Here is a 46,242-nt window from a genome sequence, read left to right as displayed (position 1 = left end):
AGCACGCGTCATCGTTAACGTCCATCGCGAGCAAGCTCGCTCCTACAGTTTTTTCGGATCAGCTCAGGTTGCCGCAGAAAATAGCCTGGTTCCCATCGGCCGGGCTTTCCCGCACCACTAACGCATAGCCACCCGCTCGAAGGGTCTCGACGGCGACCGGTGCGCTTTTCCAGAAGTACTGATGCGACGCTCCTGAATAGAACCGCGCATTAGGGCCATCGTTCATGTCATAGGCTGGTTTCGCCCCCAGGTTTGCACAGCTTCCCGGGTAGATGTAGGCCTGCAAACGACCTGGCAATGCACTGCCCATGGACTCGCCACTGACAGCAAACCAGAATACGGTCGCCTGACCATCGGGCATCATGATTGGCCGGGCGATGTTCCCGGCATTGATGGGAGTAGCGTTCAGGTGAACGTTGGTGACCTGACTGTCAGGCACTGTCGAACACCCGGAGATCGACCCAACCGCTACCACCAACGCCAGCGAAGATACGATTTTCATCGTGATACTCCCGCTTTGTAAGGACGCGTTGAAGTGATCCCCCAGTAGATTTTAGTTGCCACAAAAAAGCTGGCATTTCTTCGGATGGCCGGTAGTGACGATGTGGGAGCGAGCCTGCTCGCGAATGCGGGGTATCAGTCGAAATCAATGTTGATTGACACACCGCTTTCGCGAGCAGGCTCGCTCCCACAGAAATATGAACACGCCCTACATCGGCGGTGTCACGCCATCCTTGCCTGCCGAAATCGATTGAGCAGTGAGTGTCCCGTCGGCGCTTTGGGTGACAAACGTGACGATTTTCACCCCCACCTTCAGTAAGCTCCGATCCCCCGGTTTCAAGTTGACGATGGGCACGTCCTCCGGTACCAGAATCTTCTGTTGGCCGCCCTTGTAGTTCACGGTCAACACCCGGCCATTGCTGACCACCAGATCGCCAACGCTGCCGTTGGTCATGCTGCTGCCTTTGACCAGATCGAAAGGCCGATGGCCGTCGCCACTGCCCGCCAGCTCAGGCGGAAAGACATGGACTTCCAGTGCCTTCAAGCTGCCATCCTCTTGGGAAATAGCGGCCGAACCGATGTAGCTGCCGGGCTTGATGTCCTCGATGTTGGCCAAGGTGACAGCACGGACCTTGGTGTCCCCGGTCAGGTTAATGACCAGGTTTTCGCCGCTGTTGGCATGGACTCTCAGTACGTCAGGACTCACACCGGTAATCTCGCCGCGGACACCGATACGCATGCCTGGTGCATCTTGCGCCTGGGCCAGGCCTGCGCTGCAAAGGCCGATCAATGTGACAACCGAAACACCTCGAACAACGTGACGGAACATCGCATTCATGGAAGTGCCTTCCTGTGATGAAACGTGAAAAGAGAACATAAGCACGCTATCGAACAAGATGTAAGTGAATGTATCATCGACCCATGTTTTTTGACGCTACGGTCATCGGCGGACGGCACGCGCGCTCGTCACTCATTCCGCAATGGAATGACTGCTATCACTCCAATCTCTCTTCCGCCGTTTTGGTCAAGCCATTAGCCTGCGCGCATTCTCTTCTGTTCAGCGAGACACGTTATGAATCCAGCTAATCAGGTGCCCCATGGCACCGCGACAATGACCCGAGGCATGGTGCTGCTGTTCGCCTTTTGCTGTGGCGCAATCGTGGCCAACATCTACTACGCCCAGCCGATCATCGGCTTGATCGCGCCAGACGTCGGTTTGAGCAACACCCTTGCCAGTTTCATCGTTTCACTGACCCAGATCGGGTACGCGTTGGGCCTGTTCTTTCTAGTACCGCTGGGTGATTTGCTGGAAAACCGTCGCTTGATGATCGTCACCACGCTGGTGGCGATTGCCAGTCTTCTGGGCGCAGCCTTCACCGATCAGCCGAACGTGTTTTTGCTGATTTCGCTGCTGGTGGGCTTCAGTTCGGTGTCGGTGCAGATCCTGATTCCACTGGCCGCGCATCTGGCGCCGGAAGAGTCTCGCGGCCGTGTGGTCGGCGGTATCATGGGCGGTCTGCTGCTGGGAATCCTGTTGGCGCGGCCCGTGTCCAGCGTGGTGGCCGATCACTTTGGCTGGCGGGCGATGTTTGTGATTGCAGCGCTGTTGATGGCAGCCATCAGCATCGTGCTGGCGGTGACTATTCCTAAGCGCCAGCCTGATCACAATGCATCCTATGGTCAGTTGCTCGGTTCTCTGTGGACGCTGTTGCGCCAGCAGCCGGTCTTGCGTCAACGCGCGTTTTACCAGGGATGCATGTTCGCCACGTTCAGCCTGTTCTGGACCGCCGTGCCGCTGGAACTGGCGCGCAACCACGGTTTGTCGCAATCACAGATCGCGATTTTTGCGCTGGTCGGTGCCATTGGCGCCATCGCCGCGCCTATCGCCGGTCGACTGGCTGATGCTGGCCACACTCGCATCGCGACATTGTTGGCCTTGCTGTTCGCCAGCCTGAGCTTTCTGCCGGCCTTCATTCACCCGGTCTACAGCGTCATCGGCCTGGCAGTGACCGGCGTGGTGCTCGACTTCTGCGTACAAATGAACATGGTGCTTGGCCAACGCGCGGTCTACGCCCTGGACGCAAAAAGCCGCAGCCGCCTGAATGCGTTGTACATGACCAGCATCTTCATCGGTGGCGCATTCGGTTCTTCAGTGGCCAGTGCGGTGTATGAGCATGGCGGCTGGCTGTGGATCGTGGTGGTGGGCAGTGCGTTTCCGCTGGTGGCGTTGGTGCGGTTTTTGAGTGTTTCCAAAGCACCTTCCCTGGCAACGGCCTGAAGCGCTAAAAGCTTTCGCGAGCAGGCTCGCTCCCACATTTGATCGCATTTCAATGTGGGAGCGAGCCTGCTGGCTCCCACAATGTCATTTGTAAAAGGACCCACGATGGATCGTCTCGCCGCAATGGAAACCTTTGTCTACGTAGTGGAAACCGGTTCGTTTTCCGCTGCTGCCCGACGCCTGAACATCGGTCAGCCGGCCGTTTCGAAAACCATCGCGCTACTCGAATCGCGGCTGGCGGTTCGACTGCTGTTGCGCTCCACCCGTGGCTTGACGCCCACCGAATCCGGCCTGGCCTTTTTCGAACGGGCCAAGCGCGTCATCGAAGAGGCCGACGAGGCGGACAATGCTGCTCGCGGTACGGCCAGTGGCCTGAGCGGCAACCTGCGCGTCTGTACTGCCGTGACATTCGGCCGGCAGCACATCGTGCCGCGACTGGGTCCGTTTCTGGAGCAGAATCCGCAACTCAACATCGACCTGATGCTCGACGATCGCAACGTCAATCTGGTGGAAGAAGGCGTCGACGTTGCGCTGCGCCTGGGCAACTTGAGCGACTCCGGCCTCACGGCTCGCAAGATTGCCGAATGTCGGCGCGTGGTACTGGGCACTCCGGCCTATTTTGACAAACATGGTGAACCCACCTGTCCCAACGATTTGAGTCAGCATCAGGCAATTGTCTACGCACTGGGTGGCGGGGCCATCTGGTCATTCAAGAAGACTGGCGAAGAACAATCGGTGAACGTCAGCGGCAGGATTCGCGTCAACGCCGCCGAAGGCTTGCGTGCAGCGGTACTGGCGCATCTGGGACTGACCATGGCGTCCGAGTGGATGTTTGCGCCGGAACTGGCCAATGGCTCGGTCAGGGAAGTGATGGCCGATTGGACGCTGCCGAATCAGGACCTGTGGGCGGTGTTTCCCACGGGCCGGATGGTCAGCGCCAAGGCCCGGGCGTTTGTGGAGTATGTGCAGGAATTGTTGAGTCGGTCTTGAGGCAAGGCGTTACAACACACACCCATCAAATCCCACACTGACATTCCCCGGTAGCTCCCCGTGGTGCTCCATCAACCACGCATCCAATGAATGCCCTACATGGGTCAACACCGCCCACTTCGGTTGCAGATCTTCAATGCACTGCAACGCAAGGTTCAGGTCATTGTGATTTCGCGGTGCCTGTGGCTGCGGCGGCATTGAACAGTCGAGTACCAGCACATCCAACGGCTGACGTTGCAGAAACGTCTTGGTGTCCGGGGGCAGGCCCACGGTGTCGGTCAGATAAGCGATGCGCCTCCCCTCGCCCTCCAGCACATAGCCGAGGGTCGGCTTAGAGTGCAGTAGTGGTAAGGCCGTAACGCTTAAACTGCCGAGGTGGCGGGTTTCAAAAGCCTCGAACGGCTGGCTGAAATCCAGAACACCGGGATGCTTGTAGAGGTCCGCCAAGCCCTCCGGGTCCACCGGCCCATGCACCGGAATCACCAGTCCCTGGCCCCAGCGCAGATGCAGCAAGCCCTGAGCGTGATCCGCGTGGTAGTGGGTCTGGAAGATGCCGTTGAAGCTGCGCGGCGGGAAGCGTTCGGTGAGGTCCGGCAAGCCGCTGTCGATCAACCAGCGCTGATCGCCGCATTCGATCAGCGCGCAGCAAGGTCGACGGCGCAGGCGCTCATCACTACGTGCGCGAGCGCAGGCCTGACATTCACATCCATAGACCGGAACCTGCCGGGCATCGCCGGTGCCCAACAAGGTCAGGCGCATGCGGCCGGCTCGTCGAAACAGGCCAGCAGACGCTCGACGGTTTGCTCCAGCGGTCCGGAGTTGTCGAGCAGGTGCACACTCAGGTCTTCGGCCAGCAGGCGTTCACTGAAACGCGCATTGCGCGCCAGCCGCTGATCGATCTCGGCCTCAGACTCACGCCCTCGCGCCAGCAGGCGTTGGCGCAACACTGCCTGGTCCACGGTCAGCAACACTGCCAGCATGTCCGGATAACGTTCACGGGTTTGCGGCAGATGCCCCCGAGAGCCATTGACCAGCACGTCGTGCCCCGCCGCCAACCAATCGTCGATTTCCTTCGGGATGCCATAGGCCAGGCCATTGGCCTGCCAGCTCAGGGCAAATGCACCCCGGGCCTGCATCTCGGTGAACTGCTGCATGCTCACACCCAGCGCCGCCTCGCCCACCGCTTCCGCCGAGCGGGTGATGACCCGCCGCACGACACGGCAGCCGCGTTCGGCCAACCGCGCGCGTGCGGCATCCAGCAGGCTGTCCTTGCCCGAACCGGAAGGCCCGATGAGATAGATCAACCTGCCTGACATCAAAACACCCTCTTCGCTTGTCGCCATACTTGCTGGACCACCGGCAAACCGTCCTGACTGCGCGCCTGTATCAGATCGGCACGCAAACCCTTGGCGATTTCGCCACGATCTTTCAGACCGGCGGCGTGGGCCGGGACTTGGCTGACCATGCGCATCGCCTCGGCCAGGTCGATCCGATCGCTCTGCGCCGCCAGTGCAAACGCCGCTTGCAGCAGGCTCGCCGGGTAGTAGTCGCTGGACAGAATATCCAGCAGCCCCTCGGCCGCCAGGTCAGCGGCCGCCACGTTACCCGAGTGCGATCCACCGCGCACGATGTTCGGTGCGCCCATCAACACTTTCATGTTGCGTTCCTTGCAACCGCGCGCCGCTTCGACAGTGGTCGGGAACTCGGCGATGGTCATGCCATAGCGGGCCGACTCCTCAACGTGGGCCAGGGTCGCGTCGTCGTGGCTGGCCACCGACAGGCCACGGGCCAGGCAATGTTCGACGATCGCCGCGCGATAGCGGTCGCTGTACTGGCGGGAATTGGCCATCTGCAAGGTGATGAATTCGTCCATTTGCGTTGTCGTCAGGTGGTACTTGCCCATGTAGTACTCACGGTACTTGGACTCCAGCACGAATTGGCGCTGACCCGGCGAATGGTCCATCACCGACACCAACTGCACCAGCGGGTGTTCCACCAGATCGCGGAACACGCTCAGGGTATCGGGATGGCACAACTCGCAGCGCAGGTGCAGGCGGTGCTCGGCGCGGGTCAGCCCGGCATCCGCGGCACTGGAAATTGCCTCAAGCATCGCCGGCAGCTTCTGCATGCGATTGCCCTTGGGGTTCACGTCGCCGATGGATACTGCATCGAACACGGTGGTGATACCCGCCGCGACGATCTGCGCATCGTGGCTGAGCACCGCCGAACGCGACGGCCAGTCCACGCCGGGACGCGGGGTCATGTGTTTTTCCAGGTTGTCGGTGTGCAGCTCCACCAGGCCCGGCAACAGATAATCGCCGTTGAGATCCTGGGCTTGAGGCAAGCGACTTGGGCCTTCGCCAACGTCGGCAATCAGGCCGTCGCGCAGCACCACGGTGCCGTAAAACACGTGGTCAGCGGTGACCAGTTGGGCGTTGCTGAGGATTTGTTCAACGGGCATCGGCGTATTCCTTGTCGTTCACAGCACTGGGCGTCATGTCGAGCTGGCGATCGGCGACCGCCTCGCGGGCGACGCGGTCGTGGAAGATGCCGATCAGCGCGGCACCGGCCTGCTTGGCTTCATTCATCAGTTCCAGCACCACCTGACGGTTGCTGTCGTCGAGAGAGGCCGTCGGTTCGTCGAGCAACATCACTGGCCAAGCCACCATGAACCCGCGAGCGATGTTGACCCGCTGCTGCTCACCACCGGAGAAGGTGCCCGGCGCCAGTTGCCACAGGCGTTGCGGGATGTTCAGGCGACTGAGCAGCAACTCGGCGCGCGATTGCGCCAGTTGTTTCGACCAGCCACGGGCCAGCGCAGGCTCCATCACCACGTCCAGGCAGGCCACTCGCGGAATCACCCGCAGGAACTGGCTGACATAACCCAAGGTGCGCTGACGCACCTGGAGAATGTCCCGGGGCTCGGCGCCCACCAGCTCCAGCCACTGGCCGTCGTGCTGCACGCGGATGTTGCCGCCCGCCGGCAGGTAGTTGCCGTACAGGGTGCGCAGCAAGGTGCTTTTGCCGGCGCCGGACTGACCGTGCAGCACCAGGCACTCGCCGCCCGCCACACTGAAACCCACCCCGCGCAGCACGTTGAGAATCACGCCGTTCTGCTGGTGCAGGGTGAAGGTTTTCGAGAGATCACGGACCTCGATCAAAGTATTCATCATGGCTGCAACACCGAAGACACCAACAGTTGAGAGTAAGGGTGCTGCGGATCGTCGAGGATCTGATCGGTCAGGCCGGTCTCCACCACTCGCGAACGACGCATCACCATCAGGCGATCCGCCAGCAACCGCGCCACCGCCAGATCGTGAGTGACAATTACCACCGCCAGATCCAGCTCCCGCACCAGACCGCGCAACAGGTCGAGCAAGCGTGCCTGCACCGACACATCGAGGCCGCCGGTCGGCTCGTCCATGAACACCAGACGCGGGCTCGACACCAGGTTGCGGGCGATTTGCAGGCGTTGCTGCATGCCGCCGGAGAAAGTGCGGGGCAAGTCGTCGATGCGTTGCGGGTCGATTTCCACCTGACTCAGCCAGTCCAGACCCGCACCACGCAGTTGCTGATAGTTACGTACGCCCTGGGCCATCAACCGCTCGCCGATGTTGGCGCCGGCTGAAACGCCCATGCGCAAACCGTCCCGAGGGTTCTGCTCGACGAAGCCCCATTCGGTGCGTAGCAAGGTGCGACGCTCGGCTTCGCTGGCGCTGTACAGCTCCAGCCACTGGTCCTGCTTGTCGCGATAACCGATGCGGCCTTTGTGCGGTGGCAAGCGCCCACTGAGCAGCGACAGCAAGGTCGATTTGCCGGAGCCGGACTCGCCGACAATCCCCAGCACTTCGCCGGGATAGAGGTCGAAGCTGACGTCCTGGCAGCCCTTTTCCGGGCCGTATAACAACGACAGATCACGCACTTGCAACAAGGGCTCGGAGGAGCCCAACAGATCGTTTTTCAGCGCCTGGTTCATTGGCCCTGCTCCTGCTGGCTGACGCGCTGGGCGCAGTAAAAGGTGTCGGAACAGACGAAGCTTTGCGTGCCGGCGTCGTCGAGGATCAGTTCGTCGAGGAACGAATCGCGGCTGCCGCAAATGGCGCAGCATTCGTCCCATTGCTGGGCTTCGAAGGGGTGATCCTCGAAGTCGAGACTGACCACTTTGGTGTACGGCGGCACCGCGTAAAGACGCTTTTCGCGACCGGCGCCGAACAGCATCAGCGCCGGGCTCATGTCGAGTTTCGGGTTGTCGAATTTGGGGATCGGCGACGGGTCCATCACGTAGCGCTCGTCGACCATCACCGGGTAGGCGTAGGCGGTGGCGATGTGGCCGAAGGTGGCGATGTCCTCGTAGAGCTTGACGTGCATCACCCCGTAATCGTTGAGCGCATGCATGGTCCGGGTCTCGGTTTCCGAGGGTTCGATAAAGCGCAGCGGCTCAGGGATCGGCACCTGATAGACCATGATCTGGTCGGCGTGCAGCGGCGTTTCCGGGATGCGGTGACGGGTCTGGATCACCGTCGCCTCCGGAGTGATTTCCGTGGTGGTGACACCGGCGGTACGGGCAAAGAACCGGCGGATCGACACGGCATTGGTGGTGTCGTCCGCGCCCTGGTCGATGACCTTGAGCACGTCATCGTCACCGAGAATCGCGGCGGTCAATTGCATGCCACCAGTACCCCAGCCATAAGGCAATGGCATCTCGCGGCCACCGAACGGCACCTGATAACCAGGGATCGCCACGGCCTTGAGCAAGGCGCGGCGGATCATGCGTTTGGTCTGTTCATCGAGGTAGGCGAAGTTGTACGCCGCGTTGCGCTCTGGCGCCTTAAGGTCATTCATGGCTTTGTCCTTCAGCAGGCTTGCGCAATTTGCGGATCAGTTCCAGTTCGGCCTGGAAGTCCACGTAGTGAGGCAATTTGAGGTGCGAGACGAAGCCGGAAGCCTCGACGTTGTCGCAATGCATCAGCACGAACTCTTCCTGTTGCGCCGGGGATTGGATTTCTTCGTTGTATTCCTTGGCCCGCAGCGCGCGGTCGACCAGCGCCATCCCCATGGCCTTGCGCTCGGCATGTCCGAAGGCCAGGCCGTAACCGCGGGTGAACTGCGCCAACTCCGTGGCTGAACCGACGAACTGGTTGACCATCTCGCACTCGGTCACTTCGATGCTGCCCAGGCAGATCGGGAAACCCAGTTCCTCAGGGTCGATCCACACCTCGACGTCACCGATGCGGATTTCCCCGGCGAACGGGTGGTTGCGGCCATAACCGCGCTGGGTCGAGTAGCCCAGCGCCAGCAGAAAACCTTCGTCGCCACGGGCCAGGGCTTGCAGGCGCTCGGCGCGGCTGGCGGGCAGCTCCAGCGGATCGCGGGTGATGTCCGCCACGGCTTCGCCGTTATCGGATTCGGTCTTGATCAAGCCTTCCTGCGCCAGCAGGCCGAGCACGCGCGGGCAGTCTTCAACCGTGGCGTTGTCGGTGGCTTGCGGCCCCGGATACTCACCCTCGGCCAGCAGCGCAAAGTCCAGCAGGCGATGGGTGTAATCGAAAGTCGGCCCCAGCAGTTGCCCGCCGGGCAGGTCCTTGAAGGTCGCGGAGATGCGGCGGCTGAGCTGCATCTTCGCGGTGTCGATCGGCAGGCTCGGGCTGAAGCGCGGCAGCGTGGTGCGGTAGGCGCGCAGCAGGAAGATCGCCTCAATCAGGTCACCTGCGGCTTGCTTGATCGCCAGCGCGGCGAGCTCTTCGTCGTACAGCGAGCCTTCGCTCATCACCCGCGCCACCGCCAGCGGCAGTTGCTGGCGGATCTGCTCTACGCTCAATTCGGTGACCGAAGTATCGCCCCGGCGTTTTTTCGCCAGCAGACGGTGGGCATTGTCGATGGCCTGTTCGCCACCCTTGACGGCTACATACATCAGGCACGCTCCTGTGTGATGCGAGTGCTGCGCGGCAGGCCGATCAGCTCGTGGCCGGCGGTGAAAAACAGGTCCAGTCCACGGGGGAATTCATTGCGCCGTTCACGCTCGCGCCAGAAACCGTCGGCCACCGGCAGCGCGACGTCGTGCCGGCTTTCGATCCCCGGCCCGCGCCACGCCAGCCCTGCCCCGCCATCGAGACTCGGCAGTTGAACCAGCAAGGTGCAGGACTGATCGGGGTAGCGGTCGTTGCCGTGGTCGAAGCCGCCGAGGTCGAGCAGGTCGTCGGCGGCGAGCAAGGCAAAGCGTGCGTCTTCACGATTGGTAGTCAGCGGACAACCGCAATGGAAGGTCAGGTTGGCACGGATCAGTGGGGTGTCGAAGGACGGCGCCAGCCACAGCGGCGTATCCACATCCAGCAGCGCCAGGCACAGTGCGTAGGTCGCGGCTGCCAGGCCTTCGAGGCTCGGCGTGGCGTGCAGGGGCTGGATCAGGCCGGGACCGGCCAGTGCCTTGAGGGCTGCGCGAAACCCGCGCTGGGCATCCAGCACCGGGTCGGCGAACGCCGGTTGCAACAGCTGTGCGCTCATCAGTTTTCTCCTCGCACGAGGGTGAAGAATTCGACTTTGGTGGCGGCGGTGTCCGCCTCTTTTTGCGCCCGACGTTCGGCTTGGGCCTCGGCCAGCGGCGTGATGATTTGCTCGAGCCAATGACGCTGCTGCGTGCCTTGCAGATGCGCGTCAGCCAGCGCGGCCAGTTCGGCGTGGGCCTTGTCGCGCCCGGCCAGATAGCTGTAGCCGGTGCGGCCATCGGCCAGGCGCACCACGCAGCGGGTCACGCTCATTTCGCCGACGTTGAACGGCGCACCGTTGCCACCCATACGGCCACGGACCAGAGTCATGCCGATTTCCGGGGCGCGGATCAGTTGGTATTCGACGTCGCGCAAGGCCGCTTCATGGGGCTGCAATTCGCTGCGACGGGCGCGGGCCAGCACACCGATCCAGTGTTGCCGTTCGGTGTGAGGAACAGGGCTTTGAATTAAATCGTGCATGACGTTCTCCATCAGGTGACGACCTGGTACTGGAAGCGATCGGACCGGCTGGTGGACTGCGCGAGCTCCACCGCGCGGCCATCGCGATCGCGGGAAAGGGTGAACACACTCAGCGCCGGCAAATGCCGGGGCATCATCAACAGCGCGGCTTCTTCGCGGTTGGGCAGGCGGGCGCCGATCAGGCTTTGGGTGCGGGTCAGCGGCAGGTCGCGCTCGCTCAGGTACTGGCGCAGGGAGCCACCGGTGTAATCCGCCAGCAACGACGCATGGCTGGCGCAGTAGCGATGGCGGATCAGGCTGACCGGTTGCCCGTCGAGCTTGCGCAGGGTCTGCAATTCGATCATCGGCGCCATCTCGGCAAGGCCCAGATGCTGCGCTTCTTCACGGCTGGCGAAGCAGTAGCGGCGTTTGAGCAGTACCGCCTCGACACCCAGTCCCTGGGCCGACAACGATTGGCTGTAGGCACTGTCGGCGGCCATCGGGTAGATCAGCGGACGTTCCAGCACTTGCGTGCCCTTGCCCTGGCGTCGCAGCAGGCTGCCTTCGAACACCAGCTCATCGATGGCGCGGCGCAGGGTGTGGCGGTTGACGCCGAAGCGTTCGGCCAGTTGCACCTCCGCTGGCAGGAAATCTCCGGCGCTGAAGTCCGCCAGCTCCCGACGCAGGATGTCGGCGAGTTCGCGGTACACCGGCTCATCTTGTCTAGACAACTGCATGCTTTAAAAAAAGCGCCCGCAGGCACCCCTCCGAAAAATCAGATGTACTGCTTGCGCAGGCGTTGCGAAAAAATGTCGATCAGGCTCACCACGACGATGATCACCAGCAACACGGCGCAGGTCTGGACGAACTGGAAGGCACGGATGTTTTCCCAGAGGATCACGCCGATACCGCCAGCCCCAACCATTCCCACCACCGTGGCCGAGCGCACGTTGGCCTCGAAGCGGTACAGCGCGTAAGACACCCACAGCGGCATCACTTGCGGGATCACGCCCCAGATCACTTCCTGCAAGGCACTGGCGCCAGTGGCACGAACCCCTTCCACGGGTCCCGGATCAATCGCTTCCACGGCTTCGGCGAACAGCTTGGCGAGTACACCGGTGGTGCTGATCCACAACGCCAGGACGCCGGCGAATGGACCCAGGCCGACCGCCACCACAAACAACATGGCGAAGACCATTTCATTGATCGAACGGAAGGCGTCCATCACCCGACGCAGCGGTTGGTGAATCCACCAGGGGGTGATGTTCTCCGAACAGAGAATGCCCAGCGGCACCGAGCAGGCAATCGCCAGCACCGTGCCCCATAGGGCGATTTGTACGGTGACGATCATTTCCTTGAGGTACATGCGCCATTCATGGAAATCCGGCGGAAAGAAATCCGCGGCGAAGGTCGCCATGTTTCCCGAGTCGCGGTACAGCGCCATCGGATTCATTTCGGCGCCGTGCCAGGCCCAGGCCAGCAGGACCAGGAACAGGCCCCAACCGGCGTACTGCGGCCAGGTGCGCTTGCCGACTGCTTCAGCGTGCAGAGTGGTCATAGGTGCTTCTCTAAGAAAATGCCTGGTACAAAAACTTGTAGGAGCGAGCTCTGCTCGCGATGGTCGTTAACGATGACGCGGGAAACCTGGAGAAACACGGTGCCCTTGCGTGCATCGCGAGCAGAGCTCGCTCCTACAGGGTTAGCCGTTGTTTGCGGCCTTCTCGGCGGTTTTTTCGAGCAAGGTGATGCGCTCTTGCAACTTGGCCAGTTCGGCATCGATGTCGGCCAACTTTTTGGTCTTGTCCGCTGCTTCAAGCTTGGTATCGGCGCTGATCGTGGTGCGCTGCTTGAACAGCTCAAGCTGGCGGATCGGCAGCAACTGGTCGTCGCTGGATTTCAGGAACTTGCCCAGTTGCATGCCCTTGAGCACGGCTTTCTCGGAATCGGTGTCGCCATAGCTGAAGATGAAATCGCGGATCTTCTGCTTCTCGCTGTCGCCCAGGGCCTTGCTCCACACCAGCGGGTCGGCGGGGATCAGTGGCGACTTCCAGATCACCTTGAGCATCGCAGCCTTGTCCGGCTGGGTGACTTCCAGGCGATCCCAGCTTTCGGTGTTGAAGGTCGCCACATCCAATTGTCCCTTGGCCACGCTCAGGGCGTTGACCTCATGGCTGGAGTTGAGGGTGCGCTTGAACGCGGTGGCGGCATCGACGTTGTTCTTGGCGAACACGTAGTAGCCCGGCACCAGATAGCCCGAGGTGGAGTTCGGGTCGCCGTTGCCGAATGTCAGGGTTTTGGCGTTTTTCAGCATGTCATCGACGGAGTTGATCGGGCTGTCCTTGCGCGCGATCAACACGCTCCAGTAGCCGGCGGCACCGCTGGCGGCGGCGGTCTGGGCGAAGATTTCGCCATTGGAGCGGTCCACCGCTTCGATGGCGGCCTTGTTGCCCAGCCAGGCGACGTCGACCTTGTTGAAGCGCATGCCCTGGATCAGGCCGGCATAGTCAGAGGCGAAGGTGGCGTTGACCTTCAGCCCGGTCTGCTTCTGCATGTCATCGAGAAACGGCTGCCAGATGCTCTTGAGGTTCTGCGACGACTCGGTGGACATGATGCCGAAGTTGATGGCTTTTTCTTCAGCCTGGGCAGTGCCCAGTACACAGTTGGCAGCGAGGGCTGCAACAGCAAAAACGCGACCGATACGGTTCAACATGGAAGGGTTTCCTGAGGGTGAACGGTTGGGAATCGAAGGTTGTTCAAGCACGCGCCATGACCAGCCGGGGGAGCGCTTCGGCGGGACGAAGCTGGTCGGAACACATCAGGCTGGTGTCGATGTCGGCACCGTACAAATCGTTGAGGAACTGGCCACTCAGCTCAGCGGCGCGGCCGTCGAAATGAATGCGTCCGCCCTTGAGCGCCACGGCACGCGGGCAATATCGGGTGGCGTAGTCGACTTGATGCAGGGTGACCACCACGGTCTTGCCGTCGCGTCGGTTGATGTCGGCAAGGATTTCCATGACCTTGCGCGCCGACTCGGGGTCGAGGGAAGCAATCGGTTCATCCGCCAGAATCACTTCGGCCCTTTGAGTCAGCGCCCGGGCAATCGCCACGCGTTGCTGCTGGCCGCCGGACAGGGTCGAGGCCCGCTGCGCCGCCAGATCGGCCAGGCCGACACGGTCCAGGGACTCCAGGGCGAACTGCTTTTCCTCGGCATTGAACAGGCTCAAATTGCCACGCCAGCGCGGCATGCGCCCCAGGCAGCCGAGCAGCACGTTGTCGAGCACGCTCAGGCGATTGACCAGGTTGAACTGCTGGAAGATGTAGCCGATGTCGGCGCGCAGGCGCCGCACCTTGCCATTGAGCCGTCCGCTGGCCTGCACTTCCCGCCCCAGCACCTTGACGCTGCCGCCATTGTTGCGGTCGCAACAGGCCAGGCCCGCGAGGTGGCGCAACAGGGTGGATTTGCCGGAGCCGGACGCGCCGATCAGCGCGACCATCTCACCGGCCGCGATGGTCAGTTCGAGGTCGACCAGTGCGGTCTTGCGCGCAAAGGTCTTGTTCAGATGATCGACATGGATAGCTGCGTTCATGGGCTTCTCTGTCTGGTTGAACGGCCGTCCATGGCCGCATTTGAGTTCAACAGACTTTAGGCACCGGGCATGTCAGCCCTATGACTCGCACATGTCGCTGGATTAACTATTTGATGAAGGTTTTGTGAAAGGTTGAGCGAGTGTGGGTCACTGCAATACCTGTGGGAGCGAGCCTGCTCGCGAAGGGGCCAGATCAATCAACATCTATGCTGCATGACCCACCGCCTTCGCGAGCAGGCTCGCTCCCACAAGGGATTGGGTACATCTGCGAAAGCCAGCTCCCACAGGGTTCAGCGGTGGTCTGGCAAAAAAATTTCTGCGGCCAAGAAAAAGGCGACCCGAAGGTCGCCTTTAGCGTTATTGCCCAAACTGACGCCCAAGCCCCCCAGGCACACCATGGATATCCGTCTCTTCCCAAGGCCCTTTCGGGCTGATTGAACGGCTCCAGCCATTATCCCAACGGTAATAAGTCCGTTGGCGATAAAAGGTATTGGGCTGATCATCCAGCACATAAACCCCCAGTTTCGGATCCCAATGGCTGTTGCCTCCCGGCGGCGGCGCAAAGCTGGCAGAGGTGCGCGGCAGCGGTTTGGCTGGCTTGGCCGGGATGCTCGGTTTGCTCGGAGTCGGCGAGGTTGACGGCGTCGGCTTGGGTTGCGAGGGCGGAATCGGTGGCAGGTGCGACGGAGACTCGGGTTGTTGGACCGCACAAGCACTCAACCCCAAAACAACACTGAGCAAGGCGATACGAGCGATGGCGGTCATGGTGGCGTTTCCTGTCATTTGTCCGGGCTGTCGATGGTCAGTTTTTGTGGCGCGGTGGTGCTGCTGGCCAACGGCTGGCTGCGACCGATCCATTCCCCGGCCGTTGGTTTGCCGGCACGGGAAATGCGCGCAACCAGTTGGACTTCAGGGAAGTTCGACAGTTTCAACTGCGGCATCATTGCATCGGCATCGCCCAGCTCGACGGTCGCTGGCAGGTCGGCCACGGTCAGGCGTTTGGCCGCCAGTGGCGCCGGTGGGCCGGAGGTGGCGCGGGCGAAAATGAATACACTGTCACCTGGTTGAACCTTGCCCTTGAGGTCGGCCGCCAAATCCACCTGGACCTTGAGTAACGCAGCAGCCTTGGCCACCGGTGCAGGGGCCACCTTGCCACCGCTCGCCACCAGTTTTTCCGTGGCGCGGGCGATACCGCCCTCCAGTGCGATTCGGGATTTGTCTTCTGGCGGCAGTTGCTCCAACAGACGATTCCAGTAATCGATCGCCTCCTGATAACGCTGACCTTCGAACGCCGCGATGCCCAACAGGCCTAGGCTGGTGACTTCTTTCGGATCGGCCTTCAAGGCTTCGTCGGTCAGCGCCTGAATCTTGTCCGACCATTTCCTGCCATCGGCGAAGTACTGGGCCTGAGCCCATTGCCCCAGGAGTTCAGGCTGGCGACCGGCCAGGTTGGCGGTGCGCTCGAAGATCTTCGCCGCGTCGGCGGGGCGATCCTGGGTCATATAGGTGCGACCGAGGAAGTACAGGGCTTCGGCGGAGTCCGGCTGCGCCGCGACCGCGCGCTCCAGACGCTGGGTCATCTCTTCCATCGACTGCGGTGCATGGGAGAATTCCCGGGTCAGCTCGACTTTGTCGCTGGCTCCGAAATGCAGGTACAAGCCCAGGCCCAGCAGCGGCACCAGGATCGCCGCCAGCAGCGGCGCTGGTTTGCCCAGGCGCGAAACTTGCGGTGCGGCAACGCCTTCGGTATCGGCGAGCAATTCACGGGCGGCTTCGGCGCGTCCGGCGTCCATTTGCGCGGCATCGAGAACACCCTCTTCCTGCTGAGCCTGTAACTCAGCCACGCGCTCCTGATAGAGCGCCACGTTCAGGGCGGTACGATCCTCTTCGAGCTGGGCGCGACGATGACGCAGAACGGGGATCAGCAGAAAACTCAGGGCCACCAGAAGCAGCAAACCTGCAGCGAGCCAGAAATCAATCATTCTTGGTTTTTATCCAACAGTTGGTCGAGGCGCTTGCGTTCCTCGACAGAAAGCGAGCCCGGGGTTTCGGCACGTTGTGCGCGACGACGGCGAACAATCACCGCAATGATCACGACACCGCCCAGCAGCAGGCCGGCGGGTCCGAACCAGAGCAGCGCGGTCTTGGCGTTCAGCGCCGGTTTGTAGCGGACAAAATCACCGTAGCGATCGACCATGAAGTCGATGATCTGCTGGTTGTCCTTGCCCTCGCCGAGCATGCGGTAGATCTCTTTGCGCAGGTCGGCGGCGATCGGTGCATTGGAGTCGGCGATGTCCTGGTTCTGACACTTGGGGCAACGCAGCTCTTTGGTCAGCTCGCGAAAACGCTCGCGATCCCCTTCCTTGGCGAACTCATAGGTGTCGATGGCGGCATGAGCCACGCCGGCCATGCTCAACCCCAGGACTACAGCGGCGAGCCAGCGCTTCATGGTTTGGCCTCGTCGACCAGCGCCTGATATTTGGCTGCCAGTTTTTCACGCCAGACCTGCTCGTCGATCACCCCGACGAACTTGTCGCGAATGATGCCCTTGGCGTCGATGAAGAAGGTTTCCGGCGCGCCGTACACACCGAGGTTCAGGCCCAGCGTGCCTTCATCGTCGCGGATATCCAGCTGATACGGATTGTGGAATTCCGCCAGCCACTTCAAGGCATCGGCATTGACGTCCTTGTAGTTGATGCCATAGATCACCACGCCTTTCTCGGCCAGTTTGTTCAGCACCGGGTGCTCGACCCGGCAGGAAATGCACCAGGTACCCCAGACGTTGACCAACGCCGGTTTACCGAGGATATCGGCGCGGGTCAGGGTCTTGTCGCCCTGCACCGCCGGCAGGGAAAACTCCGGAAAAGGCTTGCCAATCATCGCCGAAGGCAGCTCGGCCGGGTCCAGGTACAGACCGCGATACAGGAAAACAGCGACCACCAGAAAAATCGCCAGTGGCAACAGCATCAACCAACGTTTCATGCAGTGGCTCCACTCATGCCCAGTGCTTCGCGCACACGGGTTTTAACCTTGACCCGATAACGCCGGTCCAGCGCCGCCAACAATCCGCCCAGACCGGTGAGCAACCCACCGAACCAGATCCAGCGCACGAACGGTTTGACGTGAACCCGCACCGCCCAGGCGCCATCACCCAACGGCTCGCCCAGAGCAACGTAGAGGTCACGGGTGAATCCGGCATCAATCCCGGCTTCGGTCATTACCGAGTTCTGCACGGTGTAGAGGCGTTTTTCCGGGTGCAGCACGCTGACTTCCTGGCCGTCACGGATCACCCGGACAGTGCCCTTGTCGGAAGTGAAGTTCGGGCCTTCGAAGTGCTTGGCGCCTTCGAACACGAACTGATAACCGCCCAGGTCCATGGATTCGCCCGGCGCCAGGCGCAGGTCGCGCTCGGCGCTGTTCTGGCTCGACAGCACCACGCCCAGGGCGCAGACCGCGATACCCAGGTGCGCCAGCTGCATGCCCCAATAACTGCGGGTCAGGGTCGGCAAACCTTTGATCAGGCCTTTGTGGCGCGTCTTGTCGAAGATGTCACGCACACCGGCCAACAACACCCAGGCGGAGAGCAGGAAGGTCGCGAGCACCGCCCAGTTGAAATCGCCGTACGCGATGCCGGCCACCACCGCCAGCGCGGTACTGCCGAGCAGTACCGGGGTCAGCATGCTCATCAGCCACTTCACCGGGGTGTCTTTCCAGCGCACGATCACGCCGACCGCCATCACCACCATCAACAAAGCCATCAACGGGATGAACAGCGCGTTGAAGTACGGCGGGCCGACCGACAGCTTGGCACCGGTCATCGCATCGAGAATCAGCGGGTACAAGGTGCCGAGCAGGATCATCGAAGCGGCCACCACCAGCACCAGGTTGTTGCCCAGCAACAGGGTTTCCCGGGACCAGAGGTTAAAGCCGACTTGGCTCTTGACCACCGGCGCCCGCAAGGCGAACAGCGTCAGCGAACCGCCAACCACGAACAACAGGAACATCAGGATGAACACGCCGCGCTCAGGATCGGAGGCAAACGCGTGCACCGAGGTCAGCACGCCGGAACGCACGAGGAAGGTGCCCAGCAAGCTCAGCGAGAACGCGGCAATGGCCAGCAACACGGTCCAGCTCTTGAACACGCCACGCTTTTCCGTGACCGCCAACGAGTGAATCAACGCGGTGCCCACCAGCCAAGGCATGAAGGAAGCGTTTTCCACCGGATCCCAGAACCACCAGCCACCCCAGCCGAGTTCGTAGTAGGCCCACCACGAACCGAGGGTGATGCCGATGCCGAGGAAGGCCCAGGCGACGATGGTCCACGGACGCGACCAGCGTGCCCATGCCGCATCCAGACGACCGCCCATCAGCGCCGCGATGGCGAATGCAAAAGCCACCGAGAAACCGACGTAGCCCATGTACAACATCGGCGGGTGAACGATCAGGCCAATGTCCTGCAACAGCGGGTTGAGGTCGGCACCGTCGCTTGGCACTTGCGGCAGGATGCGCTTGAACGGGTTCGAGGTCACGATCAGGAACAGCAGGAAACCGGTGCTGATCATGCCCATCACCGCCAGTACGCGGGCCAGCATGACCTGCGGCAACTGTCGCGAAAAAACCGAAACTGCAAAGGTCCAGCCACCGAGAATCAAGGCCCACAACAGCAGCGAACCTTCGTGGGCGCCCCAGACGGCGCTGAACTTGTAGTACCAAGGCAAGGCGCTGTTGGAGTTGTTGGCTACATAGGCGACGGAGAAGTCGTCAACCATGAAGGCATAGGTCAGGCAACCGAAGGCGAACGCCAGGAAGGTGAACTGCCCCCACGCGGCGGGCTGGGCCAGACTCATCCACAGACGGTCACCGCGCCAGGCACCGAGCAATGGCACCACGGCCTGCGCCAAGGCGAAGCACAGCGCCAGGATCATGGCCAGGTGGCCCAACTCTGGAATAAATATGCCGGAAGTCATGGATCAACCCTCCTTCGCGGGTGTTGGAGCGGATTGACCACTGTCTTTCAACGCCTTGGTCACTTCCGGCGGCATGTACTTCTCGTCGTGCTTGGCCAGTACTTCATCGGCTACCACCACGCCATCGGCATTGATTTTGCCCAGGGCGACGATGCCCTGCCCTTCGCGGAACAGATCCGGGAGGATGCCGCGATACATGATGGTCACGGATTTATTGAAGTCGGTGACGACGAACTTCACATCCAGCGAATCGCTGGAGCGCTGTAACGAACCGGCCTCGACCATACCGCCGGCGCGAATGCGCGTGTCATGGGGCGCTTCGCCGTTGGCAATCTGGGTCGGTGTATAGAACAGATTGATGTTTTGTTGCAGGGCGCTCAGGGCCAGGCCGACGGCAGCGCCGACCCCAACCAGAATCGCCAGAATGATGGTAAGACGCTTTTTACGCAGCGGATTCACTTGCCGTTCTCCCGGCGCAGACGACGCGCCTCTTGTTGCAGATACCGCTTGCGGGCCAGGATCGGCGCCGCCACGTTGAGGGCCAGCACCGCCAGGCAGATGCCATAGGCCGACCAGACATACAGGCCGTGATGGCCCATGGCGAGGAAGTCGCCGAATGACGCAAAACTCATCGAACGACCTCCAGGCTGTTTTCCACTTCGGCCTTGACCCAACTGGCCCGCGACTCGCGCTTGAGCACTTCCAGGCGCATGCGCAGCAACAACACCGCGCCGAAGAAACAGTAGAAACCCAGTGCCGTCAGCAGCAGCGGCAGCCACATCTCGGCGGGCATCGCCGGTTTTTCGGTGAGGGTGAAGGTCGCGCCCTGGTGCAGGGTGTTCCACCACTCCACTGAGTATTTGATGATCGGGATGTTGATCACCCCGACAATCGCCAGCACCGCGCAGGCCTTGGCCGCGCTGTCACGATTGCTGATGGCGTTGCCCAGCGCAATAAGACCGAAGTACAGGAACAGAAGAATCAGCATCGACGTCAGTCGCGCATCCCAGACCCACCACGAGCCCCAGGTCGGCTTGCCCCAAATGGCACCGGTGACCAGCGCCACGGCGGTCATCCAGGCACCGATGGGCGCCGCGCATTGCAGGGCGACGTCGGCCAGTTTCATTTTCCACACCAGCCCGACGATGCCGCACACCGCCGCCATCACATAAATGGACTGCGCCAGCATGGCAGCGGGAACGTGGATGTAGATGATGCGAAAGCTGTTGCCCTGCTGATAGTCGGGTGGCGCGAACGCCAGGCCCCAGACCACGCCAACGCCGATCAGCAGCAACGCTGCGATGCTCAGCCACGGCAACATTCTGCCGCTGATGCCGTAGAACCACTTGGGTGAGCCGAGCTTGTGAAACCACGTCCAGTTCATACTGTTTCCATCACGGTTGCTCTTTACTGTGTAGAGCCAGGGTCTGCCTTTTTAAAACAAAAAGCGGTCAAAAAATAACCAGACCTCATTATTATTCGCCGACGCTGATCTTCAGGCCAGCGGCTATTGCAAAGGGTGTCAGGGTTATCGCCAGGGCGGTCAGGCTACCAAGCCACAACAGATAACCGGTCGCCGGCATGCCCTGCAAGGCGGCCTGCAAGGCGCCACTGCCGAGAATCAACACCGGGATGTACAACGGCAGAATCAATAGCGCCAGCAACAGGCCTCCGCGCTTCAAACCGACGGTCAACGCCGCGCCCACCGCACCGAGCAGGCTCAGCACCGGTGTACCCAGCAATAGAGAAAGCAGCAACACCGGCAGACAGGCGGCAGGCAAACCGAGCATCAACGCCAGCAAGGGTGCGAGCAAAACCAGTGCCAGCCCGGAAAAAGACCAGTGTGCCAGCACCTTGGCCAAAACCAGAAGAGGCAGGGGGTGCGGCGAAAGGACCCACTGCTCCAGCGATCCATCTTCGAAATCACTGCGGAAAAGCCCGTCCAGCGAGAGCAGGACCGATAAAAGCGCCGCCACCCAGACCAGCCCCGGAGACAAGGTTTGCAACAATTGAGACTCAGGACCGACCGCCAACGGGAACAGCGAAACCACGATGGCGAAGAACACCAACGGATTGGCCAGCTCCGCAGGTCGGCGGAACAGCAAACGGGCCTCACGGGCAACCAACAGGCCAAACACACTCATACGGCCCATTTCCCCAGATCGATGTCGCGATAACTGGCCGGCATCCGGCTCAGTGTGTGGTGAGTGGTCAACACCACCATGCCGCCGCGTTCGCAGTGGCCGGCCAGGTGCTCTTCCAATTGGGCCACGCCTTGCTTGTCGAGCGCGGTGAACGGCTCGTCGAGAATCCACAGCGGCGGGCTGTCGAGGTACAGGCGCGCCAGTGCGACGCGACGCTGCTGGCCGGCGGACAGGGTGTGACAGGGAACATCTTCGAAACCGCGCAATCCCACGGCCGCCAGCGCTTGCCAGATCGCTTCATGGGAGGCCGGTTGATGCAGGGCACAGAGCCAGCTCAGGTTCTCTTCCGGCGTCAGCAAATCCTTGATCCCCGCCGCATGACCGATCCACAGCAGGTTGCGCGCCAGCTCGGTGCGCTGTTCGTTGAGCGGTTGGCCATTGAGCAGCACCTGACCGGCTGTCGGGTGCATCAACCCCGAAAGCAGGCGCAGCAAGCTGGACTTGCCACTGCCGTTGGGGCCGCTGATCTGTACCATTTCGCCACTGGCCAGTCTCAAATCGAGATTTTCGAAAAGCAGCCGGAGGTCTCGCTCACAGGCAAGGGCAACGGTTTGCAGGACTGGACTGGTCAAGGGTTCACGGGCCTTATACGGTTCAAGTCGGCTCTGGCGCGGCCGTTAAAGAGATGCAGAATAGTTGTATTGGCGGCCCGAACTAGAGAGCTGCGTCAAATAATTGCAATGTTTCCGGCACTCTGTATACAACGGGGCGGCATTATACATGCCATTTCCTACTCTAAAGAGCGCATTTTCCCAAGGTTGTGACCGCGTATGACAGGCGAAATGAACATCCTCCCGCTACCGCAGACCACCCCGGCGACCACGCGTCCGCTGGCAGTCAGTGGCGAGTTGCTCAAGCTGTTGACGCCTATCGAAGGACTGATCACCGCCGGTCAGACTGCCAAAGCGGAAGTGTTGTCGCTCAAGCAGGCCGATCAGACTTTTCAGTTGTTGCTCAAAGTCACCCTGGACAGCGGACGCCAGACCACCGTGCAGGCCACCAGCAATCAGCCATTGGCCCAGGGCACAAGCATCGCGGTCACCCAGCCTTCGGCGGGCAACCTGGCCATCACCGTGCAGCAGGCCATCGCCTCCAGCGTCGCCACCCTCACCCGCCTCGACACCGCGCAACTGCCAGTCGGCACCCTGTTGCAGGGCAAAGTGCTGACCTCCCAGGTGCTGCCGCAAGTCCCGGGTCAACCGACGGTATTTCGTTCGATGGTGAGCCTGCTCAATACTGCCCTTTCCGGCAGCACCCTGAGCATCGACAGCCCGCAGCCGTTGCGAATAGGCACCTTGCTCAGCGCTCAGGTGCAGGACACCCAGACGCTCAAGTTCGTGCCCTTGAGCAGCCGCCAGGAGCAATTGGCCGTGACCCAGCAACTGGTCAGCCAGACCAGCCGCCAGGGTTCGCTGGATGGACTGCTCAAACTTCTGCAAAACCTGCCGCCTTCGAATCAGACCTCCAGCGACCTGCGCGCCGCCGTGGACAAGTTGCTCGCCGGCCTGCCGGACATTCAACAACTGAGCACACCCAAAGGCCTTGCCTTGGCACTGGCCGGCAGCGGTGCGTTCCTCGAATCGAAACTGCTGACCGGACAGAACCCCGCACTCGCCCCCGACATGAAAGGCGATCTGCTCAAACTGATCGCACAACTGACGCCGGGGTTGCCGGCCAGCAACAACCTCAGCGCGATCATCGCCGCCAACACCCTGGCCCAGGCCATGCCGAGCTTCGTGCGCAACGCCTTGGGCATGCTCGGGCAGGTCAGCGCCAAACCCTCGCCGACTGGTTTTCCGCTACCCGAACGCCTCCTGCAAAGCGCCGAGGGCGAAGACGATCTCGAACACTTGCTGCGCCTGGCCGCGGCAGCGGTTTCACGCCTGCAAAGCCATCAACTGTCAAGCCTGGAGCAGACCGGCGTCACCAGCGACGGGCGGCTGATGAGCACCTGGCAGCTGGAGGTGCCGATGCGCAACCTGCAAGACATCGTGCCCTTGCAGATCAAGTTCCAGCGCGAAGAGCTGCCTGAGAAAGAACAACCGCACGAACGCCGTGACGAACGCGAACCCAAGCAACAACTGTGGCGTGTCGAACTGGCCTTCGACATGGAGCCCCTGGGGCCGATGCAGATTCAGGCACAACTGATCGAGGGCAGCCTGTCCAGCCAGTTGTGGGCGGAACGGCCGTACACCGCCAGCCTCATCGAAAACAATCTGGCCGCACTGCGCCAACGCCTGCTAGCCTCGGGCCTTAACGTCGGCGATCTCGATTGCCATCAAGGCAAACCGCCCCAAGGCCCGCAAACCCGCCTTGATCAACGCTGGGTCGACGAAACCGCATGAACAATCCCAACGCCCCACGCCAGGCCATCGCCCTCAAATACGACGGCACCCATGCCCCGACCCTCACCGCCAAGGGCGACGAAGAGCTGGCGGAAGAAATTCTCAGGATCGCCCGCGAATATGAAGTGCCGATTTACGAAAACGCCGAGTTGGTGAGGCTGTTGGCTCGCATGGAGCTGGGAGACAGTATTCCGGAGGAGTTGTATCGCACGATTGCGGAGATCATTGCGTTTGCGTGGAACCTGAAGGGCAAGTTTCCGGCGGGGCAGGATTCGGATGCGCCGATGGTTGAGAAGGATGTTACTGATCGCGGGGATGATTACTGAGCATTCAAGGACGCCATCGCGGGCAAGCCCGCTCCCACAGGTTTAGAGTCGTACTCAGATTGTGTGTACACCATCAATCACTGTGGGAGCGGGCTTGCCCGCGATGAGGCCGGTAGATTCAACATCGAGGCGCCTGATACACCGCCATCGCGAGCAGGCTCACTCCCACAGGGGATTGGAGGTGTTCACGGATTTTGTGTCCACCTCGATCCTTTGTGGGAGCGAGCCTGCTCGCGAAAGCGATTTCAGCCGAATCGCAACACTCAGTTCTTGTGCAGCTTGCTCATCAACTCCGCCTCAGCCTGAGTCAAGCCGCAGGACTGGGTCAGTTCGTCGACGCTGGCGCCCATCCCGACCAGTCGCGCCGCCTGGGCGAACGACAGGCTGGTAGGGTCGCGTTGCTCCAGTTGAGCGAGCTTGTCCGGCAATGGCGCGACAATGGCACGTAGCTCGTGCAGGTCTTCACCCATGCGCACGTTGCCGTTCTGATAGTCCTCGACGCTTTTAGCCAGGTCCTTGATGCGCTGATCACGCAGCGCATCCCCCTGAGCCTGTTGCGCGGCGATCTTGCGTTGATCGCGAATGTACGCCAGGAACATTGCCAGCGTGCCTGCCCAAAACAGGAACAGGACAATGACCGCAACCTCGAGGATCAATCAGATACTCTCCAGTTCCGACCATTCTTCTTCGCTCATCATCTTGTCCAGCTCGACAAGGATCAGCAGTTCGTTGTTCTTGTTGCACACACCCTGGATGAACTTGGCGGACTCTTCGTTACCGACGTTCGGTGCGGTTTCGATTTCCGACTGACGCAGGTAAACCACTTCGGCCACGCTGTCGACCATGATCCCGACAACCTGCTTGTCGGCCTCGATGATGACGATGCGGGTGTTGTCGCTGATTTCGGCATTCATCAGGCCGAAGCGCTGACGGGTGTCGATCACGGTGACCACGTTACCGCGCAGGTTGATGATGCCCAGCACGTAGCTTGGGGCACCCGGCACCGGGGCGATTTCGGTGTAGCGCAGGACTTCCTGAACGCGCATCACGTTGATGCCGTAGGTTTCGTTGTCCAGCTTGAAAGTGACCCATTGCAGGATCGGATCTTCGGACCCTTTTGCCGCCGTCGCCTTATCGTTCATACCCTGACCCCTCGAAAAACCGCCGTGGCGGTGTGTGTTCGGTGCTGCGGCATTCGAATGCCGTCGCCTGTTTGTTGTGCAGATCTCATTTCAACTTTTGGACCGGCTTGCTGCCGCCCATGTGCTTTGCCCCGCCGCTGGCGATCAGCTCGGCCAATTCGGACACGTCGAGCAACGCACACATGTGTTCGATCACGGTGCCCGCCAGCCACGGCCGTTGACCACGGTGACTGCGCCATTTGATCTCGTTCGGGTCCAGGCGCAACGAGCGGCTGACCTGATGCACCGCCAACCCCCACTCGTAGCCCTGAACCGATATCACGTATTGCAGGCCCTGCTTGAAGTCGTCGCGATAACGGTCGGGCATCACCCAACGCGCGGTGTCCAGAACCTTCAGGTTGCCCGCCTGGCTCGGCAGGATGCCGAGGAACCACTCAGGCTGACCGAACAACGGTGTCAACTCGTGGCCGGCCAGGGAATAAATCGACCCCAGACACACCAGCGGCACCGCCAAGGTCAGGCCGGCGACATCGAACAGCAGGCATTCGAAAGGCTCGGCTGCCCAGGTCGGGCGACCGTCGGTTTCCACCGGAGGTGGTGTGTTGCTCGGCGGTAGGTGGACTTCGACCACCGGCGGCACCAGGGTTTGTTCCACCTCGACCGCCACGGGCACCTGCACCGGCTGCACCTCGAAGATGGCTAGCTCCTGTGGCGGTGGAACCTCGACGGGGGGCGGCACCAACGCTTTGAGCAACGGAGCGATTGTGGAAACCGGGGCCATTACAGGTGGTGCAGCCTCTATAACGGCGACGGGAGCGATCTTCGCTGGCGCTGCCAATACCGGCGCTGCAACAGCAGCAGCTGTGCGGGCATCGCGGGCCTGTTCTTCGAGTACCGCTGCGTGGAATTCGTCGAGTACAGCTTCAACCGCAGACTCTTCTGACACAGCCTCGACAGGCAGAGTCAGTTCCTCAGGCACGTCCTCCAGCAAACTGTCTAAATACGACTGCAATGCCAGTTGCGGACGCGACGTGATTTTCAACGGCCGGTTCATGCGTGCGCACCTGCTTCTGTAGGAGCGAGCTTGCTCGCGATGAACCTGAGAGCGCCACGGGGTGTCAGGTTTCCCGCGTTATCGTTTTCGTCCATCGCGAGCAAGCTCGCTCCTACAGGGATCGGGTTCATGTCAGGCCACCTGCGGAACGAGTTGTGCCGCCAGCAGTTGCTTGAGCAGTGCGCGATAGGCCAGAACCCCACGGCTCTTGCCGTCGAATTGCGAAGGTGTCAGGCCGGCGCGGCTGGCATCGCGCAAGCGCGTGTCCACCGGGATATAGCCTTGCCAGATTTCTTCCGGAAACTTGTCGCGCAGTACTCGCAGTGTTCCCAAGGACGCTTGCGTACGACGGTCGAACAGGGTCGGCACGATGGTGAATGGCAAGGATTGCTTACGGGATCGATTGATCATCGCCAAGGTGTTGACCATGCGTTCCAGGCCTTTGACGGCCAAGTGCTCGGTCTGCACCGGGATCACCAGCTGCTGGCTTGCCGCCAAGGCATTGACCATCAGCACGCCGAGCAACGGTGGGCTGTCGATGACCGCGTAATCGAAGTCCTGCCACAACTGCGCCAGGCTCTTGGCGATCACCAGGCCTAGGCCGCTCTGGCCCGGCGATTGGCGCTCAAGGGTCGCCAGCGCGGTACTCGACGGCAACAGGGAAATGCGTTCGTCACTGGTGGACAGCAGCAACTGTCCGGGCAGCCCCTGAGGCACGCTGCCTTTGTGCAGGAACAGGTCGTAGTTGCTGTGTTCCAGGCTGTCGGGATCGTAACCGAAATAGCTGGTCATCGAGCCATGGGGGTCGAGGTCGACCACGACCACGCGCTTGCCCGCCTCGGCCAGCAAACCGGCTAAAGCGATGGAGGAAGTGGTTTTACCGACACCACCCTTTTGATTGGCGACTGCCCAGACTCTCATTCGGATTGTTCCTCCCGGCCGGTTCGACCGGGAAATAGCTCAACGTGTTAATGCGGGTGACGGAGAATTGACGGCGTTCTCTCGAACCGGCGACTTGACCGGGGTCGGTGCAGTTTGTGTGCCAGCCCGCTTCAATGCGGCATCGGGTGTGGTATGAGCGGTACCGGTGCCGGTGAGACTGCGGCGCACGTCAAGATTGCGCGACACCACCAGCACCACGCGACGGTTGCGCGCCCGGCCCTCGGCCGTGGCGTTGTTGGCCACCGGCTGGAATTCACCGTAGCCCACCGACGCCAGTCGACCGGGGTTCACGCCCTGCATCGCCAGCATGCGCACGATGCTCGCCGAACGGGCCGACGACAGCTCCCAGTTGGTCGGGTACTGCGCGGTGCGAATGGGTTGATCGTCGGTAAAGCCTTCGACGTGAATCGGGTTGTCGAACGGCTTCAGGATCGCCGCGACCTTGTCGATGATGTTGAAGGCGATGTCGCTGGGCATGGCATCGCCACTGCCGAACAACAGGCTGGAGTTAAGTTCGATCTCGACCCACAGCTCGTTACCGCGCACGGTCATCTGGTTGGAACTGATCAGGTCACCAAACGCAGCGCTGATGTCATCGGCGATGCTTTTCAGCGGATCGCTCGCACCGGCGATACCGGCGTCAACCTGATCGGCATCCTTGACCAGTGGCTTGGCCGGGGTCACGGTCTTCGGCCGCTCGTCGCCGATGGGAATCGGCTTGAGGGCGCGGTCGGCATCGGTGAAGACTCCGATCAACGCCTCGGAAATGATCTTGTACTTGCCTTCGTTGACCGAAGAGATCGAGTACATCACCACAAAAAACGCGAACAGCAAGGTGATGAAGTCGGCGTAGGACACCAACCAGCGTTCGTGGTTGACGTGTTCTTCATGCTGGCGACGACGGGCCATAGTCCATTACTCCCCTCAATCCATGAAGCCCTGAAGCTTCAACTCAATGGAGCGAGGGTTTTCACCTTCGGCGATCGACAGGATGCCTTCCAGCAACATTTCGCGATAACGCGACTGACGTAATGCGATGGACTTCAGTTTGGCGGCAATCGGCAGCAGCACCAGGTTGGCACTGGCCACGCCGTAGATGGTGGCAACGAAGGCCACGGCGATGCCGTTACCCAGTTGCGAGGGATCACCGAGGTTGCCCATCACGTGAATCAGGCCCATCACCGCACCGATGATGCCGATGGTCGGCGCGTAGCCGCCCATGCTTTCAAAGACTTTGGCCGCTTCGATATCACGGGTTTCCTGGGTGTAGAAATCCACTTCCAGGATGCTGCGGATGGCTTCAGGTTCAGCGCCGTCCACCAGCAGTTGCAGGCCTTTGCGCGAGTAGCTGTCGGGCTCGGTATCCGCCACCCCTTCCAGTCCGAGCAAGCCTTCCTTGCGCGCGGTCAGGCTCCAGTTGACGACGCGGTCGATGCCACCGGCCAGGTCGACGCGTGGTGGAAACAGAATCCACGCCAGAATCTGCATGGCCCGCTTGAAGGCGCTCATCGGCGATTGCAGCAACGCCGCGCCGATGGTGCCGCCGAGTACGATCAACGCCGCCGGACCGTTGGCCAGCGCGCCGAGGTGGCCGCCTTCGAGGTAGTTGCCGCCGATGATGGCGACGAACGCCATGATGATGCCGATAAGGCTGAGAACATCCATCAGATACAGGCCTCGACCAGGTGTTTGCCGATGTCATCCAGGCTGTACACCGCGTCGGCGAGCTCGGCTTTGACGATGGCCATCGGCATGCCGTAGATCACGCAGCTGGCTTCATCCTGGGCCCAGATCGAACTGCCGCCCTGCTTGAGCAGGCGCGCGCCTTCGCGACCGTCGGCGCCCATGCCGGTCAGTACGACCGCCAGAACTTTGTCACCGTAGGATTTGGCCGCCGATCCGAAGGTGATGTCCACGCACGGCTTGTAGTTCAAGCGCTCGTCGCCCGGCAGGATTTTCACCGCGCCACGGCCGTCGATCATCATCTGCTTGCCACCCGGCGCCAGCAACGCCAGGCCCGGACGCAGGATGTCGCCATCCTCGGCTTCCTTGACGCTGATGCGGCAGAGCTTGTCCAGACGTTCGGCAAAAGCCTTGGTGAAGGCCGCCGGCATGTGCTGGATCAGCACGATCGGCGCCGGGAAGCTGGCCGGCAATTGGGTCAACACCCGCTGCAGGGCCACCGGGCCGCCAGTGGAGGTACCGATAGCGACCAGTTTGTAAGCTTTACGTTTCGGCGCAGGCGACGAAGGGCTCGGCGCATGCGCACGGGCAGGAATCGGTGCCGGCGCTGGACGCACCGGCGCACTGGCGCCGTAACTGCCAATGCTCGAAGGCGTTGATGTCGGCGCAGGAGCGGCGACCGGAGCCGGTGCACTGTAGGCGCTGACCCGGCGGTTACTGCGCGAAATGCTGAGAATCTTCTCGCACAGCAGTTGCTTGACCTTCTCGGGGTTGCGCGAGATGTCTTCGAAGTTCTTCGGCAGGAAGTCCACCGCGCCGGCGTCCAGCGCATCGAGGGTGACCCGGGCGCCTTCGTGGGTCAGCGAGGAAAACATCAAGACCGGGGTCGGGCAGCGCTGCATGATGTGCCGCACGGCCGTGATGCCGTCCATCATCGGCATCTCGTAGTCCATGGTGATCACGTCCGGCTTGAGGGCCAGCGCCTGATCGATCGCCTCTTTTCCGTTGGTCGCCGTACCGACGACCTGGATATTCGAATCCGCTGAAAGAATTTCCGAGACGCGGCGGCGGAAAAACCCCGAATCGTCCACCACCAGGACTTTGACTGCCATAAACACTCCGTTAGATGGAGCCAGGCCCAGTCGCCCCGCTCCACCAGAATCAAATACGCCGTGCGGCGTAACGCTTGAGCATGCTCGGAACATCGAGAATCAGCGCGATGCGACCGTCACCGGTGATGGTGGCGCCCGACATGCCCGGGGTTCCCTGGAGCATCTTGCCCAATGGCTTGATGACCACTTCTTCCTGGCCCACGAGCTGATCGACGACGAAGCCGATCCGCTGGGTGCCCACCGAAAGGATCACCACATGGCCTTCGCGCTGCTCTTCGTGAGCGGCGGAGCTGACCAGCCAGCGCTTGAGGTAGAACAAGGGCAGCGCCTTGTCCCGCACGATCACCACTTCCTGGCCATCCACCACGTTGGTGGTCGACAGGTCGAGGTGGAAGATCTCGTTGACGTTCACCAGCGGGAACGCGAACGCCTGGTTGCCGAGCATGACCATCAGTGTCGGCATGATCGCCAGGGTCAACGGGACCTTGATGACGATCTTCGAACCCTGGCCCTTGGCCGAGTAGATGTTGATCGAACCGTTGAGCTGGGAAATCTTGGTTTTCACTACGTCCATGCCCACGCCACGGCCCGACACGTCGGAAATCTCGGTCTTGGTCGAGAAACCCGGGGCGAAAATCAGGTTGTAGCATTCGGTGTCGCTCAGGCGATCGGCCGCATCCTTGTCCATCACACCGCGTTTCACCGCGATGGAGCGCAGGACGTTCGGGTCCATGCCTTTGCCGTCATCGGAAATCGACAGCAGGATGTGGTCGCCTTCCTGCTCTGCGGCCAGGATCACCTTGCCGCCACGGGCCTTACCGGAGGCTTCGCGTTCTTCCGGTGACTCGATACCGTGGTCGACCGCGTTGCGCACCAAGTGGACCAACGGGTCGGCCAAGGCCTCGACAAGGTTCTTGTCGAGGTCGGTTTCTTCACCGACCAGTTCCAGGTTGATCTCTTTCTTGAGCTGTCGAGCCAGGTCGCGAACCAGGCGCGGGAAGCGCCCGAAGACTTTCTTGATCGGCTGCATCCGGGTCTTCATGACTGCGGTCTGCAGATCGGCCGTGACCACGTCGAGGTTCGACACGGCCTTGGACATGGCTTCGTCGCCGCTGTTGAGGCCCAGGCGGACCAGACGGTTACGCACCAGCACCAACTCGCCGACCATGTTCATGATTTCGTCGAGACGCGCGGTGTCGACGCGTACGGTGGTCTCGGCTTCGCTGACCGGTTTTTCCGCTGGCGCAGCAGCCGGGGCACGGGCCGGAGCCGGCGCAGCTGCGGCGGCTGGAGCCGGTTTTTCGGCTTTCGGCTCAGGCGTCTTGGCCGCGGGTGCTGCGGCCCTGGCCGCTGGGGCGGCAACCGGGGCGCTGGCGCCAGTCGTCGTTGCAGCGCCTGTTGCCGATGCGTTCGCAGCGCCGACGTCGGTGAACTTGCCTTTGCCGTGCAGTTCGTCGAGCAGCGATTCGAACTCGTGATCGGTGATCAGGTCGCTACCGGCTGCGGCAGCAGCAGGCTCGGCGGGTGTTACCGGAGCCGCCGAGGCGATCGCCGACTCCAGCGCATCCACGGCAAAGTTACCCTTGCCATGCAATTGATCGAGCAGCGCTTCGAATTCGTCGTCGGTGATATCGGAGCTGTCGCCCTCGGCTTTCGGTGCTTCAGGCGCGGCGGGTGCCGAAGACAGCGCATCGACGGCGAACTGTCCTTTACCGTGCAATTGGTCGAGCAGCGACTCGAACTCGGCATCGGTGATTTCGTCACTGGCCGCGTCATCGCTGGCTGGTGGCTGCGCGGCCGCCGGCGCCTCGGCTTGAGCCTTGACGGCGCTCAGCGAGTCCAGCAGTTGTTCGAATTCATTGTCGGTGATGTCACCCGATTGGCTTTCGGCAACAGGTTCTTCAACCACCTCGACGACGGGCGCCGGTGCGGCCTCGTCAGCCGTTTGCGGCTCGGCCAGACGGGACAGGGCAGCGAGCAATTCAGGTGTGGCCGCCGTGATCGGGCTGCGCTCGCGGACTTCGCTGAACATGCTGTTCACCGCGTCCAGTGCTTCGAGAACCACGTCCATCAATTCCGAATCGACGCGGCGTTCGCCCTTGCGCAGGATGTCGAACACGTTCTCGGCGATGTGACAGCACTCCACCAGCTCGTTGAGCTGGAGGAAGCCGGCGCCCCCTTTTACAGTGTGAAAACCGCGAAAAATTGCATTGAGCAAGTCCGCATCATCCGGTCGGCTTTCCAGCTCGACCAGCTGTTCGGACAGTTGCTCTAGAATCTCGCCGGCCTCAACCAGGAAATCCTGAAGGATCTCTTCATCGGCGCCGAAGCTCATTAATGGTGTGCTCCTAACAGGTTCAAAAACCCAAAAAACCTAAAATTCCAAACCCTAGAAACCCAGGCTGGATAACAAGTCGTCCACATCATCCTGACCGGATACAACGTCTTCTCTTTTATCGGCATGAATCTGCGGACCTTCACCCTGAGAGAGATGTTTTTGTGGATCTTTTTCGGCGAGCATCGCCTCACGGTCATGCTCGATGCCCGCAAAGCGGTCTACGTGGCTGGCCATGAGAACGAGCTTGAGCAGGTTGCTTTCAACTTCGGTGACCAGTTGGGTCACACGCTTGATCACCTGACCGGTGAGGTCCTGGTAATCCTGGGCCAACAGGATGTCGTTGAGGTTGCTCGACACGGTGCGGCCGTCTTCACTGCTGCGCGCCAGGAAACCGTCGACTCGCCGGGCCAACTCGCGGAACTCTTCAGCCCCGACTTCACGGCGCATGAATCGCCCCCAGTCCGTGCTCAAGGCCTGGGCTTCATCGCTCAGGCGGTTGACCAGCGGCGTGGCGTTTTCCACCAGATCCATGGTGCGGTTGGCGGCGGCCTCGGTGAGTTTCACAACATACCCCAGACGCTCAGTGGCATCGGTGATCTGTGACACTTCCTCGGCTTGCGGCATGTGCGGGTCAATCTGGAAATTGACGATCGCGCTGTGCAGCTCGCGGGTGAGCTTGCCCACTTCCTGATACAGGCCGCGGTCACGGGTCTGATTGAGCTCATGGATCAATTGCACAGCATCGCCGAACTTGCCTTTCTCAAGGCTCGCGACCAGTTCGACGGCGTGTTTTTTCAGGGTGGATTCAAAATCGCCCTGCGAAGTCTCGTTATATCCCATAGCTCCCCCGTGGCGCGGTTCAACCGATGCGTTCAAAAATCTTTTCGATTTTTTCTTTCAACGCCTGGGCCGTGAAGGGTTTGACCACATAACCGTTTACACCGGCCTGGGCCGCTTCGATGATCTGCTCGCGCTTGGCTTCAGCGGTCACCATCAGCACCGGCAGGTGCTTGAGCTTTTCATCGGCACGCACGTGGCGCAGCAGATCGATACCGGTCATGCCAGGCATGTTCCAGTCGGTCACCAGAAAGTCGATGCTCCCGCTGTTGAGTACCGGAATGGCGGTGGTGCCATCGTCGGCCTCGACCGTGTTGGTGAACCCAAGGTCACGCAACAGGTTTTTTATGATCCGCCGCATCGTTGAGAAGTCATCAACGATGAGGATTTTCATGTTCTTGTCCAATTCGACCTCCAAGCAGACTAAAACGCGCCCAGCACCTGGACGCGCCATTTCAATCAATCTGGCAAAGCACTCGATGACTGTGTGGGGTACAGCGGATCGAGACCGGCGCGGTTCATCACCCCGCCAGCCACATCGCAGTGCCCCCACACTGCCTTCAGCGCGCTCGCCACTCTCCCAAACGCCCCCGCAAACGGGCCGCGCACTGGCTGTGTAACTGGCTGACCCGAGATTCGCTGACCCCCAGGACCTCGCCGATTTCCTTGAGATTCAATTCTTCGTCGTAGTACAGCGCCAACACCAGTCGCTCACGCTCCGGCAAATTGGCAATCGCGTCCGCCAGCGCCGCCTGGAAGCGTTCATCCTCCAGATCGCGTGACGGTTCGAGATGAGCACTCGCGCCATCCTCGTGCAGCCCTTCGTGTTCGCCGTCCTGCAACAGATCGTCGAAACTGAATAACCGGCTGCCCAGGGTGTCGTTCAAAATCCCGTAGTAATCGTCGAGACTCAATTGGAGTTCGGCCGCAACTTCGTGATCTTTAGCGTCACGGCCGGTTTTAGCTTCAATCGAACGAATGGCGTCGCTGACCATGCGGGTATTGCGGTGGACCGAACGTGGCGCCCAGTCCCCCTTGCGCACTTCATCGAGCATGGCGCCGCGGATGCGAATGCCCGCGTAGGTCTCGAAACTTGCGCCCTTGCTGGCATCGTATTTGGTCGACACTTCAAGCAGTCCGATCATCCCGGCCTGGATCAGGTCCTCGACCTGGACACTGGCCGGCAAACGCGCCAGCAAGTGATAGGCAATGCGTTTGACCAGTGGCGCGTAACGCTCGATCAGCTCGTACTGCGCGTCACGCGCCGACTTCTTGTAGAGGTTGTAACCGCTGGCTGTCATAGCACGGGTCCTGCCGTTTGTTGCACGAGGCGCTCGACGAAAAACTCCAGGTGCCCGCGCGGATTGGCAGGCAGTGGCCAGGTATCGACCTTCTGTGCGATCGCCTTGAAAGCCAGCGAGCACTTGGAACGCGGAAAGGCTTCGTAAACGGCACGTTGCTTCTGCACGGCCTTGCGCACGCTTTCGTCGTACGGCACGGCGCCGACGTATTGCAGGGCAACGTCGAGGAAGCGATCGGTGACCTTGGTCAACTTGGCGAACAGGTTGCGGCCTTCCTGCGGGCTCTGGGCCATGTTGGCCAGGACGCGGAAACGATTCATGCCGTAATCGCGGTTCAACAGCTTGATCAATGCATAGGCGTCGGTGATCGAGGTCGGCTCGTCGCACACCACCAGCAACACTTCCTGCGCGGCGCGTACGAAACTGACTACCGAGTCACCAATACCCGCAGCTGTGTCGATCACCAGTACATCGAGGTTGTCGCCGATATCACTGAACGCCTGGATCAGGCCGGCGTGTTGCGCCGGGCTCAAATGAACCATGCTCTGGGTACCGGAAGCGGCCGGAACGATGCGGATACCGCCAGGCCCCTGCAACAGGACGTCGCGCAGCTCGCAGCGGCCTTCGATCACGTCGGCCAGGGTACGTTTGGGTGTCAGGCCCAGCAGAACGTCGACGTTCGCCAACCCCAGGTCGGCGTCCAGCAACATGACGCGCCGGCCAAGTTCAGCCAAAGCCAGGGACAAGTTCACTGACACGTTAGTTTTCCCGACGCCACCTTTGCCGCCGGTCACCGCGATCACCTGTACGGGATGCATGCTGCCCATGTTATTTCATTACCTTGTCTTGCATAGACGGAGGCCACATTACTGGCTGCGCGTTCGCTACTGGAACAATGCATGGCAGACCATCGATGTAGGTACACAAACTATTCATTTTCACCTCAGCCAACCTGCTTGGTGGGGCTGTGGTAGATGTCAGCGAACATGTCAGCCATGGCTTCTTCGCTGGGCTCTTCCTGCATTTGCACGCTGACGGCGCGACTGACCAGTTGATGACGACGCGGCAGATGCAAATCATCCGGAATACGCGGGCCGTCGGTCAGATACGCCACCGGCAATTCATGGCTGATGGCCAGGCTCAACACCTCGCCCAGACTTGCCGTCTCATCCAGTTTAGTCAGGATGCAGCCTGCCAGGCCGCAACGCTTGTAACTGTGATAAGCGGCGGTTAGAACCTGTTTCTGGCTGGTGGTTGCCAGGACCAGGTAATTTTTCGACCGAATGCCTCGCCCTGCCAAGCTTTCAAGCTGCATGCGCAGTGCCGGATCGCTGGCCTGCAGGCCTGCGGTGTCGATCAGCACCACGCGCTTGCGCAGCAGTGGATCCAGCGCCTGTACCAGCGATTGCCCCGGATCGACGTGGGTCACCGGCACGTTGAGAATCCGACCAAGGGTCTTGAGTTGTTCCTGGGCACCAATACGGTAGCTGTCCATGCTCACCAGCGCGATGTTTTGCGCGCCATACTTCAACACATAACGGGCCGCCAGTTTGGCCAGGGTGGTGGTCTTGCCCATGCCGGCCGGGCCGACCATGGCAATCACGCCGCCTTCTTCCAGCGGTTCGACTTCCGGGGTGACGATCATCCGCGCCAGGTGCGCCAGCAACATGCGCCACGCCTGACGGGGTTCTTCGATATCGGTAATCAGCGCCAGCAAATCCCGCGACAACGGGCCGGACAGGCCGATGCGCTGCAGGCGGCGCCAGAGATTGGCCTGGTCCGGACGCCTGCCTTGCAGCTGGTTCCACGCTAAAGACCCTAGCTGCACTTCCAGCAATTCACGCAGGCCGTTGAGCTCGAAACGCATCGAGTCGAACACACGCTGGTCGATAGCAGGCGCGGCAGCAGGGGCCGGCGCAGGGCGACGAGGCTCGGTATAGGTCGGCTCGATCAGTGGCTCGGCGGCAGTCAACGGCAGGCCGGCAAACAACTGGCGATTGGTGGCGTTGTCGCTCTCGCCTTCGCTGCGCAGGCTCAATTCGGCCTGGGCGGTGACGATCCGCGATTGAGTTTTGCGCAGCTCATCTTCGAGCTCCATGTTCGGAACCCGCGGAGCCAGCGCCGACAGCTTGTAATCCAGGGCAGCCGTCAGCTCGACACCGCCGGCGATCCGGCGGTTGCCAATGATGGCGGCATCGGCGCCCAGCTCATCACGAACCAGTTTCATGGCCTGACGCATATCGGCGGCGAAAAAACGCTTAACTTGCATAACCCACTACCTCAGCCGTTGGGCCCTACTGTCGCAACGATGGTCACTTGCTTGTTGTCAGGGATTTCCTGGTAAGCCAACACGTGCAAACCCGGTACTGCCAGTCGGCCAAACCGCGAGAGCATCGCGCGGACCGGACCGGCCACCAGCAGAATCACCGGTTGACCTTGCATCTCCTGACGCTGCGCCGCATCGATCAACGAACGCTGCAGCTTCTCGGCCATGCTTGGCTCCAGCAGAACACCCTCTTCCGAGCCTTGTCCTGCCTTCTGCAGACTATTGAGCAATATTTGTTCCAACCTTGGCTCCAGCGTGATAACTGGCAGCTCCGAGTCAGTCCCTACAATGCTTTGCACGATTGCGCGGGATACGCCAACGCGCACCGCGGCCACCAAGGCGGCAGTATCTTGACTCTTGGAAGCGTTGTTCGCGATGGCTTCGGCAATGCTGCGAATGTCGCGCACCGGCACCTGCTCGGCCAACAGCGCCTGCAGAACCTTGAGCAATTGCGACAGCGACAGCACGCCCGGCACCAGCTCCTCGGCGAGTTTCGGCGAGTTTTTCGCCAGCAACTGCATGAGTTGCTGCACTTCCTCGTGGCCGATGAGCTCGCTGGAGTGCTTGTACAGAATCTGGTTCAAGTGCGTCGCCACCACGGTGCTGGCATCGACCACGGTGTAACCCAGCGATTGCGCCTGGGCGCGCTGGCTGATTTCGATCCACACCGCTTCCAGACCGAAAGCCGGATCTTTGGCGGTTATGCCATTGAGCGTGCCGTAAACCTGCCCCGGATTGATTGCCAGCTCGCGGTCCGGATAGATCTCCGCCTCGGCCAGAATCACGCCCATCAGGGTCAGACGATAGGCGCTCGGCGCCAGGTCGAGGTTGTCGCGGATGTGCACGGTCGGCATCAGGAACCCCAGGTCCTGGGACAGCTTCTTGCGCACGCCCTTGATCCGCGCCAGCAGTTGACCGCCCTGATTGCGGTCCACCAGCGGAATCAGGCGGTAGCCCACTTCCAGACCGATCATGTCAATTGGCGTCACATCATCCCAACCCAGCTCCTTGGTTTCCTGGGCACGGGCCGGCGAAGGCAACAGTTCCTGCTGGCGCTTGACCTCCTCCAACGCCTGCACCTTGACCTGGTTTTGCTTTTTCCAGAACAGGTAGGCACCACCCGCCGCCAGGGCGGCCATGGTCAGGAAGGAAAAATGCGGCATGCCAGGCACCAGCCCCATCACTGCCATCAGGCCAGCGGATACGGCCAAAGCCTTGGGCGAGGCGAACATCTGGCGATTGATCTGCTTGCCCATGTCTTCGGAACCGGAAGCACGGGTCACCATGATCGCTGCTGCGGTGGACAACAGCAGTGATGGCAATTGCGCCACCAAACCGTCACCGATGGTCAACAGCGCGTAAACCTTGCCAGCATCGGCGAAGCTCATGTTGTGCTGGAAGATACCGACCGCCATGCCGCCGATCAGGTTGATGAACAGAATCAGCAAACCGGCGATGGCGTCACCGCGTACGAATTTACTGGCACCGTCCATGGAACCGTAGAACTCGGCCTCCTGAGCCACTTCCGCACGACGGGCCTTGGCCTGGGCCTGATCAATCAGACCGGCGTTGAGGTCGGCGTCGATCGCCATTTGCTTGCCGGGCATCGCATCGAGGGTAAAGCGCGCGCTCACCTCGGAAATACGCCCGGCACCCTTGGTCACCACGACGAAGTTGATGATCATCAGAATGGCGAAGACCACGATACCGACCACGTAGTTACCGCCGATCACCACCTCACCGAAGGCCTGGATCACCTTACCGGCGGCAGCATGGCCTTCCTGACCATGGAGCATCACCACCCGCGTCGAGGCAACGTTCAGCGCCAGTCGCAACAGCGTTGCCACCAGCAAGATGGTCGGGAACACCGCGAAATCCAGCGGCCGCAAGGCGTAGACGCAGACCAGCAACACGACAATCGACAGGGCGATGTTGAAGGTGAAAAACACGTCCAGCAGGAACGGCGGGACCGGCAACATCATCATCGCCAACATGACCAGCAGCAACAGCGGCACGCCCAGATTGCCTCGGCTGAGGTCTGCCATGTGCGTGCGTGTCGTGTTGAGTAACTGAGAGCGATCCACCGGTAATCCCCGTGCCTTTAAAGCAAACTTTTGACGCCTGAAGCGGGCGCAGTGGGGCTACTGCAAGAAGCTTTCCAACTTTTGTGAAGGGTTGAAATAGAGGGGATTGCAGAAGAATTTGTGTCGCCTGGCCGGGCCTCTTCGCGAGCAGGCTCACTCCCACAATGATCGAGGCAACCCGGACCCAGCGCACGACACAGCTCCCCTGTGGGAGCGAGCCTGCTCGCGAAGAGGCCAGAACTGCCAGCGCAAGCCCGAATCAAACTACATGACCAAGGTTCAAACTGGACAGAGGATCAAATCCAACAGCCGAATCCAGCAAACCTATCAGATCTGCTAGTACCCAGCCACATGCGAAACCACCAATACTGAGCGTCAGCACTTCAAACCTTCGGAGCACTCACCTATGCCATCGCCGGTCGCAGCCCTCCTTAACCAATATCGGTACGATCCCCTCGACCGGCTGATCGCCAATAGACTGCCGAATGAGCCAGAGCACCAGCGTTACTACTGCAAGAGCCGGTTGGCCACCCAGATCCATGGTGCGGCGAGCAATTCCATCGTTCAGCATGACGATCAGTTGCTGGCGCAACAGCAGATTGAAAACGGTGCATACGAAACATCGCTTCTGGGTACGGATCAACAGCGTTCGGTACTACAGACAACCAACGAAAACGACCCACTACAGCGCGTCAGTTACTCGCCGTATGGCTACCAACCGCACTTGAATAAATTGCTCAGCTTGCTTGGATTCAACGGCGAACGACCGGATCCGGTAACGGGACACTATTTGCTAGGTAATGGATACCGGACGTTTAATCCGATGTTGATGCGATTCAACAGCCCCGACAACTTGAGCCCCTTTGGAAAAGGAGGGGTAAATTCTTATGTGTACTGCCTGAATGATCCTGCAAACCGAAAAGATCCCGGCGGCCAAGCCTCCTTCAAGGTCGTGGCAATACTGCTAAGAAGCATCCATCGCATGAAAAGACAGACAGCACCAATTAAAAGAGCGCTCAAGCTCACTAAGGATGATTACGGCTCAATTTCAAGTATCGACAATGGATTTTCGACGCTTCGTGAAGGAATTGGCCCGGCAAAAGAAACGATCAACTCTCCGACACTCCAACAGTTGAGCTTCAGCTCCATACCAGGAAACCAACTACAGATTCTCGCCAACAAAAGTGTAGGGCACGCCAGAATAATTAAGGACCTAGATCTCTCGATCGGAGATATAAACCTAAGTAATTTCTCTCGAAAAAATTATTCAGACAACTTTGTGAAGGATGCCGATTCTTGGAATGTAACATTTGAAAAACGCACCGCCAGGCTCGGCGCAAACGATTCTGCATTAGCTGGAGAGAGGCCAGGAATACTCGCTTCAAGAGCCAAGCTTCGGGCGATAAGAGATCACGAGTTCCCGGAAAAACATACCTTCGACATTACCGAAAATAGAAGATACCCATTCAGAAATTAGAGAAAAAAGGGAACACCTACTTCTAAATTTTCCATTCGATCCGAAATAGAGCAATTAATCGGATTTGCGCCACCAGAACTGAGGCTACTGCACGCGGGGCTCGCTCCTACAGATTTTGCTTCTCTTGCACCATTCGCAAATGAAATAGACCCGGTATGCGAGAGAGCAGGCAGCGGCTTGCCCGCGAGAGGCCAACACCAACAACGAAAAAATCAGGAATCGCGCCGCAAATCCGGCGGAATCGGCAAGTCATCCTTAAGCGGGTCCGGGCGTTTGCCCTTGCCCGCCCGGTATTGGCGGATCTGATAGACGTAGGCCAACACCTGCGCCACCGCTAGATAGAGCCCGCCAGGGATTTCTTGCTCAAGCTCCGTCGAGTAATAAATGGAACGCGCCAACGCCGGCGATTCCAACAACAGAATCTCATTGGCCTGGGCAATTTCGCGGATTTTTAGAGCCAGGAAATCGCTACCCTTGGCGATGAGCATCGGCGCCCCGCTTTTGTCCGGGTCGTACTTGAGGGCCACGGCGTAGTGGGTCGGGTTGGTGATGACCACGTCGGCCTCGGGGATCGCCGCCATCATCCGCCGCTGGGACATTTCCCGTTGCAGCTGGCGAATCCGCTGCTTGACCTCTGGTCGGCCTTCCTGGTCCTTGTGCTCGTCGCGCACTTCCTGCTTGGTCATTTTCAGTTTTTTGATGCTTTCCCACAGCTGGATCGGCACGTCGACGGCAGCGATGATGATCAGCCCGCAGGCCATCCACAAAGTGCTCCAGCCGACCACTTGCAGGCTGTGGGTGATCGCTCGGTCCATCGGCTCATGGGCGATGCGCAGCAGGTCGTCAATATCCGACGACAGCACCACCAGCGCCACAAACAGAATGATAAAAAACTTGGCCAGGGCCTTGAGCAGTTCAGTGACGGCCTTGGCCGAGAACATGCGCTTGAGGCCTGCGCCGGGGTTCATTCGGCTGAACTTGGGGGCCATGGTGCTGGCGGAGAACAGCCAGCCACCGAGGGAAATCGGGCCGATCAGCGCGGCCAGCAGCAAGGTGATCATCACCGGTTGAATCGCCAGCAAGGCGATTTTCCCGGAATGCAGCAAGAAGATGCCCATCGAGCGCTGGTCAAGCACCACGTCCCGGGACAGGGAAAAATTCAGGCGCATCAGCTCCATCATTTCCTGGGCCAAAGCACCGCCGAATATCAACAGTGCGCTGGCGCCGGCGAGCATGATCGCCAGGGTGTTGAGTTCCTTGGAGCGTGCAATTTCGCCCTTCTCACGGGCGTCCTTTTTCTTTTTCTCCGTGGGGTCTTCTGTTTTGTCCTGACCGCTTTCGCTCTCAGCCATGACTCAGCGCGCCTTTGCCAGTTCGCGTAAAAACTGCAAAGCCTCGGAGGCCAGCGGTTGATACTGATTGAGAATGTCCGCCAACCCGACCCAGACGATGAACAACCCGAGCACCAGGGTCAGCGGGAAGCCGACGGAGAAAATGTTCAATTGCGGCGCCGCCCGGGTCATTACGCCAAACGCGATGTTGACCACCAGCAGCGCGGTGATCGCCGGCAACACCAGCATCAGAGCGGCGCCAAGCACCCAGCCCAGTTTGCCGGCCAGCTCCCAGAAATGATTGACCATCAAAGCGTTGCCCACCGGCAGTGTGGTGAAGCTTTCGGCGAGCACTTCGAACACCACCAGATGACCGTTCATTGCCAGGAACATCAGCGTCACCAGCATGGTGAAGAACTGCCCGATCACCGCCGCCGACACGCCGTTGGTGGGGTCGACCATCGAGGCGAAGCCCATGCCCATCTGAATAGAAATGATCTGCCCGGCCACCACGAATGCCTGGAAGAACAGTTGCAGGGAAAAACCCAGGACCGCGCCGACGAGGATCTGCTCGCCAATCAGCATCCACCCGCCAAGGGACAGTGCATTGACCGATGGCATGGGTGGCAGGTTGGGCGCAAGCACGACGGTGATCGCCAGGGCGAAATAGAGACGAATGCGCTTGGGCACCAGCGTCGTACCGAACACCGGCATCACCATCAGCAAGGCGCCGACACGGAACAGCGGCAACATGAAGGTCGCCACCCAAGTGCTGATCTGGGTATCCGTCAGCTGGAGCAGCGACGACATGGCTTAGCCGATGACCTGCGGAATGCTGTGATACAGCTGCAGGATGTACTCCATGAACGTCTGTACCAGCCACGGGCCGGCCACGATCAGGGTCACCAGCATCACCAGCAGGCGCGGCAGGAAGCTCAGGGTCTGTTCGTTGATCTGGGTAGCGGCCTGGAACATCGCCACGATCAGGCCGACCAGCAGGCTGGGAATCACCAGCACCGCCACCATCAGGGTGGTCAGCCACAGGGCTTCGCGGAAGATGTCGACGGCGACTTCAGGGGTCATGGCGATACACCACCGAAACTGCTGGCCAGGGTGCCGATAATAAGCGCCCAGCCATCGACCAGCACGAACAGCATGATTTTGAACGGCAGGGAAATGATCAGCGGCGACAGCATCATCATACCCATGGCCATCAGCACACTGGCCACGACAAGGTCGATGATCAGGAACGGAATGAAGATCATGAAGCCGATCTGGAAGGCGGTTTTAAGCTCGGACGTCACGAACGCCGGCACCAGGATGGTCAGCGGCGCCTGATCCGGCGAGGCAATGTCCGCGCGTTTGGACAGGCGCATGAACAACTCCAGATCGCTGGTGCGGGTCTGGGCGAGCATGAAATCCTTGATCGGCACCTGAGCCTTCGCCACGGCATCCTGGGCGCTCATCTTTTCCGCCAGGTACGGTTGCAAGGCATCCTGGTTAACCCGGTCGAACACCGGGGCCATGATGAACAGGGTCAGGAACAGCGCCATGCCCGTGAGGATCTGGTTCGACGGTGTCTGCTGCAGGCCCAGGGCCTGACGCAGAATCGAGAAGACGATGATGATCCGGGTAAAACTGGTCATCAGCATGACGAACGCCGGAATGAAACTCAGCGCGGTCATGATCAGCAGGATTTGCAGGCTGACCGAATATTCCTGGGCGCCCTCTGCATTGGTGCCCAGGGTGATCGCCGGGATCGACAACGGATCGGCGGCGAATGCCAGCGGCGCGGCCAGCATCAGGGCCAGCGTCAAGACGATGCGTAACGCACCCATTACTTCTTATCCTTCTGATCCTTGCCCAGCATCTTCATCAGATGCTGGGCAAACTCCGGAGTCGCTTTCTCGGCGGTAGCAGGCACTTCAACCGGCTCTTTAAGCACATGCAACGCGGTGATGGTGCCGGGGCTGAGGCCCAGCAGGATCTGCTCGTTGCCGACCTGTACCAGCATCAGGCGCTCGCGGGGACCGAGGGCGCGGGAACCGATCAGTTCTATCACCTGCCCCTTGCCAGCGGGACCGGCCTGCTGCACCCGACGCAACAGCCAGGCGAGGAAGAAGATCAACCCCAGCACCAGCAACAAACCCAGCACCAGCTGCGTCAATTGCCCGGCCACACCGCTGCCGGCTACCGGAGCAGCAGCGGTCGTCGCAGCAGGCTCGGCCGCCAGCACACTGAGTGGCAGCGCCAACAGGCCCCAAAGAAGCTTTTTCACTCAGCGCAACTTCTTGATGCGTTCGCTTGGGCTGATCACGTCGGTCAGGCGGATGCCGAACTTCTCGTTGACCACTACTACCTCGCCATGGGCGATGAGCGTGCCGTTGACCAGTACGTCCAGCGGCTCACCGGCCAGACGATCAAGCTCGATCACCGAACCCTGGTTGAGTTGCAGCAGATTGCGGATGTTGATGTCGGTGCTGCCCACTTCCATGGAGATCGACACAGGGATATCGAGGATCACGTCCAGGTTCGGGCCCTCCAGGCTGACGTGATCATTGTTTTTCGGCATGCTGCCGAATTCTTCCATTGGCACCCGGTTCGAGCTGGAAACACCCGCGTCGGCGGCCAGCAGCGCATCGATGTCGGCCTGACCGCCATCACCTGACTCTTCCAGGGCCGCAGCCCACTCGTCAGCCAGCGTCTGGTCGTTGTTCATATCGTCAGTCATCAATTTGTCCTCGGCGAGCAACTGCCCGATCAGAAGCAGTCATTTCAAATAGGGTTGGAGCGCCGGTCAGCGGCGCTCAATCGGCTCGATCACCTGCAACGCGAGGTTGCCTTTGTGCGAGCCCATCTTGACCTTGAAGGCCGGCACGCCGTTGGCGCGCATGATCATGTCTTCCGGCATTTCCACCGGGATGATGTCCCCCGGCTGCATGTGCAGGATGTCGCGCAGCTTCAACTGACGGCGGGCGACTGTGGCGCCGATCGGCACGTCGACATCCAGCACGTCCTGGCGCAAGGCATTGACCCAGCGCTCGTCCTGGTCGTCGAGGTCCGACTGGAAGCCGGCGTCGAGCATCTCGCGCACCGGCTCGATCATCGAGTACGGCATGGTCACGTGCAGGTCGCCGCCACCGCCATCGAGTTCGATGTGGAAGGTCGACACCACAATGGCTTCGCTCGGGCCGACGATGTTGGCCATGGCCGGGTTTACTTCCGAGTTGATGTACTCGAAGTTCACTTCCATGATCGCCTGCCAGGCTTCCTTCAAGTCGATGAAGGCCTGTTCCAGCACCATGCGCACCACGCGAAGTTCGGTCGGGGTGAATTCACGCCCCTCGATCTTCGCGTGACGGCCGTCGCCGCCGAAGAAGTTGTCCACCAGCTTGAACACCAGCTTGGCGTCGAGAATGAACAGCGCGGTGCCACGCAGTGGCTTGATCTTGACCAGGTTGAGGCTGGTCGGTACGTACAGCGAGTGCACGTATTCGCCGAACTTCATCACCTGCACGCCACCGACCGCAACGTCCGCCGAACGGCGCAGCATGTTGAACATGCTGATACGCGTGTAGCGGGCGAAACGTTCGTTGATCATTTCCAGCGTCGGCATGCGTCCACGGACGATGCGATCCTGGCTGGTCAGGTCATAGCTTTTGACACTGCCGGGTTCGGCAGCGTTCTCGGTCTGTACCAGACCATCGTCCACGCCATGCAACAGCGCGTCGATCTCATCCTGGGACAGTAGATCCTGCACGGCCATGTCGTGTTCCTACTGCAGTACGAAATTAGTGAAAAGCAACTGTTCGACGACCACTTTGCCGAGTTCTTTCTGCGCCACTTCCTGGACGCTGGCCGTGGCCTTCTGACGCAACATTTCCTGGCCGACCGGCGACGCGAGCGTGGCGAAGTCCTGGCCGGAAAACAGCATGACCAGGTTATTGCGGATTACCGGCATGTGGATTTTGAGTGCATCCAGATCGGCCTGGTTTCGCGCGAGCATGGTGATGCTCACCTGCATGTAGCGCTGACGACCGTTTTGGTTGTAGTTGGCAACAAACGCCGGCGCCATCGATTCGAAAATCGCCGGTTGCTTGCCCACCGGAGCGATTTCGGCCGCGGTGGCAGGCTTGCTCTGGGCGCTGTGCATGAAGTACCAGGTCGCCCCCACGGACAAACCGATCGCCAGCAGCAAGGCCAGCACGATCACGATAATCAGTTTGAGTTTGCCTTTGGTTGCGGGGTCTTTTACTGCTGCGTCGCTCTTCGCCATGCCAATAATCCGTCACTAATCGGGTTTTCACAGTCGCACGGATAGGCAAGAGCAAGTGTTATGCCAGAACGTTCGGGAAGGGGTAACGTCGCAAAACTACTGTGGGGGAGGGGGGGGGGGGGGGGGGGAGAGGGGGGGGGGGGGGAGGGGGGAGGGGGCAACCGCCCCCTCCACCCAACTGCCCCACCCAAAACTTCCTT

52 protein-coding genes are annotated in these 46,242 nt (G+C 60.6%); 5 read left to right on the top strand and 47 right to left on the bottom strand.

Annotated features, from left to right (window positions below; all coding sequences use genetic code 11):
- Window positions 1–58 precede the first annotated feature (58 nt).
- Complete coding sequence (locus tag ACSFE6_RS18390) at window positions 59–502, bottom strand: hypothetical protein (RefSeq protein WP_435428953.1); 444 nt, start codon at window positions 500–502, stop codon at window positions 59–61.
- Window positions 503–709: 207 nt separating this feature from the next.
- Window positions 710–1,339, bottom strand: coding sequence for a hypothetical protein (locus ACSFE6_RS18385; RefSeq protein WP_435428952.1), 630 nt, complete (start codon window positions 1,337–1,339; stop codon window positions 710–712).
- A 234-nt stretch (window positions 1,340–1,573) separates the two neighbouring features.
- On the opposite strand from ACSFE6_RS18385, the gene ACSFE6_RS18380 reads away from it, so the two are divergent.
- Window positions 1,574–2,779 (top strand): MFS transporter, encoded by a 1,206-nt coding sequence (locus ACSFE6_RS18380; protein ID WP_435428951.1) that lies wholly within the window; start codon window positions 1,574–1,576, stop codon window positions 2,777–2,779.
- Between the two features lie 105 nt (window positions 2,780–2,884).
- Complete coding sequence (locus tag ACSFE6_RS18375) at window positions 2,885–3,769, top strand: LysR family transcriptional regulator (RefSeq protein WP_435428950.1); 885 nt, start codon at window positions 2,885–2,887, stop codon at window positions 3,767–3,769.
- Window positions 3,770–3,778: 9 nt separating this feature from the next.
- Here the strand turns inward: ACSFE6_RS18375 and phnP are convergent, their stop codons facing one another.
- From phnP to ccmA, 23 genes are all read right to left on the bottom strand, one after another.
- Entirely contained in the window at window positions 3,779–4,528 is a 750-nt protein-coding gene (gene phnP / locus ACSFE6_RS18370; RefSeq protein ID WP_435428949.1) for a phosphonate metabolism protein PhnP, read from the bottom strand.
- Window positions 4,519–5,085 carry a phosphonate metabolism protein/1,5-bisphosphokinase (PRPP-forming) PhnN gene (gene phnN / locus ACSFE6_RS18365; protein WP_435428948.1) on the bottom strand — a complete coding sequence of 189 codons (567 nt, stop codon included), beginning with the start codon at window positions 5,083–5,085 and terminating at the stop codon, window positions 4,519–4,521. Before phnN ends, phnP begins: the two co-directional genes overlap by 10 nt.
- Window positions 5,085–6,230 (bottom strand): alpha-D-ribose 1-methylphosphonate 5-triphosphate diphosphatase, encoded by a 1,146-nt coding sequence (locus tag ACSFE6_RS18360; protein ID WP_435428947.1) that lies wholly within the window; start codon window positions 6,228–6,230, stop codon window positions 5,085–5,087. Before ACSFE6_RS18360 ends, phnN begins: the two co-directional genes overlap by 1 nt.
- A complete protein-coding gene (gene phnL, locus ACSFE6_RS18355; protein WP_435428955.1) occupies window positions 6,220–6,939 on the bottom strand; it encodes a phosphonate C-P lyase system protein PhnL in 720 nt (239 codons plus the stop codon). Before phnL ends, ACSFE6_RS18360 begins: the two co-directional genes overlap by 11 nt.
- Window positions 6,939–7,745, bottom strand: coding sequence for a phosphonate C-P lyase system protein PhnK (gene phnK, locus ACSFE6_RS18350; RefSeq protein WP_435428946.1), 807 nt, complete (start codon window positions 7,743–7,745; stop codon window positions 6,939–6,941). Before phnK ends, phnL begins: the two co-directional genes overlap by 1 nt.
- A complete protein-coding gene (locus tag ACSFE6_RS18345; RefSeq protein WP_435428945.1) occupies window positions 7,742–8,611 on the bottom strand; it encodes an alpha-D-ribose 1-methylphosphonate 5-phosphate C-P-lyase PhnJ in 870 nt (289 codons plus the stop codon). Before ACSFE6_RS18345 ends, phnK begins: the two co-directional genes overlap by 4 nt.
- Entirely contained in the window at window positions 8,604–9,680 is a 1,077-nt protein-coding gene (locus ACSFE6_RS18340; RefSeq protein WP_435428944.1) for a carbon-phosphorus lyase complex subunit PhnI, read from the bottom strand. Before ACSFE6_RS18340 ends, ACSFE6_RS18345 begins: the two co-directional genes overlap by 8 nt.
- On the bottom strand, window positions 9,680–10,270 hold the full coding sequence (gene phnH, locus ACSFE6_RS18335) for a phosphonate C-P lyase system protein PhnH (protein ID WP_435428943.1): 591 nt from the start codon (window positions 10,268–10,270) through the stop codon (window positions 9,680–9,682). The genes ACSFE6_RS18340 and phnH overlap by 1 nt, the downstream gene beginning before the upstream one ends.
- Window positions 10,270–10,731, bottom strand: a complete 462-nt coding sequence (gene phnG, locus ACSFE6_RS18330; protein WP_435428942.1) for a phosphonate C-P lyase system protein PhnG — start codon at window positions 10,729–10,731, stop codon at window positions 10,270–10,272. The genes phnH and phnG overlap by 1 nt, the downstream gene beginning before the upstream one ends.
- Before the next feature lie 11 nt (window positions 10,732–10,742).
- Window positions 10,743–11,447, bottom strand: coding sequence for a phosphonate metabolism transcriptional regulator PhnF (gene phnF, locus ACSFE6_RS18325; protein ID WP_435428941.1), 705 nt, complete (start codon window positions 11,445–11,447; stop codon window positions 10,743–10,745).
- Between the two features lie 38 nt (window positions 11,448–11,485).
- Window positions 11,486–12,268, bottom strand: coding sequence for a phosphonate ABC transporter, permease protein PhnE (gene phnE, locus ACSFE6_RS18320; protein WP_435428940.1), 783 nt, complete (start codon window positions 12,266–12,268; stop codon window positions 11,486–11,488).
- A 141-nt stretch (window positions 12,269–12,409) separates the two neighbouring features.
- Entirely contained in the window at window positions 12,410–13,420 is a 1,011-nt protein-coding gene (gene phnD / locus ACSFE6_RS18315) for a phosphonate ABC transporter substrate-binding protein (protein ID WP_435428939.1), read from the bottom strand.
- A 43-nt stretch (window positions 13,421–13,463) separates the two neighbouring features.
- On the bottom strand, window positions 13,464–14,297 hold the full coding sequence (gene phnC, locus ACSFE6_RS18310) for a phosphonate ABC transporter ATP-binding protein (RefSeq protein WP_435428938.1): 834 nt from the start codon (window positions 14,295–14,297) through the stop codon (window positions 13,464–13,466).
- Window positions 14,298–14,654: 357 nt separating this feature from the next.
- Window positions 14,655–15,062, bottom strand: a complete 408-nt coding sequence (locus ACSFE6_RS18305) for a hypothetical protein (RefSeq protein ID WP_435428937.1) — start codon at window positions 15,060–15,062, stop codon at window positions 14,655–14,657.
- 14 nt (window positions 15,063–15,076) lie between these two features.
- The gene (gene ccmI / locus ACSFE6_RS18300; protein ID WP_435428936.1) at window positions 15,077–16,279 is read right to left on the bottom strand and encodes a c-type cytochrome biogenesis protein CcmI; all 1,203 of its coding nucleotides are present in this window, start codon (window positions 16,277–16,279) and stop codon (window positions 15,077–15,079) included.
- The gene (locus ACSFE6_RS18295) at window positions 16,276–16,746 is read right to left on the bottom strand and encodes a cytochrome c-type biogenesis protein (protein WP_435428935.1); all 471 of its coding nucleotides are present in this window, start codon (window positions 16,744–16,746) and stop codon (window positions 16,276–16,278) included. The genes ccmI and ACSFE6_RS18295 overlap by 4 nt, the downstream gene beginning before the upstream one ends.
- Window positions 16,743–17,279 carry a DsbE family thiol:disulfide interchange protein gene (locus ACSFE6_RS18290; protein ID WP_435428934.1) on the bottom strand — a complete coding sequence of 179 codons (537 nt, stop codon included), beginning with the start codon at window positions 17,277–17,279 and terminating at the stop codon, window positions 16,743–16,745. The genes ACSFE6_RS18295 and ACSFE6_RS18290 overlap by 4 nt, the downstream gene beginning before the upstream one ends.
- Entirely contained in the window at window positions 17,276–19,264 is a 1,989-nt protein-coding gene (locus tag ACSFE6_RS18285; protein ID WP_435428933.1) for a heme lyase CcmF/NrfE family subunit, read from the bottom strand. Before ACSFE6_RS18285 ends, ACSFE6_RS18290 begins: the two co-directional genes overlap by 4 nt.
- A gap of 3 nt (window positions 19,265–19,267) precedes the next feature.
- A complete protein-coding gene (gene ccmE, locus ACSFE6_RS18280; protein WP_435428932.1) occupies window positions 19,268–19,723 on the bottom strand; it encodes a cytochrome c maturation protein CcmE in 456 nt (151 codons plus the stop codon).
- Window positions 19,720–19,896 (bottom strand): heme exporter protein CcmD, encoded by a 177-nt coding sequence (ccmD, locus tag ACSFE6_RS18275; protein WP_008055370.1) that lies wholly within the window; start codon window positions 19,894–19,896, stop codon window positions 19,720–19,722. The genes ccmE and ccmD overlap by 4 nt, the downstream gene beginning before the upstream one ends.
- Window positions 19,893–20,648 (bottom strand): heme ABC transporter permease, encoded by a 756-nt coding sequence (locus tag ACSFE6_RS18270; protein WP_435428931.1) that lies wholly within the window; start codon window positions 20,646–20,648, stop codon window positions 19,893–19,895. Before ACSFE6_RS18270 ends, ccmD begins: the two co-directional genes overlap by 4 nt.
- 91 nt (window positions 20,649–20,739) lie before the next feature.
- On the bottom strand, window positions 20,740–21,408 hold the full coding sequence (gene ccmB / locus ACSFE6_RS18265; protein WP_096515229.1) for a heme exporter protein CcmB: 669 nt from the start codon (window positions 21,406–21,408) through the stop codon (window positions 20,740–20,742).
- Window positions 21,405–22,040: a cytochrome c biogenesis heme-transporting ATPase CcmA gene (gene ccmA / locus ACSFE6_RS18260; RefSeq protein ID WP_435428930.1), complete on the bottom strand. Its 636-nt coding sequence runs from the start codon at window positions 22,038–22,040 to the stop codon at window positions 21,405–21,407. The genes ccmB and ccmA overlap by 4 nt, the downstream gene beginning before the upstream one ends.
- A 198-nt stretch (window positions 22,041–22,238) precedes the next feature.
- Between ccmA and ACSFE6_RS18255 the strand changes: the two genes are divergently transcribed.
- Together ACSFE6_RS18255 and ACSFE6_RS18250 are read left to right on the top strand one after the other, a co-directional pair.
- Window positions 22,239–23,813, top strand: a complete 1,575-nt coding sequence (locus ACSFE6_RS18255; protein ID WP_435428929.1) for a flagellar hook-length control protein FliK — start codon at window positions 22,239–22,241, stop codon at window positions 23,811–23,813.
- A complete protein-coding gene (locus ACSFE6_RS18250; protein WP_435428928.1) occupies window positions 23,810–24,139 on the top strand; it encodes an EscU/YscU/HrcU family type III secretion system export apparatus switch protein in 330 nt (109 codons plus the stop codon). The genes ACSFE6_RS18255 and ACSFE6_RS18250 overlap by 4 nt, the downstream gene beginning before the upstream one ends.
- A 263-nt stretch (window positions 24,140–24,402) precedes the next feature.
- Here ACSFE6_RS18250 and ACSFE6_RS18245 read toward each other — a convergent pair whose 3' ends face one another.
- The 14 genes from ACSFE6_RS18245 to flhA all read right to left on the bottom strand — a co-directional run bounded on the left by ACSFE6_RS18245 (window position 24,403) and on the right by flhA (window position 38,919).
- Window positions 24,403–24,795, bottom strand: coding sequence for a DUF2802 domain-containing protein (locus tag ACSFE6_RS18245; protein ID WP_435428927.1), 393 nt, complete (start codon window positions 24,793–24,795; stop codon window positions 24,403–24,405).
- Window positions 24,796–25,281: a chemotaxis protein CheW gene (locus tag ACSFE6_RS18240; RefSeq protein ID WP_007980742.1), complete on the bottom strand. Its 486-nt coding sequence runs from the start codon at window positions 25,279–25,281 to the stop codon at window positions 24,796–24,798.
- A gap of 85 nt (window positions 25,282–25,366) precedes the next feature.
- Complete coding sequence (locus tag ACSFE6_RS18235; protein WP_435428926.1) at window positions 25,367–26,335, bottom strand: CheW domain-containing protein; 969 nt, start codon at window positions 26,333–26,335, stop codon at window positions 25,367–25,369.
- Window positions 26,336–26,467: 132 nt separating this feature from the next.
- Window positions 26,468–27,256, bottom strand: a complete 789-nt coding sequence (locus tag ACSFE6_RS18230; protein ID WP_435428925.1) for a ParA family protein — start codon at window positions 27,254–27,256, stop codon at window positions 26,468–26,470.
- Window positions 27,257–27,295: 39 nt separating this feature from the next.
- The gene (gene motD, locus ACSFE6_RS18225) at window positions 27,296–28,186 is read right to left on the bottom strand and encodes a flagellar motor protein MotD (RefSeq protein WP_435428924.1); all 891 of its coding nucleotides are present in this window, start codon (window positions 28,184–28,186) and stop codon (window positions 27,296–27,298) included.
- A 15-nt stretch (window positions 28,187–28,201) separates the two neighbouring features.
- Window positions 28,202–28,942, bottom strand: a complete 741-nt coding sequence (locus tag ACSFE6_RS18220; RefSeq protein ID WP_435428923.1) for a flagellar motor protein — start codon at window positions 28,940–28,942, stop codon at window positions 28,202–28,204.
- Window positions 28,942–30,072, bottom strand: a complete 1,131-nt coding sequence (locus ACSFE6_RS18215) for a protein-glutamate methylesterase/protein-glutamine glutaminase (protein WP_435428922.1) — start codon at window positions 30,070–30,072, stop codon at window positions 28,942–28,944. The genes ACSFE6_RS18220 and ACSFE6_RS18215 overlap by 1 nt, the downstream gene beginning before the upstream one ends.
- Before the next feature lie 49 nt (window positions 30,073–30,121).
- The gene (locus tag ACSFE6_RS18210) at window positions 30,122–32,407 is read right to left on the bottom strand and encodes a chemotaxis protein CheA (RefSeq protein WP_435428921.1); all 2,286 of its coding nucleotides are present in this window, start codon (window positions 32,405–32,407) and stop codon (window positions 30,122–30,124) included.
- Between the two features lie 54 nt (window positions 32,408–32,461).
- Complete coding sequence (locus ACSFE6_RS18205; protein WP_435428920.1) at window positions 32,462–33,250, bottom strand: protein phosphatase CheZ; 789 nt, start codon at window positions 33,248–33,250, stop codon at window positions 32,462–32,464.
- Between the two features lie 19 nt (window positions 33,251–33,269).
- Complete coding sequence (locus ACSFE6_RS18200) at window positions 33,270–33,641, bottom strand: chemotaxis response regulator CheY (RefSeq protein ID WP_003183998.1); 372 nt, start codon at window positions 33,639–33,641, stop codon at window positions 33,270–33,272.
- 166 nt (window positions 33,642–33,807) lie between these two features.
- Window positions 33,808–34,548: an RNA polymerase sigma factor FliA gene (gene fliA / locus ACSFE6_RS18195; RefSeq protein WP_007894214.1), complete on the bottom strand. Its 741-nt coding sequence runs from the start codon at window positions 34,546–34,548 to the stop codon at window positions 33,808–33,810.
- Complete coding sequence (fleN, locus tag ACSFE6_RS18190) at window positions 34,545–35,375, bottom strand: flagellar synthesis regulator FleN (protein ID WP_008001746.1); 831 nt, start codon at window positions 35,373–35,375, stop codon at window positions 34,545–34,547. The genes fliA and fleN overlap by 4 nt, the downstream gene beginning before the upstream one ends.
- A 116-nt stretch (window positions 35,376–35,491) precedes the next feature.
- Window positions 35,492–36,817 (bottom strand): flagellar biosynthesis protein FlhF, encoded by a 1,326-nt coding sequence (flhF, locus tag ACSFE6_RS18185; protein WP_435428919.1) that lies wholly within the window; start codon window positions 36,815–36,817, stop codon window positions 35,492–35,494.
- An 11-nt stretch (window positions 36,818–36,828) separates the two neighbouring features.
- Window positions 36,829–38,919: a flagellar biosynthesis protein FlhA gene (flhA, locus tag ACSFE6_RS18180; RefSeq protein ID WP_435428918.1), complete on the bottom strand. Its 2,091-nt coding sequence runs from the start codon at window positions 38,917–38,919 to the stop codon at window positions 36,829–36,831.
- A gap of 445 nt (window positions 38,920–39,364) precedes the next feature.
- Here flhA and ACSFE6_RS18175 point away from each other — a divergent pair, with 445 nt between their 5' ends.
- Window positions 39,365–40,435, top strand: a complete 1,071-nt coding sequence (locus ACSFE6_RS18175) for an RHS repeat-associated core domain-containing protein (RefSeq protein WP_435428917.1) — start codon at window positions 39,365–39,367, stop codon at window positions 40,433–40,435.
- Between the two features lie 212 nt (window positions 40,436–40,647).
- Here ACSFE6_RS18175 and flhB read toward each other — a convergent pair whose 3' ends face one another.
- Genes flhB through fliL form a run of 8 tightly spaced genes read right to left on the bottom strand, consistent with a single transcriptional unit; the run spans window position 40,648 to window position 46,042 of the window.
- Window positions 40,648–41,787 carry a flagellar biosynthesis protein FlhB gene (gene flhB / locus ACSFE6_RS18170; protein WP_435428916.1) on the bottom strand — a complete coding sequence of 380 codons (1,140 nt, stop codon included), beginning with the start codon at window positions 41,785–41,787 and terminating at the stop codon, window positions 40,648–40,650.
- A gap of 3 nt (window positions 41,788–41,790) precedes the next feature.
- Window positions 41,791–42,567 carry a flagellar biosynthetic protein FliR gene (gene fliR, locus ACSFE6_RS18165; protein WP_435428954.1) on the bottom strand — a complete coding sequence of 259 codons (777 nt, stop codon included), beginning with the start codon at window positions 42,565–42,567 and terminating at the stop codon, window positions 41,791–41,793.
- A gap of 12 nt (window positions 42,568–42,579) precedes the next feature.
- Window positions 42,580–42,849, bottom strand: coding sequence for a flagellar biosynthesis protein FliQ (gene fliQ, locus ACSFE6_RS18160; RefSeq protein ID WP_110964383.1), 270 nt, complete (start codon window positions 42,847–42,849; stop codon window positions 42,580–42,582).
- Window positions 42,846–43,604, bottom strand: a complete 759-nt coding sequence (gene fliP / locus ACSFE6_RS18155) for a flagellar type III secretion system pore protein FliP (RefSeq protein WP_435428915.1) — start codon at window positions 43,602–43,604, stop codon at window positions 42,846–42,848. The genes fliQ and fliP overlap by 4 nt, the downstream gene beginning before the upstream one ends.
- Window positions 43,604–44,044 (bottom strand): flagellar biosynthetic protein FliO, encoded by a 441-nt coding sequence (fliO, locus tag ACSFE6_RS18150; RefSeq protein ID WP_435428914.1) that lies wholly within the window; start codon window positions 44,042–44,044, stop codon window positions 43,604–43,606. Before fliO ends, fliP begins: the two co-directional genes overlap by 1 nt.
- Window positions 44,045–44,518 (bottom strand): flagellar motor switch protein FliN, encoded by a 474-nt coding sequence (fliN, locus tag ACSFE6_RS18145; RefSeq protein ID WP_435428913.1) that lies wholly within the window; start codon window positions 44,516–44,518, stop codon window positions 44,045–44,047.
- Window positions 44,519–44,563: 45 nt separating this feature from the next.
- Entirely contained in the window at window positions 44,564–45,532 is a 969-nt protein-coding gene (fliM, locus tag ACSFE6_RS18140; protein ID WP_435428912.1) for a flagellar motor switch protein FliM, read from the bottom strand.
- A gap of 9 nt (window positions 45,533–45,541) precedes the next feature.
- Window positions 45,542–46,042, bottom strand: coding sequence for a flagellar basal body-associated protein FliL (gene fliL, locus ACSFE6_RS18135; RefSeq protein WP_435428911.1), 501 nt, complete (start codon window positions 46,040–46,042; stop codon window positions 45,542–45,544).
- Window positions 46,043–46,242 lie beyond the last annotated feature (200 nt).

This window comes from Pseudomonas baetica (genome assembly GCF_051216495.1).
Taxonomy (GTDB): domain Bacteria; phylum Pseudomonadota; class Gammaproteobacteria; order Pseudomonadales; family Pseudomonadaceae; genus Aquipseudomonas; species Aquipseudomonas baetica_B.
Note: the sequence above shows the minus strand (reverse complement) of the source record. Positions and strands in the feature narration are given on the sequence as shown.

Bases quoted from the DNA above. Each gene is read 5' to 3' on its own strand.
- fliL (WP_435428911.1), bottom strand. From the start codon at position 46,042: ATGGCGAAGAGCGACGCAGCAGTAAAAGACCCCGCAACCAAAGGCAAA.
- ACSFE6_RS18385 (WP_435428952.1), bottom strand. From the start codon at position 1,339: ATGAATGCGATGTTCCGTCACGTTGTTCGAGGTGTTTCGGTTGTCACA.
- ACSFE6_RS18375 (WP_435428950.1), top strand. From the start codon at position 2,885: ATGGATCGTCTCGCCGCAATGGAAACCTTTGTCTACGTAGTGGAAACC.
- phnG (WP_435428942.1), bottom strand. From the start codon at position 10,731: ATGCACGATTTAATTCAAAGCCCTGTTCCTCACACCGAACGGCAACAC.
- phnP (WP_435428949.1), bottom strand. From the start codon at position 4,528: ATGCGCCTGACCTTGTTGGGCACCGGCGATGCCCGGCAGGTTCCGGTC.
- ACSFE6_RS18215 (WP_435428922.1), bottom strand. From the start codon at position 30,072: ATGGCAGTCAAAGTCCTGGTGGTGGACGATTCGGGGTTTTTCCGCCGC.
- ACSFE6_RS18240 (WP_007980742.1), bottom strand. From the start codon at position 25,281: ATGAACGATAAGGCGACGGCGGCAAAAGGGTCCGAAGATCCGATCCTG.
- fliP (WP_435428915.1), bottom strand. From the start codon at position 43,604: ATGGGTGCGTTACGCATCGTCTTGACGCTGGCCCTGATGCTGGCCGCG.
- phnF (WP_435428941.1), bottom strand. From the start codon at position 11,447: ATGCAGTTGTCTAGACAAGATGAGCCGGTGTACCGCGAACTCGCCGAC.
- flhA (WP_435428918.1), bottom strand. From the start codon at position 38,919: ATGGCAGACCTCAGCCGAGGCAATCTGGGCGTGCCGCTGTTGCTGCTG.
- ACSFE6_RS18255 (WP_435428929.1), top strand. From the start codon at position 22,239: ATGACAGGCGAAATGAACATCCTCCCGCTACCGCAGACCACCCCGGCG.
- phnC (WP_435428938.1), bottom strand. From the start codon at position 14,297: ATGAACGCAGCTATCCATGTCGATCATCTGAACAAGACCTTTGCGCGC.
- ACSFE6_RS18390 (WP_435428953.1), bottom strand. From the start codon at position 502: ATGAAAATCGTATCTTCGCTGGCGTTGGTGGTAGCGGTTGGGTCGATC.
- phnH (WP_435428943.1), bottom strand. From the start codon at position 10,270: ATGAGCGCACAGCTGTTGCAACCGGCGTTCGCCGACCCGGTGCTGGAT.
- phnN (WP_435428948.1), bottom strand. From the start codon at position 5,085: ATGTCAGGCAGGTTGATCTATCTCATCGGGCCTTCCGGTTCGGGCAAG.
- ACSFE6_RS18235 (WP_435428926.1), bottom strand. From the start codon at position 26,335: ATGAACCGGCCGTTGAAAATCACGTCGCGTCCGCAACTGGCATTGCAG.
- ACSFE6_RS18285 (WP_435428933.1), bottom strand. From the start codon at position 19,264: ATGACTTCCGGCATATTTATTCCAGAGTTGGGCCACCTGGCCATGATC.
- ACSFE6_RS18210 (WP_435428921.1), bottom strand. From the start codon at position 32,407: ATGAGCTTCGGCGCCGATGAAGAGATCCTTCAGGATTTCCTGGTTGAG.
- fliA (WP_007894214.1), bottom strand. From the start codon at position 34,548: ATGACAGCCAGCGGTTACAACCTCTACAAGAAGTCGGCGCGTGACGCG.
- fliM (WP_435428912.1), bottom strand. From the start codon at position 45,532: ATGGCCGTGCAGGATCTACTGTCCCAGGATGAGATCGACGCGCTGTTG.
- ccmB (WP_096515229.1), bottom strand. From the start codon at position 21,408: ATGAGTGTGTTTGGCCTGTTGGTTGCCCGTGAGGCCCGTTTGCTGTTC.
- ccmD (WP_008055370.1), bottom strand. From the start codon at position 19,896: ATGAGTTTTGCGTCATTCGGCGACTTCCTCGCCATGGGCCATCACGGC.
- ACSFE6_RS18220 (WP_435428923.1), bottom strand. From the start codon at position 28,942: ATGGATGTTCTCAGCCTTATCGGCATCATCATGGCGTTCGTCGCCATC.
- ccmI (WP_435428936.1), bottom strand. From the start codon at position 16,279: ATGATTGATTTCTGGCTCGCTGCAGGTTTGCTGCTTCTGGTGGCCCTG.
- ACSFE6_RS18175 (WP_435428917.1), top strand. From the start codon at position 39,365: ATGCCATCGCCGGTCGCAGCCCTCCTTAACCAATATCGGTACGATCCC.
- ACSFE6_RS18290 (WP_435428934.1), bottom strand. From the start codon at position 17,279: ATGAAACGTTGGTTGATGCTGTTGCCACTGGCGATTTTTCTGGTGGTC.
- phnE (WP_435428940.1), bottom strand. From the start codon at position 12,268: ATGACCACTCTGCACGCTGAAGCAGTCGGCAAGCGCACCTGGCCGCAG.
- flhF (WP_435428919.1), bottom strand. From the start codon at position 36,817: ATGCAAGTTAAGCGTTTTTTCGCCGCCGATATGCGTCAGGCCATGAAA.
- ACSFE6_RS18295 (WP_435428935.1), bottom strand. From the start codon at position 16,746: ATGAAGCGCTGGCTCGCCGCTGTAGTCCTGGGGTTGAGCATGGCCGGC.
- ACSFE6_RS18250 (WP_435428928.1), top strand. From the start codon at position 23,810: ATGAACAATCCCAACGCCCCACGCCAGGCCATCGCCCTCAAATACGAC.
- flhB (WP_435428916.1), bottom strand. From the start codon at position 41,787: ATGGCTGAGAGCGAAAGCGGTCAGGACAAAACAGAAGACCCCACGGAG.
- ACSFE6_RS18305 (WP_435428937.1), bottom strand. From the start codon at position 15,062: ATGACCGCCATCGCTCGTATCGCCTTGCTCAGTGTTGTTTTGGGGTTG.
- fleN (WP_008001746.1), bottom strand. From the start codon at position 35,375: ATGGGCAGCATGCATCCCGTACAGGTGATCGCGGTGACCGGCGGCAAA.
- ACSFE6_RS18345 (WP_435428945.1), bottom strand. From the start codon at position 8,611: ATGAATGACCTTAAGGCGCCAGAGCGCAACGCGGCGTACAACTTCGCC.
- ACSFE6_RS18230 (WP_435428925.1), bottom strand. From the start codon at position 27,256: ATGAGAGTCTGGGCAGTCGCCAATCAAAAGGGTGGTGTCGGTAAAACC.
- ACSFE6_RS18205 (WP_435428920.1), bottom strand. From the start codon at position 33,250: ATGGGATATAACGAGACTTCGCAGGGCGATTTTGAATCCACCCTGAAA.
- ACSFE6_RS18360 (WP_435428947.1), bottom strand. From the start codon at position 6,230: ATGCCCGTTGAACAAATCCTCAGCAACGCCCAACTGGTCACCGCTGAC.
- ACSFE6_RS18380 (WP_435428951.1), top strand. From the start codon at position 1,574: ATGAATCCAGCTAATCAGGTGCCCCATGGCACCGCGACAATGACCCGA.
- phnK (WP_435428946.1), bottom strand. From the start codon at position 7,745: ATGAACCAGGCGCTGAAAAACGATCTGTTGGGCTCCTCCGAGCCCTTG.
- ACSFE6_RS18340 (WP_435428944.1), bottom strand. From the start codon at position 9,680: ATGTATGTAGCCGTCAAGGGTGGCGAACAGGCCATCGACAATGCCCAC.
- phnD (WP_435428939.1), bottom strand. From the start codon at position 13,420: ATGTTGAACCGTATCGGTCGCGTTTTTGCTGTTGCAGCCCTCGCTGCC.
- motD (WP_435428924.1), bottom strand. From the start codon at position 28,186: ATGGCCCGTCGTCGCCAGCATGAAGAACACGTCAACCACGAACGCTGG.
- fliQ (WP_110964383.1), bottom strand. From the start codon at position 42,849: ATGACCCCTGAAGTCGCCGTCGACATCTTCCGCGAAGCCCTGTGGCTG.
- ACSFE6_RS18270 (WP_435428931.1), bottom strand. From the start codon at position 20,648: ATGAACTGGACGTGGTTTCACAAGCTCGGCTCACCCAAGTGGTTCTAC.
- phnL (WP_435428955.1), bottom strand. From the start codon at position 6,939: ATGAATACTTTGATCGAGGTCCGTGATCTCTCGAAAACCTTCACCCTG.
- ACSFE6_RS18200 (WP_003183998.1), bottom strand. From the start codon at position 33,641: ATGAAAATCCTCATCGTTGATGACTTCTCAACGATGCGGCGGATCATA.